We start from the raw sequence: 54918 nt of genomic DNA, 5'->3' as shown, positions 1-54918 counted from the left end.
TAGATCTTCTCCATTTTCTGATTACTCATAGTATCCTCCTCCTGCGTTCATTTCAGGAGCCTGGTATTCCCGTTCAATCCCGTAATTCCGGGAGGGCCGCAACAATGTGAACCGGTACCGTTATTCAGATGGCAATCCCAGTATCCATACGACAACGCACCAGAGGATCAGGAGCATCACGAGCCCCCAGAAAACCTGGTTCACGGTATAATAATCCCTCCCCGGGACCGGCCGTTTCACTTCCGAAAAAGCCGGTCTTTGCCGGGGCTGCTCCGGATCCCGTTCCAGATCCGGGTTTTTGTGTGAAGATTCCATGGGGCCCCTCCTTTCTGTATACCTGTACCAGGCCGCTGTAGGCCCGCGCTTCTCATCAGGCTGCCGGCAATCGATCCTGCGCTGTTCATACCGGGTGTATCCGTCCCTGTAAGGTGTGACTCCCCGCGATCCGGTTTCCGGGGCCGGCCGGTCACCCACGAAGGGGGAACATCTCACCGGCTCTGGCAGAGCGTACGGTGTTTAAATCTATTATAATACATACATGTCTCCCCCATCATATAAACCTACCGACGTTTCAGGCCCTGCTGCACGAACCATGCCCCTTCAAAAGCCTGAGAGGGATGTCCCGGCAGGCACCACATCACCACCGCACCCCTGCGCCCCCCCCGAAACTACTTATTGTTGTCTGCCCCACTCCGAATCCGGAGTGATGCGATGAGTTCGGGTATACTATTGTGTAATGGCTCAAACCGGATCAATCTGAAAGATAATTACACTTCAAACGATCTCCAGTCCATCATCGAAATAATGCAAGTCCCGTTTACATTTTCAGCTATTCCATAAACCCTCCTCCTCTTTTTTGGTAATACGGTCTTCTGGCAAAGGGCAGTATTCAGCTTCCATAACCATTGCCCGGATACGCTGCCAGGTAATGCCCGACGAACATGCACTACAGGTCATGACGATGAGTATTCATGTATTCTGCACGGGTTGTGAACACATCTTAAGACGGATGGTCCCGGGAATCCATTCGCCGCACGTTGAGGAAATACCGTGCCCGGCCCGGTTCAACCCGATGGAGGGGAAATGGGACCCGGCGCATGGGATCAACCCGTACGAATGTCCGCGAAACCCGCAGTTCGTACAGCTGCTGCAAAGGCGGAACGCACGTTCATCCCGCATCGGGTAACGTGATTGGAATAATCTCCCCTTTCTCCCGGTACACTTTTCACCCGGAATGCCGGTTATGGCGGTCTCATCCTCCGGTGTCCCGGTCTTTCCTGCGAACCTGGCATCGCAGGCGTTTTCCTGATGGTTTTTTGCATCCGTATACCCGGAACTGTTTTTTTAAAGCGGCCTGAAAACCGGCTGGTATGAGATCATACCATCAGTTTTATGGCTGCAGATCGCGATATGCCCGGCCTTCTTTAGTCAATTGCACGTCCGTTATTATTTCTTCCGGCCCTGGCCGGCAAGGGTGTGCACCATTCCCAAAAAGGACCGAAAGTCCCGGGGCCGGAACACCCCTTCGTTCACGTACCGCACATCCTCGATAGAGAAGAACGCCTTCGGATTGATCCGGTCGATGCGGCCCGTGATACGGGAGATCTCCGACCGCTGGACGAGCGAGAGGATCATCGTCACGGATCCCCGGGAGCCCTCGGCTTCGATACAGGTCACTCCATGGTTCTCAGACTGGAGAGAGGATACGATTGCATCGCGGGATTCATCGGCTGTGACAATCCGGAGGATAACCATGCCGAGGGATAACCGTTCTTCAACAACGAGCCCGACGTAGGTCCCCATCGCAAACCCCAGCGCGAACGCGAGGAAGTTTGCGATATTGGCAAGATCGTTCATCACAACCCCGGCCGCCAGCAGCCAGATCACGATCTCGAAGAACGCGATCACTGTGGCAAGGAGACGGATCCCTTTTGAAATGAAAACGATGCGTACCGTCTCCATCGTAACATCACAGACGCGGGCCAGAAAGATCAGCAGGGGCAGAATCACCCATGCATACAATTCAGGGCTGATTATGAAAAGTGCCATTCACTCGCCTAATGGTGTCATCCATACGAGGACGATGATCAAGAAATATTGGATAAATCTATATCAACATTCTCTTCTCGTTCCGATCCACATATATTGATAGACCGTGAACAAATTTCCAGTTGCATCTGCCGGAGGGAGGTCCCGGCAGTTCTGGAATACCATCCCACGGGACTGAATGTCGCATGCTGTCGCTCCGCCCGTCTCCCGAGCTTACACCGGACGAGATTGAGCGCGGCTTATCCAATATCATTTTTGATGGGCTTACCACGCATGCATTCGCTACGCTCACAAGCGGCATCTTCCTCATCGCGTTTGCCCTTGAACTCGGCGCATCCAACGTCGTGATCGGCCTCCTTGCTGCAATCCCCCCGCTCGCCGAGCTGGTCCAGATCCCGGCAGTGAGCCTCATTGAGAAGGTGCGAAATCGCCGTCTTGTTACGGTCATCACCTCCCTGGCATCACGCGGGCTCTGGATCTTCGTCGCCCTCATCCCGTTCCTACTCTCACCGCAGGCGGGGATCGTCTGCCTGGTACTTCTCCTCATCGTGTACTCGTGCATATCCTCGGTGAAACACTGCGGTTGGAAATCCTGGATGCGCGACCTAATCCCGGAACAGATCCTCGGCATGTATTTCTCCCGCCGGATGGCGCTCTCGTTTGCGGCCGCTATCGTGCTCAGCCTCGGCGCCGGATATTTCCTCGATCACTGGCAGAATGGCGGAGGGGGGACAGCGGTTACGGGATACGCCGTGATCTTCCTTGTCGGCAGTCTCATCGGCCTTGCCGGGACGTATTTTCTCGTCAGGACCCCGGAACCGATGATGATCATACGGCATGACGTCCCCCTGCGGCGAAGGCTTACCGCATGGTATGAGGATATCAATTTCCGGAACCTGATCATCTTTCTTGCCCTCTGGAGCTTTGCCGTCAACCTTGCCGCACCGTTCCTGACCGTGTACCTGCTCAAACGCCTGTCGCTCGACATCACGACCATCATTGTCCTGTCCATCGTCAGCCAGCTCACAAGTATCCTGTCACTCCCGCTCTGGGGGACCATCGCCGATCGGTTCAGCAACAAATCGGTACTCAAAGTAGCCGGGCCGTTATTCGTCCTCTGTTTCCTCGCCCTGACCTTCACGAACTTTCCCGAGCCGCATTTCCTGACCATGCCGCTTTTGGTCATCATCCATATCATCATGGGGCTCTCAACGGCAGGAGTCACACTTGCTGCCGGGAACATCGGCCTGAAACTGGCGCCGAAAGGGTCCGCTACGTCGTACCTGGCCGGCATCAGCATATTCACGGCACTTGCTGCCGGCATCGCTCCGATTATCGGAGGATTCTTTGTCGATCACCTGGCTGAATGCGAACTTGCGTGGAACCTGAGCTGGAAGAGCCCGGGATTTGCGATCATCATCCCCACCTTCCATCTCCAGCACTGGGACTTCTTCTTCGTGCTTGCTTTCGTCCTTGGCCTGTACTCCGTTCACCGGCTTATTTACGTGAAAGAGGAGGGCGAGATCGACGAGCCGATCTTTATCGACTCCCTCATCGCGTACGGGAAGGACATGCGGAACTTCTCGACAGCGGGGGGAATCAGGAATATCATGCGGTTCCCGGTCAACGGCATGGACATCCAGTCCGACAATTACGCCCTGCGGTGCCGGCCCGACCTGAAACTGCAGAAGAACCGCGACGGACCGGTTCCCTGAGGGCAGGATACCAGTGCGAATTCCCGGCAGTGCTGGTATAAATATCTGGAATACAAGAGGATACATCCATGGAACCGATTTCATGACGATCACCCTTCCGGTCATGGTTGCTGAACATGCCTGAAAAGATCCCGATACTGTACGTTGATGACGAGCCCGATCTGCTCGAGATTGGCAGGCAATTCCTCGAAACTCTGGGCGATTTCACAGTAAATACGGCCGAATCCGTTGCTGATGCCAAGGCTATGCTCATTAACAAGCCCTTTGATGTGATTGTCTCAGACTACCAGATGCCGGGAACGAACGGGATCGAGTTCCTGAAGTATGTACGGCAACAGTATCCGGACACGCCGTTCATTCTCTTTACCGGCCGGGGCCGCGAAGAGGTCGTGATCGAGGCAATCAACAATGGTGCTGAGGCCTATCTCCAGAAAGGCGGGGCTCCCCTTCCGCAGTTCACGGAACTCGCCCAGAAGATCCGGGTTGCCGTGGACAAGTACCGGGCGACCCGGGCACTACAGCGGCAGACCGTTGTCCTTGGGGAACGGGTCAAGGAGCTGGCCTGCCTGTACAAACTGACGGAAATCGTTAATGCGCCGGAAATATCCCTTGAGGGGATGCTGAAAGAGACAGTCGATCTCATTCCATCGGGTTACCAGCATCCAAAATTTACACGTGCTCATATCATGTTCAGAGGGGCGGAATTTAGTACGCCGGGATTCCAGCGCTCGATCTGGAACCAGAACTTCCCGCTTTTCGTTGACGGGGAATGGGCCGGATCTGTCGAAGTCTCATATACCGGGGAATGGGCCGACGCAAATAGCGCACCGTTTCTGGCAGAGGAGAACTCCCTCCTCAGGGGTCTTGTTCGCCTTCTGGAGAATGGTATCGCCCGGAAGATCGCTGATGACCGGCTCAGGGATAACTGCGGAATCAGAGCGCCCGAAACCCTGAATGTCGCCGATCCCGTTCTGAAGGGCGAACGGGATTTGCGCCTTGCTGCCGAAAAGGATCTGAAACGATCGCGGGCACTGCAGGAGCAGCTGCTCCGCGAGGTCCGGCAGCGCGTGAAGAACAACCTGCACACCGTCCACGATCTTCTCGCGCTCCAGTCAAAATATATTCGCGATGACAATGTCCTCAATGCCCTGCAGGAGAGCCAGAACCGGATAAAAGCGATGGCCCTTGTCCACGAAATAGTATACCAGTCCCCGGAAATCGCCAACATCGATCTCGACCTCTATGTGAAAACCCTCGGGAAAAACCTGCTTGAATTTTACCGTCAAAAAGGAAGGGAGGTTATTCTGCGAACCGACATCCCCGGTATCACGCTTGGAGTGAATACCGCAATTCCCATCGGCCTGATTCTCAATGAGCTGATGTCGAATGCACTGAAACATGCATTCCCGGACAGGGACACGGGGGAGATCTTCATCAGGGTCCGCAGGCAGGACCGGAATATTTCCATCGTTTTCCGCGATGACGGGGTGGGGATGCCGCGTGACCTGAACTGGCGCGACACCCGGTCGCTGGGACTCCGCATGGTCTTCTCAATCGTGGAGCAGATGAAAGGCACGATCGGCCTTGACCGCAGCAGGGGAACGGAATTTTCCATGGTGCTGGAAGAGCGGAAATGAGGGGTATTTTGCGGGAGCGGCATGCGGGGCGAGCAGGCCCAAAAACCAGAAATCATCATATATTACGTTTGCATCATCGAAAACGTATTATAATTTGAGAAGAAGGACACATGTATGCCCGCAATAATTGCCGTTGTGGCCCTCATAGCGTTTCTCATCAGCCTGAACTTTGTGATCTTGTTTATCGCCCAGAAAGAAGGGTTGATACTTGCTACGACAATCTTTTGTATTGCTCTTTTCATTGATCTTTATACACTGGTCATCGCAGTTCATGAATACAGGGCCGATCGCCGTCGCGCGAGTCTCTGAAACCGGCTATGCCTCCCCAGCCGTCCACTGAAAAGCCGGTTCATGCCGGTGCTTCTGAACACGTTTCCCCAGCCAGCCTGAGGCCTGCCCCATGATTACATCATTCATCCTCGATACTATCGTCATCCTTGCCCTTGCCATATTCGTGATTGCCGTCGGGACCCGCATGAAGATCCCCGGCGTTGTCGGATTTCTTGTCACCGGCATGATCGCCGGGCCGTATGGTCTCGGCCTGGTCCGGGATCCCCAGATGGTCGATGCTCTCGCGGAGATCGGTATCATTTTCCTGCTCTTCACCATCGGCATGCAGTTCTCGTTCAAGACCCTCTTTGAGATGAAGAAGATCGTGCTGGTTGCCGGGACGCTCCAGGTCGTACTGACGATCCTTGCCGTGTATGCCATCATGGTCATTTTCAGTATCCCCGCCGCCATCGCCCTCTTCTTCGGGCTTTTAATCTGCCACAGCAGCACGACCATCACGCTGAAGATATTCCAGGACCGGGCGGAAGTAAATACACCCTATGCCCGATCAACGCTCGGGATCTCGCTCTACCAGGACATCATGACGGTCCCGATGCTGATCGCCCTTCCCATCCTTGCGGGGCACGAAGCGGACCTGACCGGAGCCGTGCTGAACCTTGGCCTTACCCTTGTCCTCCTCCTGGCACTGGTTTTTGCTGTCGCGGCATGGGTACTTCCCCGTGTCATGCCCCGTATTGTCTCGGTGCGGAACACGGAGATCTTCCTGTTGAGCATCATTCTCGTCTGCTTTGTCATCACCTTCCTGTCATCGAAACTGGGTTTGTCGCTCGCGCTCGGTGCATTCCTGGCAGGGCTGACCCTGTCGGAATCGGAATATTTCCACCAGGCATTCGTCAGCATCGTGCCGTTCCGGGACATGTTCACGAGTTTCTTCTTCATCTCAGTCGGGATGCTGCTCAACCTCTGGTTCGTGCTTGAAAATCCCGTTCTTATCATCGTTCTCGTGATCGGTGTCCTTCTCCTCAAGATGGTCATTGCAGCGGGGAGCACGCTTGCCATCGGCCAGTCCCTCCGGACCTCGGTTCTTGCCGGGCTTGCCCTGTGCAATATCGGCGAATTTGCGTTCGTGCTCTCCGTGCCCGGGAAGGAATATGGTCTTTTTCCCGGGACAAGCGGCCAGGCTTTCCTTGCTGTCACTGTCATCACCATGGCGCTGACCCCGTTTATCATCGCCGCCGGCCCGCAGGTTGCCGACCATGTCTGCCGTTTGCCACTCGGGAAGCGGCTGCGTGCGGGATGTAATCTTCCCGAGCCGGAAGGCCGGGACGTGCCTGCCCTCTCGGATCATACCGTGATCGTGGGGTATGGCCTCAACGGACGGCATCTTGCAAAGGTAGCGAGGATCGGCAACATCCCGTACATCATCATCGACATGAACCCGGAGACCGTTGAACAGGAGCGGAGGAAGGGGGAACCGATCTTTTTCGGGGACGCCACCAATGAGGCTATCCTGACCCATGCACGGATCGAACAGGCCCGGCTTCTTGTTGTGGCGGTCAACGATCCGCTCTCGACACGAATCATTACCCGGATCGCCCGTTCCATGAATCCCCGGCTCTGGATCATTGTCCGGACCCAGTTCCTTCCCGAAGTGAATGTTCTCCGGGATCTTGGTGCTGACGAAGTGATCCCGGAAGATTTTGAAACTTCGGTCGAGATCTTTTCCCGGGTGCTCAAAAAATACCTGGTCCCGAAGGGGACCGTCGAGAACGTGATTCGTGATATCCGGGCAGATACCTACCAGGTCCTGCGGGAGCAGGCAGGGTCCGGCACCGACCTGTCCGATCTCCGGCAGAACATTCCTGACGTGGATATCACAATCCTGAACGTATCACCGGATTCACCGGTTGCCGGCAAGACTCTGTCGCAGCTCAATATCCGTCGCGATTACGGAGTATCCATCCTCGCAATACGCCGCCAGAAAGAGATCCTGGCTAATCCTTCCGGTGAGACAAATATATGGCCCGGGGACGATGTCGTTGTCCTGGGCGCTCCCGCGGACATCACGCGGATGTCGCTGCTGTTCCGGCCGGGAGATGTCCACTGATATACGTGGGATTCTGCGGGCGGGAATTTCAATTCTCTCTGCCAATTTGTCGATATCCTCATGAAAAGGATCGTACTAAATCAACATTCTGATCCTGACCTGTTTCGTCGTTCCATGAAAACCCGGGATGTCACAACACGATTGATGTGATGATCCCAATAATCTGCCGTGCCGTTGCCGGGTCCAGGATCTTTGTCAGCACCAGCCCGAACACCGCAGCAAACACAGCCCAGAACACCTTCTTTACCTGCTCGTTCTTCCCGAACGCGTCGACTACTGAATCGACATCCGCTTTTCTTGTTCGCTGGATCAGCTTCGGCAGGAAAACGAACAACGGCAGGAACACCACGGCTGCTCCGATGAACGCAAGCGTGATCTCTGCTTTTCCGGCAAGGAAGATCCCGGCCGGCACCGCGAAAGTACCGGCCAGCACTGCTGCCATCGCAACCTCGCCGAACCAGAAGTAATGCCGTTTCTCCCGGTAGTTCTCTTTCTCCCGGTCCGTTAACGAAGCGAGATCGAAGATCCCGAGTACGGACAGCATCCCGTACCAGACCGCGTGCGTCTCCTCCGGGTCAGCGGCAATGCCGAGAAAGAGGATTGCAACCGGTATGACCATAAGGATCAGAGGCAGGTGGGCGAAGAGAAAAATGAGGGCAGGCAGGAGTCCGGTACCGCAGATCGCGGCCCGGGTCTGCACCTCTGACTCGAACATCTTCATTCCTTAAAAATCCGGTATTCGTAGCCCTTCACTGCCATCACTCCCGGTTTTCACTCGTGTCCGCTGCAATCGCAAACTCGTAGACCGGGCTGATGTACCCGTGGTTTTCCGGGGAGAAGTCCCGCTTCTTTCCGCGCTGGGTGATCTTCCGGCGGGCTGTCCTGATTCGTACCGTGTGGATGCCCGGGGCCCGGGGATAGACCCGGTGGCCGTCCATGTCCAGCATCTTCTGGTATGGTGGGATGTCGAACCAGTCCGGCCAGAAGCGGACACCTTTAGGGATGTCCGATCCCCGGAAGAGGTCCTGCAGGCGCATCGGGGACATGTTGTCGTAGATGATGTCAACGATCAGGTCCGTGTCCTCTTCGTCCGGGTCCAGTTCGAGCTCGTAGAAGACCGGGTTGCGCCGGACTTCATCGAGCGTGAGCGGTGTGTCTTTCGTCAGCGGTTCAAGACCGGAGAAGGTTCCCCGGTACAGGCCGGTCACGGTTGCGACCGGTTTGTTCTCATTAATCATGATATTCCTCCTTTATTCGTTCGTGCTCGTCCCTCAGCCGTTTGAACTCCTCAACAATCTCATCGTACCTGCCGATCCGCTGGTGGATCATGAACAGGATGGGATAGAGGGGAAGGACAACGCCGAGGACGAGCCCGAGGATTTCTGTTTCCATACTGCTGTGGCTCCGAGAAAAAAACCGGGGAGGGATTTGACGCTCCCGGGGGTGTCGAGGGTCATCAGACCCGAGACAGGAGAAGAGCCGAAGGCTCTTCGACTTCCGCGTCGAAGAATCGCTCCGCAATTCTTCTCCTCCGCGAGGTTCTTGCGAACCTCTCGGACCCCGCCGCGTGGGCACCCCCCGGTGGCGATGGTGCTGTATTACCTGTTACCGGATTTACGAGAGTTTCCTGTACGGGTAATGCAGGGGCATCGCAATGCGCCCCGTCCCCCTCCGGGGGGTGTTGAGGGTCTTCAGACCCGAGACACGAGAAGAACCTGCAAGGTTCTTCGAGTCAGGGCTTTCGAAGAACGCATCCGCGTTCTTCTCATCCTCCTGGTTTTTCAAACCAGTCGGAGGCGCAAGGGGGGAGCTTAATCTCTTACGGACTTTTCCTTACGCGTGAACACCGTTTACGCGAGAGCCGCCACCGAGTCCGCCCAGGTCTCGACCCGGGTCCGGATCGCGTCGTCCGAGTACGAGGTGATGCTGACCGATTCGCGGGTGAACGTGACCATGTAGATCTCCCCGCCGGCGTCGTGGCACTTCAGGGTCGCCGAGTAGGTCTCTTTCGGGGTGTCCCGGACTGCTGTGCCCCCGTGGGCGGTAGCAAGGTCCGTGTTGCTCAGGAGCGCGGTTGCGCCGGCATTGAACCCGGCGATCGTGGTGAACTTCGCTGAGTCCGTTCCGACAACGTTTGCATCGTTGTTCTGGTACGCGATCTTTGCCACGTAGGCTTCCCGGGTCTTCTCGACCGGTGCGTGGTTGACACCGGCGCTCTCATAGGCTGAGCAGGCAAACGGGTTGTCGGTGATGACCGACTGGATGATCGTGTTGAACGCTGCCACATTCTCTATCGGGGCCGCGAGCTTGCGGACCGCCGACTTTACTACGGTTTTCTGTACGAAATCTGCCATTTTGTAATTCCTCCTTTTTTTCTGACTGGTTCGAAGAGCCTGCGGCTCTTCTCATTCTCAACCTTCTCATGAAGGTCTCGAATTCATCAGAACCCAATGGAAGAGAAGAACCCGTCAGGGTTCTTCGAACTCCTTGGATCCTTTCACTCCTCTCTATTGTTCTGAAGTCGGTCCGGTTTCCGGTGAAGGATTGCGCAGCCTTCACCGCCAGAGGAGAAACGTTGGTTCTGTTCTCCGGGTCATCGGGGCCCCTTTGACATACAATAGTAGAACCTGATAGGGTATGTGCTTGGATGAATAAATTTTGAAACGAGAAAATGGAGAGATTTGCGCGGGATATAGGATAATCGGGGCACGATGGCTTGGAATTGAGGTGCGCAAAAATGTTAAATGGATTTGGTTAATGCCGGGGATTGCATCTGGTACTGACCGGAGAATGCCTATCGGAAAAATGATTAATCCAGGCCCATCAGGTCCCGGATGAGCGCCGCGATTGCGAGCCGGTGCTGCTCGTCAGCGGGACAACCACGACAAGGCCGTTGGCGCTCCCTATAATGATCGCAGGGCGCATCCCCCGCTGCTCGTGCCCTTTCGCATCGGTGAGATCCACGAGCCAGATATCGCCGTTCTTCATCCGATCAATGCCCCAGGGATTTGAGTGCGGCCCTCTGCCAGATCCCCGTCTCCCGCTTCAGATCCTGGAGATCCTTTGGCGTCGGCTTGAACAGGAACTCCTTTGCCTTCGAGACGCCGAGCGCGATCTGCGCCTCGGAATAGAACGGTTTGAGTTCTTTGACCTGCCTCAGGGCTTCGAGCGGGCTGCTCTGGTACCGGAGCGCATAGAACCCATAGGTCGCTCCCACTTCGAGCGGCACGGGTTTCAAGCCGAAGATCCTGCCAAGGTCCGCGGCGATCGCTTTCTCGGCCGCATTCAGCCGTGTGCCGGTCTCGTGGTTCTCGAATTCGCGGGTATGAGCGAACAAATCTTTCGTCAGGTCCGGCGAGTAGGGTCCACGGACAGACAGGCTGCATGGGTACCCGAGGTCGATGCCTTTGAGTTCAAGCAGGCAGACGAGTTTCTGGGCAATGAGCCGGTCGTCGAACTGTCCGATATCCGGATTGAAGCCGAGTTCTTTATAGAATGCAATGACTTTTTTCCGTTTTTCCATAATCATGCACCACAGTGGAGGAACCTGCACAGCCAGGTTCGGATCCTCTCCCATTCGCCTAAGCCCTCGGGCGTGATGGTATAGAGTTCGAGTTCTTTTCCCTCGGAGACGATCTTTTCCGAAGCAAGGTATCCCATCTCTTTCAGGACATTCAGGTTGGCATACAGCACACCGTCGCTGATGTCGAGCGCCGCCCGGAGTTCGCGGTAGGTTGCCCCGTCCGGCCCGAGCACCGAGAGGCTCGCGAGCAGTTTCAGCCGCACGAGCGAGAAGACTTTCGCGTTGAGCCCCCCGGATTCATCCAGGATAGTGAGGATATCGTTTGGCACCAAGTCCCACTCCCGTGTTCTATTCATACCGGTCGGCGGCCCGGGTTATTTACTTTGTTATTTACTTAAAGTTTAAAGTGGGAGGGTATGGAAATAAATCAGGGACATGTGAGTGATATGAAAATATATGGACCTGAATGATTTCTAATACTCGTTATCAGGGGTTGTTTTTTTTTAAAAATTCACTTTCACACCACAAATCAACATATTTATGGTGTGATATTTTGATATCTAAAATAGCAAAAAAATAAAATGTTGAGACTGGCAGACACACTTCGAACATCCTTCGCATTGAATTTTGATGTATTACGCTCATTCTACGATAAATCCGAATAAATCAGACTGGCAAGCTCTGAAAAAACATCTGAAGAACGTTGCAGATCGCTCTCAAGAATTTGCGAACGATTTTCACGCAGGCAACCTAGCATATGTCAGCGGTCTTCTTCATGATATTGGGAAATATTCTCCAGAGTTCCAGAAACGGCTAGACGGGGAGAAAAACCCTGTCGATCACTCGACCGCAGGATCGATTGAAGCGACACGGATATTCAATGGCAAACAGTCCGCTGCCGGGTTATTATTTGCCTATATCGTTGCCGGGCATCATGGCGGACTTTTGAATTATGGGAGTGCCGAGGGGGGACTCTGTGAGCGGCTGCGAAAACCGGTACCTGATTATTCTGCATACTGCAACGAGATCTCAATAGACTCACACACGATCGGGCCGCTTGGGTTACGTCCGTCTCCCGGAAAAACCGGATTCTGTATCTCGTTCTTCACGCGAATGCTCTACTCCTGCCTTGTGGATGCAGACTCGCTCGATACGGAACAGTTCTGTAATCCGGATAAAGCCACACTCCGCACGAATTACGAATCGTTTGATATACTGGCGAAAAAATTTGATGCCCACATGCAGAAGATACAATCCGGCGCAAGCGATTCCCTCATCAATCGCGAACGGAAGAAAATTTTCAGCCAGTGCATTGAGGCCGGTGCTCTACCGCCCGGCATGTTCAGCCTGACCGTCCCGACCGGGGGAGGAAAGACACTCTCCTCCATGGGTTTTGCCCTCGAACAGGTAAAGAAGAATCACCTGAAACGGATCTTCTACATTATTCCGTATACCAGTATCATTGAGCAGAATGCAAAAGTATTCCGGGATATTTTCGGATGGCAGAATGTCCTGGAGCATCATTCCAACTTTGATCCGGCAACGGTTGATACGGATGACCTGGACACTGGAGGGGAGTCTCTCCGGCTTGCTACCGAGAACTGGGACATGCCGATCACCGTAACCACCAATGTCCAGTTCTTCGAATCGCTCTTCTCCAACAAGAGATCCCGGTGCCGGAAACTGCACAGCCTTGCCAAGAGTGTCATCATCCTTGATGAGGCGCAGATGCTCCCGACCGGATACCTGCTTCCCTGCCTTGCGGCGTTGTCGGAACTTGTGCGTAATTATGGTGCAACGGTCGTGATCTGTACTGCCACCCAGCCGAGGCTCGGGGATCTGCTGGATGAGAACGTAAGGCCGCGTGAGATCATGCAGTCCCCGGATCGATTGTATGAGACCTTCAAAAGAGTGCGGGTGACGGATCTTGGTCTCCTCAGTGATGCAGATCTCTCTGCCCGTTTGAAAGATCACTGCCAGATTTTATGTATCGTCAATACCCGGAATCACGCAAAAAAACTGTACGATGCCATCAAAGATGCCGGGAATTGTTATCATCTCAGTGCCCGGATGTGCCCGGTCCATCGCAGGAAAAAGATCGCAGAGATCAAGAAACGGCTGAAAGAAGGACTCGATTGCCGGGTTATCTCAACACAATTGATCGAGGCTGGGGTGGATATCGATTTCCCGGTGGTGTACAGAACTATGACCGGGATCGACTCGGTTGCGCAGGCTGCCGGAAGATGCAACCGTGAAGGAAAATTGCCCTTCGGGGAGGTTTTCATCTTCAAATCCACGGAATCTCATGGGAAGGCGACTTCGTGGCAGAGTTTTGTTGCCGAGATCGGAGAGATGACCCTTGCCGGATCGGATGACCCGCTCTCGTTCCCGACAGTCTCGGAGTATTTCCAGCGTTTGTATCACTACAAATCGGATGGAGGACTTGATGAGAAGGAGATCCTGCGGCAGCTCGAAGAGCGTGCAGGGGAATTCGCATTCCCGTTCGAGGAGATTGCCGATGAATTCCAGATTATCGAGGAGGGTACAAAAGATGTGATCATTCCCTTTGACGAACATTCCAGATCAGTGATCGAGAGACTTCGGACAGCAGAATTTCCCTGGCGGTTTGTGCGGGATCTCCAGGGGTATTCAATCAGTATCTATCCCAACGAGTTCCGGGAAATGGAACGCATGAACCGGATCGAGACAATTACAGACCGGTTTTATGTATTGCGATCCTGTGAGGATTACTCCGATGAAACAGGATTAAAACTCCGGCAGGGGGCCGGTTACGATGGATCATTACTGATACACTAAGGAGGTGGTGGATATCGGATTTGGAGTCAAACTGAAAGTCTGGGGCGATTATGCCTGCTTCACACGCCCCGAGATGAAAGTCGAGCGGGTCAGCTACGATGTGATGACCCCTTCGGCTGCACGCGGGATTCTTGAAGCGATTTACTGGAAGCCCGCGATTGTCTGGGAGATCGACCGGATTCATGTGATGAAGCCGGTGAAGTTCGACAATATCCGGAGGAATGAAGTGCTGGGGAAGATCCCGCTCGCCCCGGTGAAGAGCGCATTCTCCGGAAAGGAGGCAGTGCTTTTTAAGGATGCAAATGACGAGCGGGTGCAGCGGGCTTCGATGGTGCTCCGTGATGTCGAGTATTACATTGAGGCGCACTTCAACATGACCGACAAGGCCGGGCCGGAGGATACCGTTGAGAAGCATTACAATGTCGCACTTCGGAGAATGCGAAAAGGCCAGTGCTTCCATCATCCATATTTCGGGTGCCGGGAATTCCCGGTGCAGTTTGAATTCATGGAAGGAGAGATTCCGAAGTCTGACCTTGCCGGGAAGAAGGATCTCGGTCTGATGCTCTGGGATATCGACTTCGCGAAGGACATGACACCAGTCTTCTTCCGGGCTGAGATGAACGATGGCGTGATCGATGTGAAGAGGTGCCTGAACGGGGGTGTCTTCTCGTGATCATCCAGTCGCTGGTCCGGTATTATGATATTCTTGCGGGAGATCCTACTGTAAAAATTCCTGAACCCGGTTATAGCTTAGCGGACATTTCATTCGCGCTTGTGATTTCACGAGATGGAAAACTGAAAAATATTCTTGATCTTCGGAGTGACGATAAGAGAAAAACACCAAAGGAAATGGAAACTCCGTATCAAAAATCCCGAGCTGTTGGAATAGTACCATACTTCGTGTCGGACAATGCAAAGTATATTTTTGGTATCGAGAAGGTCTCAAATGGTGAAAAAAAGAAGACAGCTGCTGAGATAGTCAAAATACTCGAAGAATCCGATGGTGAAAAAATTGTCGTGACCAAAAGATCCCTTGACTGCTTCAGCCGTTGTCGGGCACTTCACCATATCCTTATGGATGCGCTTGACGATTCTGACGTTCATTCATTTCTGGCATTCCTTGACAGTTGGAAACCAGAATCATCATTGCAGGATCCGAAACTTTCAGAATTCAAGGATCTCATCCTTGACGGAGGTCTCTTTGTTTTCGATATTGGTGGTAGATATATTCATGAAAATCCTGTCGTTCACCAAGCTTGGGACGAGTATTATGTCAATGGGAGGGGATTGGAACAGACTGAAATTGCACAATGTCTTGTTACCGGAAAGATGGCTCCAATCGCGGGTACTCATCAAAAAATCAAGAGGGTGCTGGGTGCACAACCTGCAGGTGCCAACCTTGTCAGTTTTAATGATGGTGCCTTTTGGTCTTACGGGAAAAATGATAATAAACAGGCTCTTAATGCCCCGGTCAGCGAATTGGCAATGTTCAAGTATACAACAGCTTTGAACCATTTGCTCAAACGCGACAGCAAAAACCGGATCCAGATCGGTGACACATCGACTGTCTTCTGGGCTGATACTACGAAGAAAAACTGCGAAAATCTTGCACATTTCCTCATTGATCCGGTAGAAGATGAAGAGGAGGCAGATCCGAACTCGGAGGGATCTTTAAGACAGCAGGATCGCGGGACACGTCAGCTCGTGAACGATATCCTCCAGAAAGTAAAAACCGGGAAATATCTGGAGGAGAAGGATCTCGGAGTCGATCCTAATACTACGAACTTCTACATCCTCGGGCTGTCGCCCAACAATGCCCGGCTTGCAGTCCGTTATTGGCACCAGGACAATTTTGGGAATTTCATCACACGGCTTGCCCGCCATCACCTCGATATGGAGATTGATCGTGACAATCGCGGGGCGCAGTATATTTCGATGTACCGTCTTCTGCGGGAGACCGTCCCCCAGAGTTCAACGGATAAGGCAGCGTCGCCGCTGCTTGGAGGGCTGCTGATGCGTTCCATTCTTGATGATACTCCGTACCCGGTCCCGATGTACAATGCCATCGTGAACCGGGTCAAGGTCGAGCGTTCAATTAACTATGCCCGGGCCGGTTTCATCAAGGCCTGCCTGATCCGGATGGCACGAGCGAGAGGAAAACATGAAGAGGATATGATTACTGTGAGTCTGAACGAAAAGAGCACCGATGTCCCGTACCGTCTCGGACGGCTGTTTGCGGTACTAGAGAAAGCGCAGAGCGATTCGAACAAGGATCTCAAGAGCACGATCAACAGCAAGTATTTCAGCAGCGCCTCAACAACCCCGGCGGTTGTATTCCCGGTCCTGCTGAAACTGGCGCAGCACCATATTGCCAAATCCGACTGGGGATTTAAATCGAATCAGTGGATCGAGGAAGTTGTATCGGGTATCGATGAATTCCCGGCATTCCTGAACCTTGAGGATCAGGGCAAATTCATGCTGGGATATTACCATCAGCGGAAGGCATTTTTCAAAAAGAAGGAAGCAAGCGAGGATAACAAGGAGGATAAGAAATGAGCGAAGTGATCAAGAGCAGGTATGAATTCGTATTGCTATTCGATGTTGAGAACGGGAATCCGAACGGCGACCCGGACATGGGAAACATGCCACGGGTTGATCCGCAGACCGGTTATGGTATCGTGACTGATGTCTGCCTGAAACGGAAGATCCGCGATTATGTGGATATGGTGAAAACCGGAAATGAAGGGTATGACATCTACGTGAAAGATGGTGTTGTTCTCAACGAACAGCACACGAAAGCCTATGCTGCTCTGAAAAGGAAACCGGATTCCAAGAAACCCAAAGACGATGAGCTCGCGAAATTCATGTGCAAGAATTTCTTCGATATTCGCGCATTCGGTGCAGTCATGGCACTCGAAGTGAATTGCGGACAGGTCCGTGGACCAGTCCAGCTCACCTTTGCCCGGAGTCAGGACCCGATCTTCCAGCAGGAGGTTACAATCACCCGTCAGGCGGTGGCAAATGTCAAAGATGCCGATAAGGGCCAGACCATGGGTAAAAAACAGATCGTACCCTACGGCCTGTACCGGGCTGAGGGCTATGTCTCCGCGCACCTTGCGAAGAAGACAACCGGATTCTCCGAAGACGATCTCGCCCTACTCTGGGAGAGCCTCGTCAACATGTTCGAGCATGACCATTCGGCTTCACGCGGAAAACTTTCGGCAAGGAAGCTGATCGTCTTTAAACACGACAGCGAGCTTGGCTGCTGCCAGTCCCATGTCCTGTTCGACAAAGTGAAAATCGAACGGCTTGGAAAAGATCTCCCGCCGCGATCATTCAAGGACTACAAGGTTACGATTGACAAAGATGTGCCGAAAGGAGTGACAATCATAGAAAAGTTATGAGCGACAAGCGCTATACCGAAGACGAGTTGCTCCTGCTATCAGGTATCCAGCACTTCCGCTTCTGCAAACGGCAGTGGGCGCTGATCCATGTCGAACAACAGTGGCAGGACAACCTCCGCACGCAGGAGGGACACTTTGTTCACGAGCGGGTCGATGACCCGTTCCTCAACGAGTCGCGGGGAGATGTTATCATCTCACGGGCATTTCCCCTTGTCTCATACGAGCTCGGACTTACCGGCATTGCGGATGTGATCGAGTACACCCGGTCAGATAATGGAGTTCCTGTATCCGGCTTTGAGGGCCGGTGGATCATGAGGCCGGTTGAATACAAACGGGGCAAACCGAAGATCGATGAACGCGATGAGGTTCAGCTCTGCGCACAGGTCATGTGCGTTGAGGAAATGTTCGGAGTCCGGATTGACGAAGCGGATCTCTATTACAACGAGATCCGACGGAGGCAGCGGATTGCAATTACTGATGATCTCCGGAGCATAGTGCAAGCGCTGGCGGAGGAGATGCATACAGTCTTTCGGAATGGAATCACACCCCCGGCAGAACCCGGGAAACACTGCACCCTGTGTTCGCTTGTTGATGTCTGTGTCCCGAGACTGACGAAGAAAAAAAGTTCTGTCCGGAATTACATCGGGAGCCATATCCGGGAGGCATGCATTCCCGATACCTGATTATCGATGATCGTCCGGGTTTTCGATCAATCCGGACAGGAATTTCCCTATGAGAAAACTGCTCAATACCCTCTACGTAACAACTCCGGAATCCTATCTTCACCGTGACGGAGAAAATGTTATTATCAAAGTCGGCAGCGCGGAGACGTTCAGGATCCCCGTACACAACCTTGAAGGAATTGTCTGCTTCGGGTATATGGGTGCAAGCCCGCACCTGATGCAGTTATGTTCGGAGCATAATGTCGGGCTATCCTTCCTGACACCCCACGGGAGATTCCAGGGCCGGGTAAACGGCAGGGTCCGGGGCAATGTTCTATTACGGCGCACTCAGTACCGCATTGCCGACAATCCGGAAGTATCTCTTGCTATTGCGAAATGTCTTATCACGGCAAAGATCGTGAACTGCCGGACCGTTCTCGGGCGCAGTCTCCGTGACCATGGTACAGTAATCGGATGCGAAAAGATCCGGGCTGCTGACAATCTTCTCATTGAAAACCTGATAAAAATTGAAACCTGTAAGGATGCTGATACGCTCCGTGGCATCGAAGGGAACTGCGCGAAGTTCTATTTCGATGTCTTTGATGAACTGATCCTGAAGCAGAAGAATGATTTCTTCCTTCACGACAGAAACCGCCGGCCTCCCCGGGACAACATGAACGCACTCCTGTCGTTCCTGTACACACTCCTCGCCCATGATGTGGAATCTGCGCTGGAAACGGTGGGACTCGATCCCTATGTCGGTTTCTTCCACACCGACCGGCCCGGCCGGGCCAGCCTCGCACTGGACATGATGGAAGAGCTCCGGCCGTTCATCGCAGACCGGCTTGCGCTGAATCTTGTGAACCTGCAACAGGTTTGCGGAGAGGATTTCCTGAAAAAGGAAGGCGGAGGGATCATCCTGACCGATAAGGGTCGCAAGGCTGTGCTCGCCGCATGGCAGAAACGAAAGCAGGACGAAATTACTCATCCATATATTGATGAAAAGATCCAGATCGGTCTTCTTCCCTACACGCAGAGTCTCTTAATGGCGAGATATTTACGCGGCGATATTGAGGGGTACCCGCCCTTCTTCATGAACTGAGGTTGCACACATGATGGTCCTGGTTACGTATGATGTCAACACGGAAACGCCCGAAGGTCGGCGAAGACTTCGACACGTTGCCCGGGAATGCGTGAATTATGGTCAGCGGGTCCAGAACTCGGTGTTCGAATGTCTCGTTGATCCGGCACAGTTTGCAAAGCTTAAACACTCCCTGGCAGGAATAATCGATAAGGAACGGGACAGTGTCCGGTTTTATTTTCTCGGCGCCAACTGGAAGAACCGGGTCGAACATCTCGGGAGCAATACCGGATATGATCCCGAGGGCCTCCTGGTAACGTGATGCGTGCGAACCGGAAGCGATCATGGTTCTCCCCGAAGGTTCGCGGAAATTTTTCCGGTTTTCTATTTATTTGATTCCCATCCCCCGCAAGATTTGAAAGGACTTTGAACTATCTAAGGATTTATCGAAAAAATACGTAAAGGAAAATCCAATTGTTATTATTCGGGGATTTCTCATTTACTGCACATACATCAGGTATTTCTTCATGAACACTTAACGAGTATTTTACAGTCACTCCCTTCGCGGGAGTGTGGGTTGAAATAAATTTAAGGGTTAAAAACCAGGGAAACGTAAAAGTCACTCCCTTCGCGGGAGTGTGGGTTGAAATACCATGTTGCACACCATTTAACCGATAGATAAAGTCACTCCCTTCGCGGGAGTGTGGGTTGAAATTGGAAATTATACAGCAACAAATTTAGAACCTAAGTCACTCCCTTCGCGGGAGTGTGGGTTGAAATCTTTGCCCTCCAATCCCTGTATTCAGCGTAATAGTCACTCCCTTCGCGGGAGTGTGGGTTGAAATCTTAATGGGATTGCGCGTAAACAGTAAACTTTACGTCACTCCCTTCGCGGGAGTGTGGGTTGAAATCGATGAACATCCAGATCACATCCCGAGCTCATCAAGTCACTCCCTTCGCGGGAGTGTGGGTTGAAATTCATGGATGTAAAACGGATACTTGCAATAGTAGTCACTCCCTTCGCGGGAGTGTGGGTTGAAATATACAACCCGGTCCACTCGCACCCTATCAAGGGAGTCACTCCCTTCGCGGGAGTGTGGGTTGAAATTATCAAGGTCGGAGCGAGTCGCTCAAGGATCCCCGTCACTCCCTTCGCGGGAGTGTGGGTTGAAATCCGTCAGGACATGCGGCCCCGTCTTCAGGAACGCGTCACTCCCTTCGCGGGAGTGTGGGTTGAAATATCCGGAACGGGTGAATACAATTGCCCATCTAAGTCACTCCCTTCGCGGGAGTGTGGGTTGAAATAGTTCGATAACCAACGCCTGCTGTGCAGGAGTGAGTCACTCCCTTCGCGGGAGTGTGGGTTGAAATACTCTGTTTCTGCCGCTTCCTCCTCTCCCTCCTTTTCGTCACTCCCTTCGCGGGAGTGTGGGTTGAAATAGCATCTCCACGATCAGCAACGCGATCTCGGAGCGTCACTCCCTTCGCGGGAGTGTGGGTTGAAATTTTGATTACCGGCGCGATGCAACGCTGGTGGTCCCGGTCACTCCCTTCGCGGGAGTGTGGGTTGAAATTTTTGTGGTAGATATACGGTCAACAAAAGAGACGTCACTCCCTTCGCGGGAGTGTGGGTTGAAATCGCTTACCATCCTTGATCCGGTCAACAGACCACCGAGTCACTCCCTTCGCGGGAGTGTGGGTTGAAATAATTTTAGACAGATAATGAAGTGGTTTTGTATTAGTCACTCCCTTCGCGGGAGTGTGGGTTGAAATCCCCATTGATCCGCAAAGGCATCCGCGATTCCCCGGAAGTCACTCCCTTCGCGGGAGTGTGGGTTGAAATACCGTGAATGGTGCAATAAATGCCGTCACCATGTCACTCCCTTCGCGGGAGTGTGGGTTGAAATCAACGCGGGTCCGGTGGAATCCATCCACCACTTCAGTCACTCCCTTCGCGGGAGTGTGGGTTGAAATATTGCAGCGCAGGCGTTAATCTGCATGATCGCAAGTCACTCCCTTCGCGGGAGTGTGGGTTGAAATTTATATTAGAGCAGGAGATGAAAAAGAATGGTAACGTCACTCCCTTCGCGGGAGTGTGGGTTGAAATTGCGTAAGGCTAACAACCTTTGAAACATTGCAGGTCACTCCCTTCGCGGGAGTGTGGGTTGAAATTCTTCCACGGCACGATCCAGAGCTTTGAAACACTGGTCACTCCCTTCGCGGGAGTGTGGGTTGAAATTATAGAGATTGATTCTAGTACAACATATTTAAGTCACTCCCTTCGCGGGAGTGTGGGTTGAAATCTGATTACAAAGATTGTCATGACAACCAGTAAAAAGGTCACTCCCTTCGCGGGAGTGTGGGTTGAAATTACAGATAGCGTTGCATCTACTAAACCGTTAAGTCACTCCCTTCGCGGGAGTGTGGGTTGAAATAAAGTGTAGCATACAGGGAGATGCAAAGCGCAATGTCACTCCCTTCGCGGGAGTGTGGGTTGAAATTGCATAAGGCTAACAACCTTTGAAACATTGCAGGTCACTCCCTTCGCGGGAGTGTGGGTTGAAATTTGATAATGTTATTTGAATCGGGAGTAATGCCAAGTCACTCCCTTCGCGGGAGTGTGGGTTGAAATTGCGAGATGCAGACGTGGCCCGGGTGCTGGCAAAGTCACTCCCTTCGCGGGAGTGTGGGTTGAAATTGATCGACGAACAAAAGACAGGTGTGCAAAATGGGTCACTCCCTTCGCGGGAGTGTGGGTTGAAATAATCTCCCATGAGTACACCAGACAATATGTGGAGTCACTCCCTTCGCGGGAGTGTGGGTTGAAATACACATCCTTTTCCGCATTCCACCGAGGAAAGCGGTCACTCCCTTCGCGGGAGTGTGGGTTGAAATAGGGAGGATACAAGAAAAAGATCAGGGACGCATAGTCACTCCCTTCGCGGGAGTGTGGGTTGAAATAAGCTCCTGATGTACATGGCGGGCACGTACGGCGTCACTCCCTTCGCGGGAGTGTGGGTTGAAATCTGCACTCTTTCAAGGCACCCTTCGCAGCAATCCGTCACTCCCTTCGCGGGAGTGTGGGTTGAAATCGAAAGTCTATGAACGGATCTGGGATCTGAAACGTCACTCCCTTCGCGGGAGTGTGGGTTGAAATCGGACGAATGCGGCCCGGACGATGGGGCCGGACCTGTCACTCCCTTCGCGGGAGTGTGGGTTGAAATATCGAGCTCGAACCTCTCCGGGGCGGGTAATGCGTCACTCCCTTCGCGGGAGTGTGGGTTGAAATTATTACGTCAATTGGAGGGGGCGGTCCATCTGAGTCACTCCCTTCGCGGGAGTGTGGGTTGAAATAGAGTTTGCGACCGGGATGAAAACTGCGATGGGGGTCACTCCCTTCGCGGGAGTGTGGGTTGAAATTATCGGCATGACAAGCCATCCCCACCATACGAAGTCACTCCCTTCGCGGGAGTGTGGGTTGAAATTCCAGATGTCTAAAAAATATCTCTGTGATCAAAAGTCACTCCCTTCGCGGGAGTGTGGGTTGAAATCCGCTGCAGGCTTTGCGGGGGAAAGGTTGATCCGTCACTCCCTTCGCGGGAGTGTGGGTTGAAATATACACGACACCGGACTGCATCCCGTCGAAGGGTCACTCCCTTCGCGGGAGTGTGGGTTGAAATTGTAATATGTTTGGGTGATATTATGATTGATGAGTCACTCCCTTCGCGGGAGTGTGGGTTGAAATTTTAATTCATTGTGCAGATTTATTATCTATATCTGTCACTCCCTTCGCGGGAGTGTGGGTTGAAATTTTACGTTAACCATGTACTTTCATCTCCTGAAAATGTCACTCCCTTCGCGGGAGTGTGGGTTGAAATTCCGCGATCGCGTAACGGTGAAGGTTAAAAAATAGTCACTCCCTTCGCGGGAGTGTGGGTTGAAATCATGATTCTTTCGGGTTCGCGATGTACACAAAGGCGGTCACTCCCTTCGCGGGAGTGTGGGTTGAAATACAGAGTACCCATTATGCACATACACATTTTTTCGTCACTCCCTTCGCGGGAGTGTGGGTTGAAATATGCCTCGGGAAGTTGAGATCCACGGAAGCGAAAGGTCACTCCCTTCGCGGGAGTGTGGGTTGAAATTATGAGGTTGAACTGGAACTCCCCGACATGCTGAGTCACTCCCTTCGCGGGAGTGTGGGTTGAAATACAGAGCTCCATAAAATCCCCTGCTTGAAAGAAGTCACTCCCTTCGCGGGAGTGTGGGTTGAAATTGCATCGATCTTTCGGTATACTCTGCCATTTGCAGTCACTCCCTTCGCGGGAGTGTGGGTTGAAATTTCCAGAATACGATAAACTGCGGTCAAACCAGGAGTCACTCCCTTCGCGGGAGTGTGGGTTGAAATTTTCCAACGGGATGGTCATTGACGAGCGGGGCAGTCACTCCCTTCGCGGGAGTGTGGGTTGAAATTGGTCCATCAATAAAAGGTGGTTCACGAATAGCGTCACTCCCTTCGCGGGAGTGTGGGTTGAAATATTCCATCGCCATTGAAACAAAGGGCGATGCAAGTCACTCCCTTCGCGGGAGTGTGGGTTGAAATACGGGTTACCTGTTGGTCCGGTCGTGGCTCGACAGTCACTCCCTTCGCGGGAGTGTGGGTTGAAATTGAACAAACCTGCCGGTACGGGAACGACTCCTGAAGTCACTCCCTTCGCGGGAGTGTGGGTTGAAATATCAAAAGCCCATATTCTAGGGTCATCTCCTAGTCACTCCCTTCGCGGGAGTGTGGGTTGAAATGGATAGTACCGGGGGCACTGTGCTGTATTCCGGAGTCACTCCCTTCGCGGGAGTGTGGGTTGAAATCAGGCGCTTGTCGTGATGGGAGAGAAGGACGGTGGTCACTCCCTTCGCGGGAGTGTGGGTTGAAATATAGAGCTCCTTGACGTATGGCGGATCGGTGAAGTCACTCCCTTCGCGGGAGTGTGGGTTGAAATTCCCCACTTCCCTGACCATGCCCCGAGAATCGAGTCACTCCCTTCGCGGGAGTGTGGGTTGAAATCCCCGGATCTACACGCAACAGATTTGAAAAAATAGTCACTCCCTTCGCGGGAGTGTGGGTTGAAATCTTCGGCACTCGTCACATGAACGACCGCCATAAGTCACTCCCTTCGCGGGAGTGTGGATTGAAATATTATCGGGCCGATTATGAATTACCTGATCGCGTGGTCACTCCCTTAGCAGGGGTGTGGATTGAAATGTTGATCAACGCCTGCAACAATTCCCTAAAATGTGGCACTCCCCCTGCGGGAGTGTGGATTGAAATTGGACATACTGATTCAGGGAAATGGGATCCACCAGTGCCCTGCACCCTCACTCTCCCGATCCCAGCCAGATCCTCAAACCGGGAGTTCCTATACTGTCATTTTTCCGGGGCAATATCAGCCTCTGTAGGGGGAAATATCTCCAAAAACCCTCCCGTTCCAAATCGCTGTACTCCAATTCGCCAAAAAGTGCGATCCTACGGAAACCGATTCTCCAAAATGGCCTCTGATTCGAAAACGGAACGATTAAAATGGATTTTGTTTTGGGCAGTCTGACTCGCGGGAAGATCCCGTGTTTACGACGATAACCCGCCCAACTCAGTCCCCCATCTCCCGCACCCGGGACTCTTGCAGGGATTCGATGCCGGGGATCCGCTCAGGTAGTTCCTGACCACCTGCTCCGCTATCTGGTGGGCATAGATGGTGAACATCTCATCCGGCACCTCATCGATCCCGAACGGCAGGTCGAGATTGTAGATGAGATCGGCCCGGACGATCTCCGGCTTCAGGTCCGGCAGGACGCCCTGCATCATCCGCGACGAACAGTTGATGAAGCACCCTTCGATGGCGATGACCCTCTCCGCCCGGCGCACGAGGTTCCGCTGGCCGGTATCTTTCGTGAAGGCCCCGCCCAGGCAGATCCGTACGGTGGAGTCCGCTCTGAGCCGGTGGGCCACCAGGTTTGCTGCCCGCTGCTGCCCTGCCGACTGCCCCCTCCGGAGCGACTGGGAGGACGAACTCGCGCAGGAGAAGGCTGAGATCACGGGATCCCGTGTTGAAGAACTGAACCGGCTCATGAAACTGCTCGAACCACAAGATCTACAAGATCGATGAGAAGAAAATTCCGGTTCTCAGAACGATTGCCGGTGCCGTGAACTGATTCCTGCAAAATTTTTTTTTATTTTCCCGCGTTCTCTGTGCATTGCATCAACCGGCGCCCGCGTCCGGTGATGGAATAAATGATCCAGTTCCCGTGGCTTTCGCCTTCGATCAGGCCGCTTTCCTTTAAGATCGTGAGATGATAGGACAGCTTGGAGTTTGCCAGGCGCATGAACCGGTTAATGACGCAAACGCAGAGCGGCTGATCCCTGATGAGATAGAGAATCGTAAGGCGGAGCGGGTCAGCGAGCGCGTGATGGATCCTGGCCTCTTCTTCGAGTTCCGATCGCGCGGGAATGCTCCTGGTGAGCGCTTCAAAACCTCCGCACGCTTCGAGATCTTTCTGGATCTGCTCGGGGATCTCCATCTCTTCATAATCAGGAGCACTCCTCCGTTTCGGACTGCAGCAGGATGCGGTCACACGTTTCATTTCAAAATAATCTGAAATAACAAGATATATAACCTTGCCCTGTGCATGCTATTTCAACAAAATTTGAAATATCGGAATATGTTCCGGAGCAACGGAGATGGAAAACGAAGACAAACCGTGCTGCGCTGCGGATGCTCTCCGGCGAATCCGTCAGGTGAAGATCAACGGCATCATGACCGGGATCACGATGCTTGATCAGAGCATTGCCGCTGTCAGGGCAGAGGGCCTGACCAGCGAGACCGCGATTCGCGAGGCGCTCATGAAACGGGTGAATGTGTACAACTACGTCCCGCCCGCGGTCGAGAACCACTACGCCGAAGCACTCATGGAAGAGTACAGGAACGTGACTAAAAAGAACGAACAATGAACAATGACGGTGAAAAAGACCATGACAAAAATTGAAGTGCTCGGGACCGGCTGCGCGAAATGCAAGCGGCTCCTTTCGAATGCTGAACAGGCAGTGGATGAACTGAAGATGAACGCAGAGGTCATCAAGGTCGATGACATCGACGTGATCGTTGACCGGGGCGTGATGATGACACCAGCGCTTTTCATCAATGGCGAAGTGCGGGCGGAAGGCCGGGTTCCTGATGTGAACGAGATCAAGAAAATGCTGATGGAGTGATACCATGACCGGGAAACCAACCTGCTCCTGCGGGGCGAACGAACCGAAGCGGATCATCTTTCCCTGTGCGGGACAGGCGAATGTCGGAGAATTGACAAACCTTGCAGCGCTGCAGCTGACCGAAGAGGGGTATGGCAGCATCGCCTGCCTTGCCCTGCTCGGGATCGGTGCAGAGAACCTGATTGCGAATACCCTCAGTGCGGATGAAGTCGTTGTCCTTGACGGCTGCCCGATGCTCTGCGCAAAGAAGATTGCCGGGGCACAGGGTGTTGCTGCGGGCCAGCACCTGGTCCTGACCGAGATGGGAATCGCAAAGGGCCCTTCGAAGAATTACACCGATGGAGACATCGAGAAGGTTGTTTCCGCCTGCTGGAAGGGCGAGGGGCGCGTAAAGAATGTCGTACCTTCCGATAAGAAGTCCGGTGGGGAGGAGAACGGGTGCGGCTGCGGGTGCAGCGGGACCTGTTAACGGAGGGGGAGATCATGACATCTGCACTGGTAACCTGTTCCGGCGTATCCAATACCGGAAAACTCACGACACAGGCCGGGATGATCGTGATGCAGCGAAAGCCGGGAATGTTCCAGTGCATGAACTGCAAGCAGTCTGCAGAATCCCTGCGGACAGAGGCGGCTGGATCTGACCGTCTCATCGTCATCGACGGGTGTACGGATTGTTGTGCAACCAAAAAACTCTCCGCTGCAGGCCTTGAACCGGATATCCACATCATCGCCACCGAACTGGGGATTGAGAAGAATGGTATGGCCGAAGTCCGGTTCGAGGAGATCGAAAAAGTTGTCAGGGCGATCCTGGACAATGGGAGCATCACATCGTGTACGAAGACCTGATCCTGACCGGTGTTACCGGGGGAATCGCGGCACTTGTCGATTATCTCTCGGCGCACGTCCTCACCTGCCTCATCCCCGCGTTCTTCATCGCAGGCGCAATCAATGCCCTGCTGAACAAGGACGCGATCACGAAGTATCTTGGAGAAAAGTCGCCGGCATACAAGGCATACCCGGTCGCGGTCATCGGGGGGCTCCTCCTCGCGGTCTGCTCCTGCACAATCCTCCCGCTCTTTGCCGGGATCAAGAAGAAAGGTGCGGGTATCGGGCCGGCCATCGCCTTTCTTTACACGGCTCCGGCAACCAATATCCTCGCCGTTGCATTCACCTGGAGCGTGATCGGGGCTGACTTTGCCATCGCCCGTATCGTCCTCTCCGTCACGTTCGCCATCATGATCGGGCTGATCATCTCGAAGCTCTTTTCCGAAACGACCACATCGGCGCCGGCCCCCATTGCCTGCGCGTGCGGTCCGGCCGATATACCGGAGAGCGGGAAGAGCCAGAAGCACGTTGTCCTGTTTATCGCGACACTGGTTGCTATCCTCTTCGCCGGCACCTGGGCGATCTTCATGGAGAACCGTCTTATCGGCATCCCGCTCCGGTTCCTCCTCCTCCCGTTCCTCATCCTCCTGATCGTGATCGAGGCACGGAAATGGTTCTCGAAGGATGAGCAGAAGGCATGGCTGGAGGAGACCTGGTCATTCATGAAGAAGATCTTCCCCCTGCTCTTCATCGGCATCTTCGCCGCCGGGATTATCAGCGCCCTGCTGCCGAAGGACTTCCTCGGCCTGTATCTTGGTGATAATACGGTCATGGCTAACCTGATCGCCGTGCTTTTCGGGACCTTCATGTACTTCCCGACACTCGTTGAGGTACCGATGGCAAAGATGTTCCTTGACCTCGGTATGGCAAAGGGGCCGCTGCTTGCGTACGTGCTCGCGGACCCGGTCATCTCCCTGCCAAGCATCCTCGTGGTCCGGAAGTTCATGGGGACAAAGCAGACCATCGCCTATGTGCTGCTGATCGTGTTCTTCTGCACGATTGCCGGGTTGATCTACGGTTCATTTGCGGGGTGAGGTGAATATCTGTGAAGATCGGTATTGTAAGCGATGGGAAGTTTGGCGACCGGGCATTCGAGATCATAAAAGAGAAGTTCCCCACGGAATGGATACCGGCGCCTTTCATCCAGAGCCCGATTGCCGATGATATCGAACTCGCCCTTCCGGAGTGCGATCTCTACATCTCCTATGTCCGCCACCCGGATGTCGCGCTCGCGGTCATCGGGAAGAAAAAGCCGGTTATCCTTGGCGTCAGTTTCGGCCCCGGGTTCCTCCGGCAGGCAAAGGCGATCAACGAAGATATCATTGCACCACCGACCATGTGTTCGCTTGAGGACAATACCTGGGTACCAGAGATTAACGAGTTCGCAAAGGTATTCGGGAAGCCGCAGTTCGATGTGAAAATCCGTGACGACGGAACAATCGATACTGTCAGGGTACTTCGGGGATCTCCCTGTGGCTCTACCGTTGCGGCAAGCGCGGAACTGCCCGGGACACAGATCAGCGAAGAACAGCTCCGGCACTACGGTCTTCGGATCTGCCACTTCTGCCGGGCTCCCCGGCTCGGGAAGACCTGCGACAAGGAAGTTTCGGGGCTTTTCCATATCCGGGAGCTGGTGCGGTCGGTGAATGCCGTAAACCCAAAAGCCAGTGAAGGAGTGAAGGCATTTGTCGAAGGCCTTGAGAACGTTATCGAAGAGCGGATGGCCCGGTGAGGCGTCTTTATAATGCAATACCGGGACAATATTCCGGAGAAGTGACATGTCCAAAGCCGATGATGCACACCGCTTGTTCCTGAAGAGGTTCACCTGCTCGGCCTCAGTCTTCTCCGCGTTCTCCGGGGAACTGGGGCTTGATCCGGATACGGCAAAGAAGATTGCCTGCGGATTCGGGGCCGGGATATCGAAGACCGGGAACATCTGCGGGGTGGTCTCCGGCGCGATCATGGTCATCGGTCTGAAGTACGGCAAGTGCGTGGAAGGTGACGACGCAGCGACCGGGAAGACGCGGGCGCTGACACAGGCGTTCATCGCTGAGTTCACGAAGAAGAACGGGTCCATCAACTGCACGGAGCTGCTCGGGTACAACCTGAGCAACCCGGAGGAGTATGCGCAGGCGCGGGATGAGGAAATTTTCGTCACGAAATGCCCGGCCATGGTAAGGGATGCGGCAGACATTCTTGAAACTATCCTGAAAACCGGGGAGTGAACCAAACCATGACAACAATAAAACAACTCGCATTTCTTGACCGCTACCTGACAGTCTGGATCTTTCTCGCAATGGCGGTCGGTATCGCTATCGGCTACTTCTCGCCCGGGGTTCCCGCGATGATCACCGGCCTCTCGGTGGGGACAACGTCGATCCCGATTGCCATCGGGCTCATCCTCATGATGTACCCGCCGCTCGCGAAGGTGAAGTACGAGGAACTCAGGAATGTCTTCCGGGACACAAAGGTCCTTGGCCTCTCGGTTGTCCAGAACTGGGTCGTGGGCCCGGTCCTGATGTTCGTCCTTGCCGTGGTCTTCCTCCGTGACCAGCCGCTCTTCATGTACGGCCTGATCCTTGTCGGGATCGCCCGGTGCATCGCGATGGTCATAGTCTGGAACGACCTTGCCGGGGGCGACTGTGAGTACTGCGCAACGATCGTGGGGCTCAACTCACTCTTTCAGGTCTTCTTCTACTCGGTGTATGCCTGGTTCTTCATCACATACCTGCCCCCCTTGCTCGGTATCGGAGCTGGATCTGCGGTGAACATCACGATCCTTCAGATCGCGACCAGCGTCTTCATCTACCTCGGCATCCCGTTCCTTGCCGGAATGATAACGCGGTACGCCCTGCTCCGCGTGAAGTCGAAGGAATGGTACGAGCAGTCCTTCATCCCGAAGATCTCGCCCGTCACGCTTATCGCCCTGCTCTTCACCATCATTGTCATGTTCTCACTCAAGGGCGAGTATATCGTGAATGTCCCGCTTGACGTGGTCCGGGTCGCGATCCCGCTGCTCATCTACTTCGTCATCATGTTCTTTGCCAGTTTCTGGATGTCCTGGCGCCTCGGCGTTGACTACGGGAAGTCCGCGTCGCTCTCGTTCACTGCTGCGTCCAACAACTTCGAACTCGCCATCGCGGTCGCCATCGCGGTCTTTGGCATTGCATCTCCGGCAGCGTTTGCCACCGTCATCGGCCCGCTTGTTGAGGTGCCGGTACTGATCGGGCTTGTCAACGTGGCGCTGTGGTTGAAGGAGAAATGGTACAATGGGCAGCAAGCCGGATCATTTGGATGCAACCCGTGATCCTCAACAACCCTCTCAACAATTTCTTCTGAACAACTACGGTTGGCCACAATCCTCTTGCGAAGGTATGCCGGAGCAAGAGGTCAGTCTCTCAGCTCCCGCACCAGCCGGCAATCCTCACACTCGCGGCACTCGAACTCCAGCGTCGAATGCTTGATCCGGAACCTCTCCAGCCGGTGTTTTATCTCCGCTTTGATCCCATCCAGCCGGCGCACATCAGTCTCGCAGGAGTACACGTGGGCGTCGAGCACATTGATGTTCGAACAGAGACTCCAGAGATGGACGTTGTGAACGCCATCAACGCCCGGCACGGATTCCATCTCCCAGATCACCTCATCCATATCGATCCCCCGCGGCGCGAACTGGAGGAGGATGGAGAAGGATTCCCGCAGGAGCGAGAATGACGATACCAGGATAAGGAGGGAGATCGCGATACTGAGGATGGGATCGGCAAGGGTCTGGCCGGTGAAGGCGATCCACAGGGCAGCCGCTATCACGGCAACCGAGGAGATGGTGTCGGCGAGCACGTGGAGGAACGCGCTCTTCACGTTCAGGTCATGGCTCCCGTGCAGGAAATACATCGAGACGACATTGGCGGCAAGGCCAATCACCGCAACGCCGAGCATGATCCCGCTGTCGATGGGCTGTGGGTGGAGAAACCGCTCGTAGGCCTCCCGGATGATCAGGGCGCTCACGAGAATGAGAGCGAACCCGTTCACCACGGCAACCCCGATCTCCACGCGGTGGTAACCGAATGTTCGCGATGGCGTGGGCAGCCGCTCGGCGATGACGATGGCCCCAAGCGAGAGAAGGAGCGCCGCCACATCCTGGAGCATGTGTGCTGCGTCACCGAGCAGGGCAAGGGATCCTGAGAGAAGCCCCCCGGCAACCTCGGCGAAGAAGATCGTTGCGGTGAGGCCGATGGCAATGAGGAGCGACCGTTTGGGCAGGGGGCCCCTGTGGCAGTACTCTTCCTCATGGGGGTGGTCGTGCATCGATAGGTAGTATCAATTTAATAGTTAATGAGCAGAAACGTTCCGTGAGAGATAGGTAGTATTCATGAGGAAATCGCAGCCCGACCATACCGACATCTGTTTCTGCCCACTATCAGGCCTCCTCGATGTCCTGGCAAAGAAGTGGGCGCTCCTCATCATCGCAATCCTTGGCAATGAGGGCGAAAAGGGATTCAATGAACTGAAAAAGGAGCTTGGCAGCATCAGCCCCAAGCCCCTGTCTGATACACTGAAGAGCCTGGAAGGGACAGGGCTCGTGCACAAACGCATTCTTGCGACCTCACCCCCCAGTGTGAAGTACTCGCTCACTCCTGATGGCTGGCAGTTCCGCGAGTACCTTATCCCGATACTGGTCTGGGTCTCGGAACGGGGCGGCAAAGATCAGCCCGGGTGCCCGATCCACAGATCTCCTCATAGAAACTCAAATAATCCAAAGTAAACCAATGTGAGGAGACCTTCTTGAACTGATGTAATCTCTCTTGTAGGTTTTTTACAACCTCACCTTTCCCGTGAGTCCAGAATATCATTGATCAGGCAGGTCAGGTATTCCTTCCCCTCATTGGAATTCAGCCATTCAGCGATCTGGGGCTTCACGTCGGCAGGGTGGCTCTCAAAAAAAGTGCGCAATGCCGCAGTAATGAGATCATTACGCGAGGCGAATTCTCCCATCTCAATTGCCGTGTTGATCTTCAGTAGCAGGTCATGGGGACACTTATACGATATTTGTTCTTTTGGTTTGCCTTGAATCGGCGGCATTCATGTAAGAATGCAATGGATATGTTAATTCTTTTTGTAATTCTTATGAACCTTTAGAGAAACTTTTTATTATATAATCTTGAATTTTCTTGTAATATGAAATTTGCTGAAATATTTTTAACGCAATCCGTACAGGGCAACGATCTGTTATTAACTATCAAGTCCCGCACAAAACGGCTTTGGAGTTGCTGGTGGAAATGTCATCCTGAAACAGATGCGGGCGGGTACCAGGATGATCTCAGTTCTTTATGTTGACGACGATTCGGGTCTGCTGGATCTCACAAAACTGTACCTTGAGGAGACTGGGGAGATCCATGTCGATACTGCAACATCTGCCCGCCAGGCGCTGGATATGTTCAGACATCAGGAATATGATGCCGTCATATCCGATTGCCAGATGCCTGTTATGGATGGGATCGAATTCCTGCGGCTCATCCGTAGCAGATATCCGTTACTTCCGGTTATCATGTTTTCCGGTAAGGATCGTGATGAACTGGCGATGGCGGCTTTTGAAAGTGGGGCGGATTCTTATCTCCGGAAAGGCGGCAATCCGAAAGTCATGTTTGCGGAGTTGTCGCATACCATAATAAAAGCAGTTGAACGGTACTTGGCACAGAAGGCTCTGGCAGAGATCGCGATCCGGCTCTTCCGGGAGATCCAGAATGCATCGGATTTTGTTGTTTTCTATAACAACCAGGGCCGGGTTATCTACAATTCCCCATCAACAACAGATATTCTCGGGTATCCGGATCGGTTCTTCGTCGGGCAACACTTCGGGGATCTTATTCATCCGGATGATCGTGCATCGGCACTCTCTGCATTCGATCAGGTATGCAGCGGGAAAAAAACCGGCCTGCCGTTTGGATTCCGGGTGCGGAAATCCAATGGAAATTATCTAGATATAGATACTAGTTTCATGAATCTTATCGGAATTCCCGGTTTAGATGGGATCGTTCTCACAGCGTGGCCCTCCCTGAAAAAGGATCGCCTTACCCAAATCGATCCGGAAGAACGGTGCGCGAGATCATATGCCGCGCGTGAATAAATCTTCAAGAAATGGTGTCAATACCAGATTCGGGCCTGATGACCTTCACACGGTTCGAAGATTCTGATGAATCTTCTCATGACTCGGGTTCTTTGAACCCACGTTAAAAGAAAAAATTTAGATGTAGGGGTTCCTGAGTGCCTTGCCGACACCGAAGGTCTTGCGAGCCTCGAGGGTTGCCTTGTTCTTCGTGATCTTCTCGTTGGCGAGCTTGGTCACGAGTTCAAGGCCGGGCTTGACCTTCTCGATGGGCTGGGTCTCGAAGACGCCTGCTGCCATTGCCTTGGCCCAGACCGAGTCACCGATCTTGGACCTGACAAAGACGGTGCTCCAGCCGTCGGGGCTGCCGACAGAGCCGGTGGAGATGTCACCGAGGTTTGCAACATAGTCAAGGCAGACGTGGCAGCCGGGCTGCTCGTACTTGTGGGTCACCTTGAGCGGAAGCTGGACGACCTGTCCGCGCTTGCCGTATACCCAGAACTTGCCCTTGCCGATCTCCATCTTCTTGACGGACTCGAGCTTCATCGCAGCGTGGTCTTCCACGAGCTGGAGGATGCTCTGGTAGGGGAAGTTCTCCATGCAGAAGATACCTACCGCGAGGGCGATGCTTGCGCCGACATCCCTGAACCCGATCGGGTAGAGCTGGGCCTTCCGGACAGCCTGCATCTGGCACGGGGTGCCGACGATACCGATCTTGTCCAGGCCGAATGCACGGGTTGCCTCCTTTAAGAGTGCAACGTTCGGGCTGATGTTGTACTTGGTACCTGCTGCTGCAAGCAGCTCAGCCTTGGTGTTGACGATCGCCGGGATGGGTCTCCAGGGCTCGATCATGTCGAAGTTCGAGTTGTCGAGCATGACCTTGGAGGGGTTCTTTGCTGCGAATTCCTTGCTTGCTGCAACGATGGCGCCGTCGATGATGCCCTCTTCGAGTGCATAGGCAAAGAGTGAGGTAACGATACCGCCATCCTGGGCGTGCTTGAGAAGCTCCTTGTCGGTGCTCCGGGCTGAGACGACTGATTTGTATTTACCGAGTTCTGCTCCCATGTTAATCACCTTCACTGGAGTGCCGCCATAATGGCCTCGTTGATCGCCTCGTAGTTCTCAACCACGTCGAAGCTGAAGAAGCTCCGCGGGCACTGGCTGTAGCACGCGCCGCACTTGATGCACAGGTCGCGCTCGCCCTGGGGCTTGCCGTACTCCATCGTGATTGCATTGACCGGGCAGGCTGCCGCACAGGTTCCGCAACCCATGCACAGGCCCTGGTTGATGACCTGGGTCATCAGTTCGCAGAAGCATGCCTCGTTCTTCTCCGTGAGTTTCATCAGCGGGGTCAGGAATGCCGTTGCGAGGTCCTTCTGTTCCTTGGTTCCCTTGAGGAGCAGGTATGCCATGACCGCGACGTTCCGGATCATCTGGGGGGTCGGTGCGCATCCGGGGATGAACACGTCGACCTTGATCAGGTCGCCGATCGGCAGGTATGCCTCGTGGGCGGGCTGGTTCTGCTGGCCGCCACGGGAGAACCGGGTGATGTTGCCGTAGCAGGCGCAGCCGCCGAGGGCGACAACGATTGCTGACTTCTCACGGGTCTCCTTGATCTCCTGCACTGCGAGTTTGTCGTTAATACAGACTGAACCCTCGACGAACGAGACATCGACCTTCTGGATGTGCCTTGCGTCTGCAAGTGTCGGCATATACTTCAGGTCGACATACTTGTCGAGGAGTGTTAATAATCCGGCATAGTTGTCTGCTAATGCTACAGTACAACCAGTGCACCCACTGAGGTGGGTGTAGCCTAATGTAATCTTGTCTGCCACAGGCTTAACCTCCTTTTTAGTTTCTGCTGGTTTTGATGCTACGCTAGCGGGCTTTTGCGGCTCTGCGCTCGCGTCCTTCTTCTTGAAGATTGATAGTAGTCCCATAATCCACTCCAATTTCAGCGAGTACTACCTGGATTGCTTTCGGGATCGCGCTCTGGACCTCATCTGAAAGACCCATCTCGACCTCGGCATCTCCCTTCTTGATGGCCTTTGCCGGCTGGCAGAGGACAACGGTCGTATCAATCTCGTCTTTGATACGGCAGAGCTGGTCGACACCGTCCCAGGAATGGGGGTCCACGTAGGCGCCCGGCTTGAGTTCCTTACCGGACATCTTCGATACCGATCCGGGTGGTGCATTGAAATCGGCAATATCGACAACGATAAGCTTCTTCGTCACTTCAGGGTCGAGGAAATTAAAAATAAAGTGCGGGGCGCCAGCGCCACCGTCCAGTATTGTTACATTGTCGGGAAGTGTGAGCTTCTCCATCTCCTCGATCACAGCGGGGCCGAAGCCGTCATCGCCGAACAGGGGGTTTCCGCACCCCACGATTACGATCTCCGAATACAGCATCAGGTGCAACTCACTGGATGAGCTTCTGAGCCACTACCTTGTTTTCTTCGTCCAGAACGATCATGTGGGTTGCACATGAGACACACGGGTCGTACCCGCGCATGATGACCTCGGCGAGCTGCCAGGGTGCGCCACGGAGGGCTGCACTGCAGGTCGCAAAGTTCCAGGTGGTCGGGACGAGCATGCTGAAGTACTGGACCTTCCAGTCCTTGACGCGTGCAAGGTGGACATCGGTTCCACGGGGTGCCTCGTTGGATGCCCAGCCGAGGGTGCCGTCGCCGTCGGGGATGTAGTCTGCAACGACCTTACCGGCAGGGTTGAGCTCGTCAAGGCAGTCGATCATCTCGTAGAAGCAGTCCTGGTACTCCATCTCACGGGCAATGTTCTGGGCAACGGTACCCTTCTCGTCAAAGTTCTTGTAGGTGACGAGACGGGCGCGGGGGCCAACTTCAACGGGCTGGCCGTCGTACATCGGGATGCCGGTGCAGGCCTCCATCTGCGGGTTGACCTTGGTTCCCACCTTGGTTGTTCCGCCGATCGGGTAGCGGGGCTCCTCGAGGTCGACAGTCATCTCACCCATATACCAGTCCCACGGGCGGACTTCCTTGAACCGGCGGATGTCCCAGGAGGGGCACTCGTCGAGGCTCGAGGATCCGTAGAATGCATGGGTTGCAAGGTAGCCCTGGTTGTGGTAACCGAGGGTCTTGGGGAGCGGGACCTTCATGCCGCCGACATCGACATGCTCGCGGGCCTGGTAGTTGCGCAGGACTGCGATCATGAAGTCTGCCTGCTGGTGGGCAAGGACAAGTCCTTCCTTTGCAAGGTCGTACATCTTGGTCTTAGCCTGTTCCGAGACATTGCGGTACATACCACCGACGCGGGTGTTCCGCGGGTGGATGCAGTCACCGGCCGCGATCTGGCCGATGGTCTGGCCGATCTCACGGAGGCGCTGGATGCGCTTTGCAACGGAGCGGACGGGCTCCTCTGCCGTGAACGGGTTGATCTTGGTCTCGGTGCCCGGGATGTAAAGGTCGGGCAGGATCAGGATGTCGTGCAGTGCAATGCTGTGACACCGGTTTGCGAGCTGGAGAATGTGACGGAGCATCAGTGCGTCCTTCGGGATCTCGCACTTGATGGATGCTTCCATTGCTTCGGTAGCCGCGAGGTTGTGGGCAATCGGACAGATACCGCAGACACGGGATGCAATCTTGGGGACCTGCTCGGGGGTCTTGCCCACGGCAAGCTTCTCGACTCCACGGACCGGGGTGATGGAACACCAGTTGCCGGTCTCGATGATGCCCTGGTCGTTGACCTTGAGCACCAGCTTGGAGTGTCCCTCATGTCTTGTGGTTGGGGAAATCTCTACAACTTTCGACAATATTATCGCCTCATGTTATGTTGTTCTAATTTCTGTACAAAATTAACTCTATACATCTCTCATCTCTAGAGATTGGTGAGCGTACAAAGTACGTTCATCTCTATCTTGATCCATCCGTTTTATAATCTTTATGAAATGTGTTCCCGCCGGAAAAAAGCATAAACCTGCGTTATTTTCGCCGCATGTGCCAAAAAAAGGGAGTTCCGGAATATTCGACGAAAAAGTAAGACGAACGCGAAAATAAATGCAAATTTTTTAACTTTGTAATTATTTTAAAAGGATTTTACAGTTTTTAACCGCTCTCGTGCCGTTCGCCGTTCAATTCATCGACCAATTCGGCAATCGTGGCTTTTCGTTCGGCATAGGCATCGTGCTGGTGGATACTCTCCTCGTTGGTCTGCTTGATCGTGACCACGGAATCCCCGCTCAGGTACTCGAATTCAGCCAGAACTTTTCGTGCCATCTCCCGTACGCAGTCCTCCACGAACCGGGGATTTTTGTGCGCGGCCAGAACAACGGCTCCTTCATCGCCGCGTTTTAAGAGTTCGTAGATCCCGCTGCTCATGGACTCCTTTAAGATGTGGATGACCCGCTCAAGGTCAACATGCTGGTCGTCATCGGTTTCGATACACAGGAAACCCTTGCCGCGCTGGTTGTGGGTGGCCATCGGGACTTCCGCGAAGAACGCATCGATCTTGTCCTTGGGGACGTCGATGCCTTCGAGGACCCGCATCGCCCGCTCCTTCATGATGTTCTGTGCGCAGGGGCAGGCCGTCATGCCGGTGACCTCGGCACCGATGCTCTTTCTCACGATCGGTGCGCGGAACGTTCGCCGGGCGATTGCCCGGGCATGTACCTTGACGACCTCATGGCAGGCAGTCTTGCTGATCGGGGTCTCGCGCTTGACCATGAACTCGCTGCGCATCAGGACTTCCGTTCGGTCTGCGTACTCATGACGGTCGAGGAGTTTCCGGGCAACAACGCTGCAGAGCTGTTCGATCTGGTTGACGTCCCCGTCAATTGCCTGCTGGAGGACCTCGTCGATCACCTCGAAGTTGCGCGAGAGGTTCGCTCCCTTGAGGCTCCCGGGGAGGTCGACGTAGACATCGAAGTTGGAGATGAAGATGACCGGGCGCTTTCCGGTGCGGTGCACTTCAACGAGTTTTTTGACGTTCTTTACTCCAACTCTCGTAAGGTTGATCCGGACATCGGGCGAAGAGGCCTGGATATCCGGCAGTTCACGGGTAAATGCTTTGTCAGGGGTCTGATCTGATGCTTTGCGGCTAATAGGTCATCGCATCCATAAAATTTTCGTGTGTCTCTTTAGTTTTTTCATATAATATTTATGTGCTTTGTTGCTGATATCAAAGGGATCATCTATGATGAAAAAATATTATGAGGCAGATGCTGACCTCGGCGTTTTAAAAGGCAAGAAGATCGCCGTGATCGGCTACGGGTCGCAGGGCAGAGGGCAGTCGCTGAACTTACGGGACAGCGGGCTCGACGTTGTCATCGGCCTGCGCCCCGGCAGGAGCTGGGACGCCGCAACGAAGGATGGCATGAAAGTGATGAAGGTCGCCGATGCGGTCAAGGCGGCAGACATCATTCAGATCCTTCTTCCGGACGAGCACCAGGGTGCAGTGTTCAGAAGCGAGATCCTGCCTCACCTTGCGGAAAACAAGTGCCTCATGTTCTCCCACGGGTTCAACATCCACTTCGGCCAGATCGTGCCCCCCGCAAATGTTGATGTCATCATGGTCGCGCCCAAGGGCCCGGGTTTCATGGTCCGCCGCCAGTACGAGGAGGGCAAGGGAGTTCCCGCGCTCATCGCCGTCCAGCAGGACCACACCGGCAAGGCGCACAAGATCGCGCTCGCATACGCGAAGGGTATCGGCGCAACCCGCGCCGTAGTTCTCGAAACCAGCTTCCGCGAAGAAACTGAAACCGATCTCTTCGGTGAGCAGGCCGTCCTCTGCGGCGGGATGACCTCCCTTATCAAGGCCGGGTTCGAGACGCTGGTCGATGCCGGGTACTCCCCGGAGATGGCCTACCTTGAAGTGCTCCACGAGACCAAGCTCATCGTTGACCTCATCTACGAGGGCGGGCTCACCAACATGCGCAAGTACATCAGTAACACTGCGCAGTACGGCGACCTCACCCGCGGTCCCCGTGTCATCGGCCCCGAGGCCTACGAGGCAATGCAGGAGATCCTCGAAGAGATCCAGACCGGCCAGTTCGCCCGCGAGTGGATGCTCGAGAACATGGTCAACCGCCCGATGTTCAATGCCCTTACCAAAGCGGATGAAGAGCACCTCATTGAGGAAGTAGGAAAGGAAGTCCGGGGCATGATGCCCCAGTTCAAAAAGTGATTTCTCACGAAATTACTTTTTTCTCCCCTCGGAGAACGCTTGCGCGTTCCCTTGGGGTTCAAAAAATAATCCTCTTCGCTCTTTTTCCCATCCCGACATTTCCAACGAACATATCGATGCTTTTTCTTGTGGCGATCCCAATACTACCACAATGAACGTCTGCATCATCTACCATAGCGAGAGCGGCAACACCCGCCACGTGGCCCAGCATATCGCGGAGGCCTGCCGGGGGCAACTGGTCGAGGTGACCGACAGGACGGAATACGGCAGGCTGACCGGATTTCTGGTCCGGTGCAAGATGGCCCGCGGGGAGGAGACGACCGTTGTCGAACCCGGATCCATCGATGTCTCGGGCTATGACCAGCTGGTGTTCGGCTCGCCGGTCTGGGCCTTCAAGCCAACGCCCGCGATCCATGCGGCTATCGACACGCTGAAGGGATGCGAGGGTAAGCGCGCAACGGCGTTCTGCACCCACGGGGGAAAGCCCGGGCAGACGGCCGAGGTCTTCCAGAAGTGGATCGAGGCACGTGGCATGAAATGCGTGGGGAATAGCGGCATCCACCAGAAGGATATCGAGAACGAGAAGAAGACCCGCGAACTGATCGAGACACTGGTCAAGGACCTCCCCTCGGCCTGAACTTCAGCCGTCCGGTGCCGGCACCCGGGAATGAGGGCAGGTCACAGCGGGCCGGCCGGCTGACCTCCTTTTTCATTTGAGAAAGCCTTTTTGTCCGCCATCGCCTTTCTATATACACTATGACGGACCCGTACGAAAAACTCCTCAAAAAGGCATACTCCTCCATCACGGAGAAGACCGAGTCCTCGGAGCGGTTTGTTGTCCCCGAGGCAAAGGCCTATGTGGAAGGCAAGACGACCGTTCTTGAAAACTTCGCTGACATCGTCGGGAAGGTCCGCCGGGATCCCGACCACCTGATGAAGTTTTTGCTCGGCGAACTCGGGACCAGCGGCAAGATCGATGGGAACCGGGCGATTTTCAACGGCAAGTTCGAGATCCAGCTCATCAAGGCCATCTTCAAGAGTTATGTCGATGACTTCGTGATCTGTTCCGAGTGCGGCAAGCCGGATACCCGGCTCGTCAAGGACGACCGGGTGACGCTCCTCCGGTGCGATGCCTGCGGGAGCCACCGCCCGATACGGAAGCGGAAGGCCCGGACCGAACCGGTCTCGGAGAACCTCGAAGAGGGGCAGGTCATGGACGTCGAGATCCAGTCTGTCTCGAAGCGGGGCGACGGGGTTGTCAAGATGGGCCGGTATATCATGTACGTGGCAAATTCCAAACCCGGCCAGAAAGTAAAGATCAGGATCTCCCGTATCTCGGGGTCTATTGTCTTTACCGAACGGGCAGAATAAACCTTCGGCCAATACCTTTTTTACTGATGTCTCTTCCTTTCTGCCATTGTTGTCGGCAAGGGCCGGAAACAGCGGAAGATCAACGAATCGTAACGGGAAAAAAGTATTCCGGAAGGACCCGGTTTTTATGCCTTCGTCTTCTTGATGCCCTTGAGGATCTCGTCGCAGTGGCCGGTGATCCGCTTGCAGGCTTTCCTGATGATGGGAAGGGGGTTCTTCTTGTTCTTTGTCGTGACGAGCAGTTCCGGGTCCGAGAACTGGAACTCGATGGTATAGCGGGCGACGTCAACGTCGGGATCGCTTAAGATCTCCTCAACAAGGGCGTTCATGAACGTGTGCCCCTCCCCCTGGATGATGAGCCGCACCTTGTCCTTCTCGAGCGCGAGTACTTTTACAATCATGCACCTATGTTTGGGCACCTGTAAACTATTAAGGTATGGGTTAGCGGATCGCCCTTCTAAAAGGACGGTTACGGGAAGGTGAATGTATCCCCGTCCTTTGCCGTGTGCGGGAGGTCCCAGGGGATATGGTGGCTTAGGTGCATGCACCGGAATTCTTTGGGGGCCAGTTCGCCCGCCAGCGTACAGGCATCGAGATAGTTCATGTGCTTTGCTATGCTGTAGTGGGACGGGGCGAGAGCATCGAGCAGTAAAAGGTCCAGGCCGGAAAGAAGGTCGAGGCTCTTTTCCGGTATCTCCCGGTTGGTGTCCGAAGTGAACCCCACCCGCGAGGTCCCGGTCTCAAAGAGCATCCCGGTGGTGAATGCCGGGGGGTGTTTGACCATGAAGGGGGTGATCGTGATCCCGAACAGGGTAAACGGGATGTAGGGATCGACCGGGAACGTCGGGAAATTCAGGAACCGGAAGAATTCCTTACAGTACGAGAGGACCTGTGGTGCGGCATAGACCGGGGGGATCTGCTGGACACGGTAGAACTCGCCAAAGCCCATGAAGTGGTCATAGTGCCCGTGGGTCCAGATGACGGCATCGATATGCGGCGAACCGCAGCGCAGGAGCTGCTGTCGTAAGTCCGGCGAGGAATCGACAAGGAGGTGCTTTCCCCCGTTCTCGATCAACAGCGATGTGCGGAGGCGTGTCGCACCGGTCCGGTGCGCATGGGTGCACTGGAGGCAGTTGCACCCGATACGGGGAGTGCCGACTGCGTCACCGGTGCCAAGAAGCGTAATCTTCATATTATAACCAGTTCTGGTGCCGGATCGCCTCGCGGTTCCGCACCATGGTGATGCCCTTTTCGATATCGCTCTCCCGGATATCGTTCCTCTTGTCCATGAGCGCCGAGAGGATTGCCTCCTTGATCATCATGCGGAGGTCTGAACCGGAGAATCTTTCTGTCTTCTTTGCAAGGGCTGCGTAATCGACAGTGCAGTGGAGCGTTGAGGTAACCTTTTTCAATATGTCTTTCCGCATCCCCTCATCAGGAAGGGAGAACTCCACTACCTCGTCGAAACGCCGCCAGGCGGCTTCGTCCAGCAGCTGGGGGTGGTTCGTTGCACCGATCAGGAGGACGCCGTTCCGGATCAAGTTGATCCGGTCGATGTTCTTTAAGAGGGAGTTGACCGCCCGCTTCATGGCGCCATGGTCGTCGGTGGTGCGGCTCTTTGCCACGAAGTCGAACTCGTCGACAAACAGGATCGCTGGGGCGAGCTGCTTGGCCAGGTCGAAGATGCGGTCGATGTTCTTCGAGGTCTCGCCAAGGTACTGCGAGGTGACCATCGAGAGGCGGACTTCGAGGACCGGCATGTGCATGGTGCGGGACATGGCAAGGGCAAGCGAGGTCTTGCCGGTGCCGGGCGGCCCGACAAAGAGGAGCTTGCCGATCTCGTAGATCCGGTGCCGGTGGAGGAAGTCGCGGTGGTCGAGAGCGTGCTGGATCTTGTTGATGATAGCGATCTGGTCGTCCGTGCAGACCAGGTCGTCGATATGCTGTTCGATCTCGTCCGGGGCGCTAAGGATGACGAGGTCAAGCGCTCCCCGGAGTTTCTCGTCCTCGCTGATGAGTCTGGAGATCCGTGCATCCAGGTGGGCCTTGGTGTCTTCGAACGGGGGATTTACCTTCCGCACGTCCTTATAGGACACCCCGTTGGACCCGCCTATCTTCTCGAAATAGAAGGCAAGCGCCGGGTTCTTTTCGAGGAACGGCTTGCCCCCCTGCTTGAGGAACCACTGCCCGGCCGGTTCGAGGGCCGTGATCTTGAGCCGCTGGCCGAACTCCTCGTACGAGATGAAGGGATTTGCCACAAGTTTCGTGTGGGCGTCGGCAATGGAGAGGGCACGCTTGATCAGCCCGTCGCTGACATAGACCGGGCGCTTGATCTCGGAACCGGTGGCACCAAAGACATCGCGGCAGAGGGGCGTGATGTCGTTGATGTCAAGTTCGGGGTTCTGGTTGAAGATCTCGGCGGTCAGCACGATCTCCATGATACGCAGGGTGTCAGAGTCTCCGGACATGGCTGTAACCTTAATTAATCGGCGCCGGCATGCATAAGGTTTCTTGTCGGTCTCTTACCGGGTTGTCACCAGACAGCCATCGCTGGTCACAATGACCGTGTGCTCGTGCTGGGAGACAAGGGAGCCGGGGATGTCGGCAAGGACCGGGTAGACATGGAGCGTCCCCGATCGCACAAGCGCGGGAAGGGCGAGATCGAGTTTCTTCTCCAAGAGCCAGCGGCGGGAAAATGGCAGCCCCCTGCGGTCCCGGATCTTTTCAAGGATGGTGCGGCCTGCCGGAATGCGTACGGGGCGATTTGAGATCTGGGAATAGATCTCTGCCCGTGATTTCTCCCCTACGCGACCACTTCCCGTTGTCGCGAACGGCTCGATGGCAAAGACCATGCCTTCTTCAATCACGGTCCCCCCACCCGTACCGACATTGGGAATGGTCGGAGGGCCGTGCTGGACGTACTGGCCCAGCCCGTGGCCGGTGAGGTTGGAAACGGGGCGATACCCTCTCCTCTCGATCTCCTGCTGGATGGCGGCCCCCAGTGTCCCGGCATGCACACCGGGTTTTATTGCCCGGATCGCTGCTTCAAGGGCTTCCTTCGATGCGTCGAGCAGCAGCGAGTTGTTCCCGAGGTCGACCGTCACAGCGGTGTCGGCAATGTAGCCGTCGATCTGCACCCCGAGGTCGAGCTTGGCCACGTCCCCCTTATGGAAGACCCGTTCATCGCCCGGGGAAGCCGTGTCGTGCGCAGCGTCCTCGTTCAAGGAGAGGTTGAGCGGAAATGCAAGCGCTGCCCCCTCGTTTTTCACCCGCGCCTCAATGGATTCGACAAGATCGAGGTAGGATGCCCCAACCCGGATCCCCTGCGCACCTTCGCGGAGGATCCGCGATGCAAGGGAACCGGCAGTCCGGTAGTTCTCCAGGATGTCGTCCTTCACAGGACCAGCTCCTCGGAGAAGTGCGTGAAATTGGAGAAGCCCTTTGCAGTGACGGCTCCCATGTCCTCAAGCCGGACTCCGCCGGTGCCGGGATAGTACAGGCCCGGCTCGATGGTGATCACGTTCCCGGCACTCAGCTCCGTTCCTGCCGGTCCCACGGTCGGCAGCTCGTGCACCTGCAATCCCACGCCATGCCCGAGGTTGTGGGTGAATCCCCGGGTATCGCTCTCGTACCTGTGGTCTTTAAAGAAGTCCACGACTGCCTGGTAGACATCAGCCCCCGGCACGCCCGGTTTTATCAGCGATGTCGCGAGGTGTTTTGCCTCGCACAGGACATCGTACATCTCCCGGATCTCGTTCGAGGGTTCGCCCTTGACCACCGTGCGGGTCATATCAGCGTAATAGCCGCTCGCCTCCTCGACCGGGAAGAGGTCGATGATGATCGGCTCGTCTGCCCGCAGGGGTCCGGTGCCGGTGGCATGCGGGATTGCTGTGTCCCCGCCGCACGCAACGATGGTGTCAACTGCTGTGCAACCGCAGGACAGAAGATGGGTGTGCATGACGAAGCGGATATCTTCCGAGGTCAGGGGCTTGCCCTTAAGGGAAAGGATCCCTTTCTTAACCGTGGCCTTCCGGATCAGCTCAACGCCGAGACCGAGCGCAGTCTCGGTCACCTTCTGGACGCGGCGCATTGCGGCGATCTCGGCATGTGACTTCTCTGCCCGCATGGACAGGATCGTCCCGGAATCTACGATCACGGTGCAGTATTTCTCCAGTGCACGGGCTAGCCCGACCGGGAACTGGGGGGGGACGAGGATCTTCTTTCCGGCCTGCCCGGCAATCATTTTCGCTGTTGCGCGGAGCGGGTCTTTCTCTTTTTTTAAGATCTCCGGCAGGTGCGCTTCGGCCCGTGTCATCACTGCCGCAGGCGATTCGCGGGACGCGCGCCCGACTTCCATCTGGGAGATGATGATCGTATCTTTCCCCCCGGATTTCCGGAAAAAGACGAACGGGTCGCTTGTCACAAACTTCGTCATGTAGCGCATGTCCGCGTCGCGCGAGCTGGCATACATCACGTACGCATCCGCCCCGCTCTTCCTGATTGCCTCGGAAAGTGGATCCATCTGCCCGGAATATGTGCGGTGAAACGTCAAGTACTTTTATTCCGGAAGCACAATTGTTGCGATGGACCAGAATGCGAAAGACCAGTTCCGGTGGAAGTTTTATCACCTTGCCGTAGAGCTGAACATCATCATTCTCCTTGTCGCCGTATCTGTCCTCTTCTTCTTCCTCCTGCCGCAACGTCTTGAAACCTACCGCCTGCCCCTGATAGCTGTCATGCTGATTGTTGCAGCGCTCCTCTCCCTGGATTTCCGGAAGCGGTACCAGCTGACGAAGGCATGGCTTCATCAGCAACCAGAGAAAAAGGAAGATGTGGATAAGCCGGAGTAAGCCGGACCATTGAGGATGGGTGAGGGAAGATGCTTGAGAAGATGAAGGACGAGGTCGAACTGATCAGCCGCCATCTTGAGGTTGCCCGTGCCGTGGCGGATCACCAGCCGATAGGGATCATGAAGCTCTCCGAACTGTTACGGGAACCTTCGCACCGCATCCGGTATTCCCTCCATGTGTTGGAACAGCTGGGATATATCCGCGCATCTCCGGAGGGTGCCGTGGCAACGGCCCGGACCGTTGAACTCTTTACCCACTTGAACGAGGACCTTGACGACCTGATCCGGCTGATCGAATCGATGAAACGCGAGGAATGAGCAGGATGGGAGTAATCTCTGGCTTGCTCCTGCCGGATCTCCGGTCCTACGACCTTATAGTTACCTTTAAAAGTACTCAGAAAGAATCTATTAGGACGCGAAGACGCGTGCCTCCCTAACTCAGTTGGTAGAGTGTCGGACTGTTAATCCGAATGTCACAGGTTCGAGCCCTGTGGGGGGCGCTTGGGGCCCGTAGCTCAGTCCGGTTAGAGCGCCCGGCTCATAACCGGGCGGTCATGGGTTCGAATCCCTTCGGGCCCACTGCCCGGTTTTTCTCTTCCTTGTCCTATACGGCTGTTTCCTGCCGGGGTGTTTTTTGTGGAATACGATATGAAAACCTTTGTATTCCGGGACTTTGATAGAAAGCACCATGAAGTGTCCCGTGTGCGCAAGCGACTGCGTGAAGTCCGCGCGGGACATCCTCTCAACGCTCCCCACGGTTTTTCTTCCCTGCGCGGAATGCAGCATCCGCATGTTGGACAAGCGCCTCCCCCTGCCATCCATGGACTATGGCGAACCTTGTTCCTGCGGGAAGCGGTTCATCGATGAGGTCTTTGCCCATATCTGGGTGGTAATGGTGGAGGAAGGCGACCTCAAAAAGACCGACCCGCTCATCGCAGCAGGGTCGCCGCTTATCCACCCCGGGTTTGCGATGGACCGGCCGCCGTTCCTTCCCGAAAAATCGCTGGTCCTCCTCTCCTCCCGCGTGACAAAGAAGACCGCGGAACGGCTCATGCGGGAAGTCCCCGAGCTGCGCGGCGTTGTCAGGACGGGCGATTTTGTGCCGGGGCTTGCTGCCGCTGACGGGAACACGGTGCCCCGGGTCTACGAGCTCCTTGCCGGGTGCGATGTGCGGGCCGATGTCTTTCCCCTTGCAACCGGCCCGCTTGTCATGTACAAGCAGCAGTCGCTTGTCCATATCGAGTTCCCGCGGGCCGGTTACCCGAAGATCCGCTCCGTGCAGCAGCGCGTGGGGAGCCCGCCGGTGCCGTACTTCATTGATGCCTGTTCCGGTGTCGGGACCCTCGGCCTCACGGCAGCCTGCCTGGGCGTTCCCCGGGTGGTGATGAACGATGCCTGGTACGCGTCGGCGTTCTGGTCCGCGTTCAACCTCGAGGTGAACCGGGAGTACCTCTTTGTCGGCCGCATCCGGATCTTCGAGCAGGTCGAGGACATGGCAAAACACCCGGTGGTGAAAGAGCCGGTGAAGATCGCCGAGACGGAAGGTGATCAGGTCATCGAAGTCTACCAGGGGGATTTCCGCGAGCTTCCGCGCATTCTCGCGCCCGGACTTGTGCCCCTGACAGCACTGGACCTGTTCGAGAAGAAGGATGCGGCTGCAACCGCGAAGATCCGGAAAGAATGGCTGGACCGGGCCGGGGGAGAGGTCTTCATCCCGTGACGGGAAACCGCGTTTTGGTTCTCGCAATCGCGCTTGGAGTAACAAGCCTTTATTGGCCGGTGTACAAAAGTATATGGGGACTAGCCCGGGTGGCTCGGCGTCACTTGTTACCCGAAACCGTCGGTACGCGGGGGGCGAAGTTTGACCGAGGCTGCAACGGCCTGCGGGAGCCTGTGTGTTCTGACGTTGAAACCTCGTCCCATGAGGTCGATGGACAGTGTTCAAAATTCCGGAGGGAATGGCGACCTGTTGCTGCGGGGACCGGTTCAGGCCCGGAAGGGAGCAGACTAACCGCAGACATCCGGCGCCCATGGGGTAACGGGGCGGAGGATGAACGCTTTGGTGAACGCAGAAACGTACAGTCGACCGAGAACATGTCCCCACTCTTACGATTATCATGGTTAAGGTGACCATTGTCGGCGCAACAGGCAATGTCGGGATGTTTGCAGCACATGCCATCTCATCGATCCCGCACATCGACGAGATCCTGCTCCATGGCAGGCCCGGGCGCGAAGCCCTCTTAATGGGAATAACCCAGGACCTGATGGACTCGTTCGCTGCACGGGGCACGGACATCCGTGTCACTTGGACAACCGACTTGCACGATGCTGCCGGTTCGGATATTGTCGTTATCCTTGCCGGCGTTCCCCGGAAAGCGGGGCAGGACCGGCTCGACCTGGCGCTGGAAAATGCACGGATCGTGGCACCGATAGCAGAAACCATCGGCAAGGTCGCCCCGGACACCAAGCTCTTTGTGGTTACCAACCCGGTCGACGTGATGACCAGCGTTGCCCTGCGGTTTTCGATGTTAAAGCCCCACCAGGTCTTCGGCCTTGGCACCCACCTTGACTCGATGCGTTTGAAGGCCCTGATTGCATCTTACTTCCATGTCCATGTCAGCGAGGTGCATACCCGTATCATCGGCGAGCACGGCGACAGCCTTGTCCCCCTCTGGTCTGCGACCACCATCGGCGGTATCAAGATCTCGAACCTGCCGGAGTTCTCGCACTTACCGGTCAAGGATTTCATCGAATCCGTGAAATGCAGCGGTCACCGCATTATCCAGAACAAGGGTTCAACCGTTTACGGCCCGGGAGAAGCGATCGCAACCCTCGTGCGGACAATCCTGCTTGACGAGAACAGGATCCTCACTGTCTCTGCCTTCATCCACAGGGAAGTCCACTGCATCGGCAACATCTGTATCGGGGTGCCTGCCCGTGTCAACCGTCAGGGCGTGTTTCCCATCACCATCCGGCTTGACGAATCGGAAGTGATCGCGTTCCGCGATTCCGTGGAAAAGATCCGCGCAAGTACCGATTCAGTTATTAAAACGCTGGAACAGGAACGGCAATAAAACGAAAAAAAGAAACCCGGCTGACGTGTTATGTCAGGGTTACTTCGATAATCTCTGCCCGTTCGACGCCGGGAATAGCACCGATCGTCTTTTCGAGCATGTCTGTCTCGCCACCGGCATCGTTGACAATGGCGGCGAACTTGATGGCCTTCAAGCCAAAACCGATGGGCTCTTCCTTGACATCCTGGATGCCGGGGAGCTTCTCCTTCAGCGCTTTCTTGAGCTCATCGAGGTTGACCTCAGGTGACTCGGGCATGACCCGCATGATGACTGCGACACTGCCCATGACTTACGGTCCCCCGAATCCGCACTTGGGGCAGGTATAGGGGATGCTCTGCTCCCGGCACCGGTAGCACCGGCTGATCTCGACACCGCACGCGGGGCAACCGAATTCTGTTGCGCCCTCATCTGCAAGCGGGGCATTGCAGGACGTACACTTCTTATCTGACATGTTTGGCTCCTCCAGGGATTCCTATAGTATCTCTTTTGGAACCTTTAAAAGGTTGTACTGATCTGTGTCCCCCATACCGGTTCGCCGCGGAGGAATCCTGCAAGGAGATCCGGGTGTCTCCCGTTCAGGATGAAGGTCTCGACCTTATTTTTTATTACAAAGGGGATGAACAGCGGGTCGACAACATCGGTCTCCACCACCGCGCTCACTTGATCGAGAACCCCGAGTCCTGAAGGGATCCCATCCACAGATTTGAGAAGGATGAGGTCGAGGCCGAGCTCTGCGGCAATCCACGCGGCAATCGTATCCGAGGTGACGTCCCAGGAGTGAGGCAGGGGGTCGCGCTCTTTCAGGCAGCGCAGCGGAAGGAAGACCGTCGGCGTTTCGGGCGGGACAGGCTGTTCTGTGACGGGCAGGCCAAATGACGCCACGTACTCTCCATACCGGTCCATTGCAGCGATTGCCTCCCAGTGTGCCATTTCGTCGTCGAGACCTGCCTGCCGAACCACATTGGCAAAGGGCCCCCCTCCCGGGACAATGAGGAGCGGGCGCGGGGATACAGAGAGCACGGGAATGAGCGATGGGACGCTGTCGTACAGGCTCCCTCCGAATTTCACGACCAGCGGTCTTCTGTTCTCTCTTTTCGGTGTAGGCACCATCTAACCATCCCCAAAGAAAAATATTTCACACAATATAAGTTAGTTGACACGCAACACTTCATCTATGCGTTGTCTCCTCCTCCTCATGGTTCTTCTTGTCATTCCTGCAACAGCCGGTGCAGCAGGGACGGTCCTGATCACCGAGTTCTGCCCGGATCCCTACCTTGCAGGTGACCCCGACGAGTATCTTGTTCTCTCGGGGTACGGCCCGCTGGACGCGATCACGGTATCCGATGGAAAGAGCGGTTTTTCCTTTCCCCCGGGCAGTTCCATCGCTGGTACCCTGACCATTGCACGGAACGGGACTGCATTTCTCCAGAGCCACGGGAGGTTGCCGGCATATGAGTGGCAGGATTCGTCGGATGTGGTTCCGGACGTGATCAGCAGCAAATCCCTGCGCATGGCCAATGCCAACGACTCGCTCATGGTATACGACCGGGGAACTCTCATTCAGCAGGTATCCTGGCCCCGTGATGTTGCGGCACGCGAAGGGCAGGTGCATTTTCTTGAGAGAGGAATATGGGATCCGCGCCCGCTCATGCTCGGGCAGTCCCGCTTCCTCCCAGCAGATTTCTCTGACGTGACCGTAACGGCGTTCGTCTCCCCGGATTGTTCCGATGAGGCCTTCCTGTCGGTGATCGGCAACGCATCCGGGGAGATCCTGCTCAATGTATACGAGTTTTCGAGCCCGGCCATGGCGGATGCGCTGGCACGCGCCCGGGCGCGTGGTGTCACGGTAACGGTTCTCGTTGAAGGAGGGCCGGTCGGGGGTATCGGTGAAGAAGAGAAAGCAGCGCTGTGGGACCTGAACCGGAGCGGGATCCCTGTGTATGCAATGGTGTCGTCCGGGACCGCACATGCTCCCTACCGGTATGATCATGCCAAGTATGTTGTCATCGACCGGACAACGGTCCTTGTCGTGAGTGAGAATTTCAAGTACAACGGATTTGCACCGGAAGGGATCTCGGGCAACCGGGGGTGGGGCGTTGTCGTGCACGATCCTGCCATGGCAGGATATTTCGCCACGGTTTTCCAGGAGGACTTGCGGAGCCCATCTGTTGTCCCTTATTCCGGCGGGCCCGGACGGCGAGAAGTCATCTCCACGGAGACGCACACACCGGTATTTCACCCGCAGACGTTTACCGGTGCAACCGTCAGCCCTGTCCTTGCGCCCGACACCAGCAGCCAGGTGACGGCACTGATCGCCTCTGCAGAGAAGAGCATCGATATCGAGGAAGCCTATATCACCAACGAGACCCGGTTCACGTTGAACCCTTATCTCGCTGCGGCAATCGATGCCTCACGCCGCGGGGTCACAGTGCGGGTCCTTCTGGACTCCTATTGGTACAATACCGAAGGAAAAAATGACAATGACGAGATGGTAGAAATCATCAACCGCATTGCCACGGCCGAACACCTCCCGCTCGAAGCCCGGCTGGCAGACCTGGAAATAAGCCGTCTTGCGAAGATCCACAACAAAGGGGTCATTGTCGACGGCAGAAAGGTTCTGGTCAGCAGTGTCAACTGGAACAGCAACTCCCCGAATTTCAACCGGGAGGCCGGTGTAATCATCGACCATCCCGGTGTTGCAGAGTATTTTACGTCCGTGTTCGAAGAGGACTGGAACCCGGGCGTAAAGACACCCGGTCCTGGAACGGATTATGCAAAATTTATAATAGCGCTGCTGGTTGTTGCTGCCCTGCTGGGATACGGGTACTATCGCAGGAGGACGTAATCCTGAGTTGCCGGAGAACTATCCCGGAATTGTTTGATGAGAAAAGGTCAGAACGGGGTCTTCTGTTTGGCACACTGGCATACATCACAGAGATTGATGTCGCTCTCACCCGTAACAACGGCAAGAGCCCAGCGGTCGATCATCAGGTCAAGTTCTGAGGAGATCTCGACCTCTCCTGCACCCCGCTTCCTGCTCATGTACTGGGAGACTGCCGCTCTCGTGACACCAAGTTTTTTTGCCGCGTCGCTCTGGCTCAGTCCCTGCTTCTGCACCAGGCGGAAGACCATCTCGGCCCGCATGGGGGGCAAAAGGTTCCTGACCATGGTGTCGCAGTGCATCAGGGTACAGCAGTGCTTGGTCATGCAAATGCACTCTGGGGCTTTTCCACGTAGGATGACCTGTTCTGGTAGATGATCTGGCGGGCATCCCGGAAGTTGAACTTCTCGATGATGAGGCCGCGCTCCTTGAGTTTCTTTAACGCATACCGGACGGTCCGCGGTGCAAGGCGACTCTGCTGGACAATGTCCTTGTGGGTCATCGAACCGCCGGCATCCAGGATCTGGAGCACCGTCTTCGAGGATGGTGGTAGTGTTGCTGGTTGCATGTGAGTGATGTTAACACTGTTAACATATCAACTTGTCGGTTATTTATACAATAATTTTTATACGATAGTCCATGTTCATGCGCCAGGAACGCATCGCCCTTCTCCTGCTTGTGGGGGTGGCGGTTGTCGTCATCACGGCAAACAGTGCCCTGACCCTTATCGGGAAAGAGCCGTTCGCCCGGCCGTTCTCTGGTGACTCGCCGGACGGCGAACTGGTTGTCATCGAGGGGACTGTCAGCAGGGTGAACCTTATTGAAAATGGCGGGCATCTCACCCTTCTCGTGGCAAATACCACCATCTTTGTTCCGGCACCTGTCGCTCAGGGGCGCGTGATACACCGGAACGATACGGTACGGGCATTTGGGATCGTGGAGACGTACCGGGGGAACAAGGAGATCGTGGTCAGCAATACCGATGATCTTCGGATTACGACGCACCCCTGACAGGAAAACAGCGTGTGGATCGTCCCGTAAGGAGGTGATGGTTATGATGGCGACGGGGACCCGGCCGGCTCCTGCGGCTCGGCACCCATAGAGAGTAGCGCATTTCGCGCAGCCTCGCGGACTGTCGCATCGGGATCGCCTAAGGATTCGGTCAGGTTGGGCACGACGCGCCTGTCTCCGATTGCCCCCAGCGCCCAGGCTGCCACTTTCCGGACACGGGTCTTCATATCCTTGAGGAGAACGATCAGGCGGTCAACAGCCCGGGGATCTTTCAGTTTCCCAAGACCCCACGCAGCACCTTCCCGTAACCATTTGTTATCTGATGCCGATGCCTCCAGCAGGGGCTCCAGCGCCCGTTTGTCCCCAATCTGGCCCAGCGACTTTGCGGCAAGCCACTGGACATCGACATACGGGTCTTTCAGGGCTTCGATGAGCGGGCCGACAGCTTCCGGATCGCGCTCGGGCCCGAGCATCTCCGCAGCCTGCCAGCGGAAATTCAGGTTGGGATCCTTCAGCAGGGCAATCAGGCCGCGGACGCGGCGCTTCCGCCGCTCTTCGATCACTTCCGGGTCTTCCACACTGGCCGGCCCTGCTGGTTCCGGTAATGGGGGTGACACCTCATTCTCCTGCATTGTTCCCTCAACAACCTCCCATTTGGGATGACCCAAGATAATGGTTTCTTTCCCGAATCTCACGGGTGAGGGAATAAAAAAGGAAAAGATCGGTTCAGGCAGTGGTGACCGGTCGGATCTCAAGGCTGAAGGAGATGTTCCGCACGCTATGGGTGAGCGAACCCATGCTGATCACATCTACGCCGCAGGCCGCATAGTTCGGAAGCGTCTCCTCATCGATTCCCCCGGAGATCTCGATGACAACGCGGTCCCGTACCCCGTTTTCCTGAAGCGATGCAAGCGTCTCCTGCACCTGCAACGGCATCATGTTGTCGAGCATGATGATATCTGCGCCGGCCCGGGCAGCCCGTACGGCATCTGCGGCCGATTCAACCTCGACTTCGATCTTCTTGTACGCCGAGTGCGCCCGGGCCTTATGGATGGCTTTTTCGAGAGGCACGATAGCAAGGTGGTTGTCCTTGATCAGGATCCCGTCGCTCAGGTTCATCCGGTGGGGATCGCCCCCGCCGATCTGCACGGCTTTCTTGTCAAACCTCCGGAAGCCGGGGCAGGTCTTCCGGGTGCCGGCCACCCGGCATGCCGGGTTCACGCGTCTCACGATTGCCGCCATGGCTGCCGTGCGGGTAGCAATACCGCTCATCCGCCCGAGGATGTTGAGCGCTGTCCGCTCGACAAGGAGGATGTTTTTCGCAGTTCCTGAAAAGGTGAGAACGGACTCGTCCCTTCTTACCGTGTCACCATCCCGTTTTCCGTTCGTGACCGCGATACCAAAGTGGGTGAAGAGGAGTGTCGCCTCTTCTATCCCGGCAAGGGTGCCATCCTGTTCCGCGCGGATGGCGGCCGTGCAGGTGATATCGGGAATAACCGCTTCTGACGTCACATCGCCCGCAGGGGTATCTTCTTTGAGGAAATCAAGCAATTCATCGAGAACCGTCATACCCATCCCATCTTCATCCCTTATGTTCCGACAACGATCGGGTCGTCCATCTTCTCCAGGAGCGAGAGCACGGAGAGGGCGGCAAGGTAACTGGTTGCAGGGTTGTCGGGGCTGGGCATGTTGGTGACGCGGACATAGGTCTCGCCGAAGTCTCCTTCAATGAAGAGTTCGTGGACGTTCTGGTCCACCGCGGGATCAACGAAGAGTTCGACATCGGCATCCATGCCGGCAGCAAGGCTCATGGCAACCGACACATTGACGTTTTTCGGGAAGGATTTAATACACTCGTTGGCCTTCCCGGCAAAGATCTGCCGCCGTTCGTGCGCCTCGATTCCCAGCGCTGCAGGGCTCTTGGTTGTCCGGAGCAGGAGCTTTCTGAGTGTCGATATCCTCCCGATCTTGAGGTTGTCGAGGCCGAAGATTGCCCCGCTCGGAATGTAGACTTTTCTGCCGTTCTCGCGGGCCTTTGCCCGGATCA

General features: G+C 55.1%; 62 protein-coding genes, 2 tRNA genes, 1 other RNA gene and 1 CRISPR repeat array (2 of these 66 cut by a window edge). Of the genes, 32 read left to right on the top strand and 33 right to left on the bottom strand.

Features of this window, described 5'->3' with window-relative positions; genetic code table 11:
- The 3 genes from METFOR_RS13415 to METFOR_RS13405 form a co-directional block, all read right to left on the bottom strand.
- Nucleotides 1-29: the beginning of a hypothetical protein gene (locus tag METFOR_RS13415; RefSeq protein WP_015286698.1), read on the bottom strand. It extends 313 nt beyond the left edge of the window; 29 of the gene's 342 nt are visible here — the first part of the coding sequence; it begins with the start codon at nucleotides 27-29; its stop codon lies beyond the left edge, outside the window.
- Between the two features lie 91 nt (nucleotides 30-120).
- The gene (locus METFOR_RS15455; RefSeq protein WP_015286697.1) at nucleotides 121-315 is read right to left on the bottom strand and encodes a hypothetical protein; all 195 of its coding nucleotides are present in this window, start codon (nucleotides 313-315) and stop codon (nucleotides 121-123) included.
- A gap of 1131 nt (nucleotides 316-1446) precedes the next feature.
- Nucleotides 1447-2049, bottom strand: a complete 603-nt coding sequence (locus METFOR_RS13405) for a DUF2179 domain-containing protein (RefSeq protein WP_015286696.1) — start codon at nucleotides 2047-2049, stop codon at nucleotides 1447-1449.
- Between the two features lie 185 nt (nucleotides 2050-2234).
- Between METFOR_RS13405 and METFOR_RS13400 the strand changes: the two genes are divergently transcribed.
- The 3 genes from METFOR_RS13400 to METFOR_RS13385 all read left to right on the top strand — a co-directional run bounded on the left by METFOR_RS13400 (nucleotide 2235) and on the right by METFOR_RS13385 (nucleotide 7799).
- Nucleotides 2235-3764: an MFS transporter gene (locus METFOR_RS13400; RefSeq protein WP_015286695.1), complete on the top strand. Its 1530-nt coding sequence runs from the start codon at nucleotides 2235-2237 to the stop codon at nucleotides 3762-3764.
- Between the two features lie 116 nt (nucleotides 3765-3880).
- Nucleotides 3881-5401 (top strand): response regulator, encoded by a 1521-nt coding sequence (locus METFOR_RS13395; protein ID WP_015286694.1) that lies wholly within the window; start codon nucleotides 3881-3883, stop codon nucleotides 5399-5401.
- A gap of 400 nt (nucleotides 5402-5801) precedes the next feature.
- On the top strand, nucleotides 5802-7799 hold the full coding sequence (locus METFOR_RS13385; protein WP_015286692.1) for a cation:proton antiporter domain-containing protein: 1998 nt from the start codon (nucleotides 5802-5804) through the stop codon (nucleotides 7797-7799).
- 130 nt (nucleotides 7800-7929) lie between these two features.
- Here METFOR_RS13385 and METFOR_RS13380 read toward each other — a convergent pair whose 3' ends face one another.
- From METFOR_RS13380 to METFOR_RS13360, 8 genes are all read right to left on the bottom strand, one after another.
- Complete coding sequence (locus METFOR_RS13380; RefSeq protein ID WP_015286691.1) at nucleotides 7930-8514, bottom strand: hypothetical protein; 585 nt, start codon at nucleotides 8512-8514, stop codon at nucleotides 7930-7932.
- A gap of 43 nt (nucleotides 8515-8557) precedes the next feature.
- Nucleotides 8558-9037 (bottom strand): hypothetical protein, encoded by a 480-nt coding sequence (locus METFOR_RS13375; RefSeq protein ID WP_015286690.1) that lies wholly within the window; start codon nucleotides 9035-9037, stop codon nucleotides 8558-8560.
- Nucleotides 9030-9191 (bottom strand): hypothetical protein, encoded by a 162-nt coding sequence (locus METFOR_RS15860; protein ID WP_015286689.1) that lies wholly within the window; start codon nucleotides 9189-9191, stop codon nucleotides 9030-9032. Before METFOR_RS15860 ends, METFOR_RS13375 begins: the two co-directional genes overlap by 8 nt.
- Nucleotides 9192-9413: 222 nt before the next feature.
- On the bottom strand, nucleotides 9414-9584 hold the full coding sequence (locus tag METFOR_RS15680; RefSeq protein ID WP_158491391.1) for a hypothetical protein: 171 nt from the start codon (nucleotides 9582-9584) through the stop codon (nucleotides 9414-9416).
- A 65-nt stretch (nucleotides 9585-9649) separates the two neighbouring features.
- Complete coding sequence (locus tag METFOR_RS13370; protein WP_015286688.1) at nucleotides 9650-10153, bottom strand: hypothetical protein; 504 nt, start codon at nucleotides 10151-10153, stop codon at nucleotides 9650-9652.
- 469 nt (nucleotides 10154-10622) lie between these two features.
- The gene (locus METFOR_RS15100) at nucleotides 10623-10787 is read right to left on the bottom strand and encodes a type II toxin-antitoxin system PemK/MazF family toxin (RefSeq protein ID WP_015286687.1); all 165 of its coding nucleotides are present in this window, start codon (nucleotides 10785-10787) and stop codon (nucleotides 10623-10625) included.
- A gap of 4 nt (nucleotides 10788-10791) precedes the next feature.
- On the bottom strand, nucleotides 10792-11322 hold the full coding sequence (locus METFOR_RS13365; protein WP_048111436.1) for a hypothetical protein: 531 nt from the start codon (nucleotides 11320-11322) through the stop codon (nucleotides 10792-10794).
- Between the two features lie 2 nt (nucleotides 11323-11324).
- Complete coding sequence (locus METFOR_RS13360; protein ID WP_048110998.1) at nucleotides 11325-11651, bottom strand: transcriptional regulator; 327 nt, start codon at nucleotides 11649-11651, stop codon at nucleotides 11325-11327.
- Between the two features lie 301 nt (nucleotides 11652-11952).
- Here METFOR_RS13360 and METFOR_RS13355 point away from each other — a divergent pair, with 301 nt between their 5' ends.
- The 7 genes from METFOR_RS13355 to cas2 are packed head-to-tail and all read left to right on the top strand — an operon-like array spanning nucleotide 11953 to nucleotide 19608.
- The gene (locus METFOR_RS13355) at nucleotides 11953-14139 is read left to right on the top strand and encodes a CRISPR-associated helicase/endonuclease Cas3 (RefSeq protein ID WP_015286684.1); all 2187 of its coding nucleotides are present in this window, start codon (nucleotides 11953-11955) and stop codon (nucleotides 14137-14139) included.
- A gap of 7 nt (nucleotides 14140-14146) precedes the next feature.
- Nucleotides 14147-14812 carry a type I-C CRISPR-associated protein Cas5c gene (cas5c, locus tag METFOR_RS13350; RefSeq protein ID WP_015286683.1) on the top strand — a complete coding sequence of 222 codons (666 nt, stop codon included), beginning with the start codon at nucleotides 14147-14149 and terminating at the stop codon, nucleotides 14810-14812.
- On the top strand, nucleotides 14809-16695 hold the full coding sequence (gene cas8c / locus METFOR_RS13345) for a type I-C CRISPR-associated protein Cas8c/Csd1 (RefSeq protein WP_015286682.1): 1887 nt from the start codon (nucleotides 14809-14811) through the stop codon (nucleotides 16693-16695). Before cas5c ends, cas8c begins: the two co-directional genes overlap by 4 nt.
- Nucleotides 16692-17543: a type I-C CRISPR-associated protein Cas7/Csd2 gene (cas7c, locus tag METFOR_RS13340; protein WP_015286681.1), complete on the top strand. Its 852-nt coding sequence runs from the start codon at nucleotides 16692-16694 to the stop codon at nucleotides 17541-17543. Before cas8c ends, cas7c begins: the two co-directional genes overlap by 4 nt.
- Nucleotides 17540-18226, top strand: coding sequence for a CRISPR-associated protein Cas4 (gene cas4 / locus METFOR_RS13335; RefSeq protein ID WP_015286680.1), 687 nt, complete (start codon nucleotides 17540-17542; stop codon nucleotides 18224-18226). The genes cas7c and cas4 overlap by 4 nt, the downstream gene beginning before the upstream one ends.
- A gap of 49 nt (nucleotides 18227-18275) precedes the next feature.
- A complete protein-coding gene (gene cas1c / locus METFOR_RS13330; RefSeq protein WP_015286679.1) occupies nucleotides 18276-19307 on the top strand; it encodes a type I-C CRISPR-associated endonuclease Cas1c in 1032 nt (343 codons plus the stop codon).
- A gap of 10 nt (nucleotides 19308-19317) precedes the next feature.
- Entirely contained in the window at nucleotides 19318-19608 is a 291-nt protein-coding gene (gene cas2 / locus METFOR_RS13325; RefSeq protein WP_015286678.1) for a CRISPR-associated endonuclease Cas2, read from the top strand.
- A 230-nt stretch (nucleotides 19609-19838) separates the two neighbouring features.
- A CRISPR array of direct repeats spans nucleotides 19839-24612; the repeat unit is 32 nt; unit sequence GTCACTCCCTTCGCGGGAGTGTGGGTTGAAAT.
- A gap of 294 nt (nucleotides 24613-24906) precedes the next feature.
- Here cas2 and METFOR_RS13320 read toward each other — a convergent pair.
- Together METFOR_RS13320 and METFOR_RS13315 are read right to left on the bottom strand one after the other, a co-directional pair.
- The gene (locus METFOR_RS13320; protein WP_015286677.1) at nucleotides 24907-25407 is read right to left on the bottom strand and encodes a putative zinc-binding protein; all 501 of its coding nucleotides are present in this window, start codon (nucleotides 25405-25407) and stop codon (nucleotides 24907-24909) included.
- Between the two features lie 101 nt (nucleotides 25408-25508).
- Nucleotides 25509-25919, bottom strand: a complete 411-nt coding sequence (locus METFOR_RS13315; protein WP_015286676.1) for an ArsR/SmtB family transcription factor — start codon at nucleotides 25917-25919, stop codon at nucleotides 25509-25511.
- A 97-nt stretch (nucleotides 25920-26016) separates the two neighbouring features.
- On the opposite strand from METFOR_RS13315, the gene METFOR_RS13310 reads away from it, so the two are divergent.
- From METFOR_RS13310 to arsB, 8 genes are read left to right on the top strand one after another with little or no spacing between them, the layout of a single operon-like run.
- A complete protein-coding gene (locus tag METFOR_RS13310; RefSeq protein WP_015286675.1) occupies nucleotides 26017-26286 on the top strand; it encodes a hypothetical protein in 270 nt (89 codons plus the stop codon).
- A gap of 21 nt (nucleotides 26287-26307) precedes the next feature.
- Nucleotides 26308-26544, top strand: coding sequence for a thioredoxin family protein (locus tag METFOR_RS13305; RefSeq protein ID WP_048111428.1), 237 nt, complete (start codon nucleotides 26308-26310; stop codon nucleotides 26542-26544).
- Between the two features lie 4 nt (nucleotides 26545-26548).
- A complete protein-coding gene (locus METFOR_RS13300; RefSeq protein ID WP_015286673.1) occupies nucleotides 26549-27013 on the top strand; it encodes a putative zinc-binding protein in 465 nt (154 codons plus the stop codon).
- Between the two features lie 14 nt (nucleotides 27014-27027).
- Nucleotides 27028-27390, top strand: a complete 363-nt coding sequence (locus METFOR_RS13295) for a putative zinc-binding protein (protein ID WP_048111426.1) — start codon at nucleotides 27028-27030, stop codon at nucleotides 27388-27390.
- A complete protein-coding gene (locus tag METFOR_RS13290) occupies nucleotides 27375-28463 on the top strand; it encodes a permease (protein ID WP_015286671.1) in 1089 nt (362 codons plus the stop codon). The genes METFOR_RS13295 and METFOR_RS13290 overlap by 16 nt, the downstream gene beginning before the upstream one ends.
- Nucleotides 28464-28474: 11 nt before the next feature.
- Nucleotides 28475-29161, top strand: a complete 687-nt coding sequence (locus METFOR_RS13285; protein ID WP_015286670.1) for a DUF166 family protein — start codon at nucleotides 28475-28477, stop codon at nucleotides 29159-29161.
- 46 nt (nucleotides 29162-29207) lie between these two features.
- Nucleotides 29208-29654, top strand: coding sequence for a C-GCAxxG-C-C family protein (locus METFOR_RS13280; RefSeq protein WP_015286669.1), 447 nt, complete (start codon nucleotides 29208-29210; stop codon nucleotides 29652-29654).
- An 8-nt stretch (nucleotides 29655-29662) separates the two neighbouring features.
- The gene (gene arsB, locus METFOR_RS13275) at nucleotides 29663-30736 is read left to right on the top strand and encodes an ACR3 family arsenite efflux transporter (RefSeq protein ID WP_015286668.1); all 1074 of its coding nucleotides are present in this window, start codon (nucleotides 29663-29665) and stop codon (nucleotides 30734-30736) included.
- Between the two features lie 83 nt (nucleotides 30737-30819).
- Here the strand turns inward: arsB and METFOR_RS13270 are convergent, their stop codons facing one another.
- Nucleotides 30820-31731 (bottom strand): cation diffusion facilitator family transporter, encoded by a 912-nt coding sequence (locus METFOR_RS13270; protein ID WP_015286667.1) that lies wholly within the window; start codon nucleotides 31729-31731, stop codon nucleotides 30820-30822.
- A gap of 64 nt (nucleotides 31732-31795) precedes the next feature.
- Here METFOR_RS13270 and METFOR_RS13265 point away from each other — a divergent pair, with 64 nt between their 5' ends.
- Nucleotides 31796-32188: a winged helix-turn-helix transcriptional regulator gene (locus METFOR_RS13265; RefSeq protein WP_015286666.1), complete on the top strand. Its 393-nt coding sequence runs from the start codon at nucleotides 31796-31798 to the stop codon at nucleotides 32186-32188.
- A gap of 59 nt (nucleotides 32189-32247) precedes the next feature.
- On the opposite strand, the gene METFOR_RS13260 is transcribed toward METFOR_RS13265, so the two are convergent.
- Nucleotides 32248-32505, bottom strand: a complete 258-nt coding sequence (locus tag METFOR_RS13260) for a ribbon-helix-helix domain-containing protein (RefSeq protein WP_015286665.1) — start codon at nucleotides 32503-32505, stop codon at nucleotides 32248-32250.
- A 232-nt stretch (nucleotides 32506-32737) separates the two neighbouring features.
- On the opposite strand from METFOR_RS13260, the gene METFOR_RS14725 reads away from it, so the two are divergent.
- The gene (locus METFOR_RS14725; RefSeq protein WP_015286664.1) at nucleotides 32738-33550 is read left to right on the top strand and encodes a response regulator; all 813 of its coding nucleotides are present in this window, start codon (nucleotides 32738-32740) and stop codon (nucleotides 33548-33550) included.
- Nucleotides 33551-33667: 117 nt separating this feature from the next.
- Here the strand turns inward: METFOR_RS14725 and frhB are convergent, their stop codons facing one another.
- The 5 genes from frhB to mptA all read right to left on the bottom strand — a co-directional run bounded on the left by frhB (nucleotide 33668) and on the right by mptA (nucleotide 38604).
- On the bottom strand, nucleotides 33668-34594 hold the full coding sequence (gene frhB, locus METFOR_RS13250) for a coenzyme F420 hydrogenase subunit beta (RefSeq protein WP_015286663.1): 927 nt from the start codon (nucleotides 34592-34594) through the stop codon (nucleotides 33668-33670).
- A gap of 11 nt (nucleotides 34595-34605) precedes the next feature.
- Entirely contained in the window at nucleotides 34606-35364 is a 759-nt protein-coding gene (frhG, locus tag METFOR_RS13245; RefSeq protein WP_199483994.1) for a coenzyme F420 hydrogenase subunit gamma, read from the bottom strand.
- Between the two features lie 43 nt (nucleotides 35365-35407).
- Nucleotides 35408-35938, bottom strand: a complete 531-nt coding sequence (frhD, locus tag METFOR_RS13240) for a coenzyme F420-reducing hydrogenase, FrhD protein (RefSeq protein ID WP_015286661.1) — start codon at nucleotides 35936-35938, stop codon at nucleotides 35408-35410.
- A gap of 10 nt (nucleotides 35939-35948) precedes the next feature.
- Nucleotides 35949-37316, bottom strand: coding sequence for a coenzyme F420 hydrogenase subunit alpha (gene frhA, locus METFOR_RS13235; protein WP_015286660.1), 1368 nt, complete (start codon nucleotides 37314-37316; stop codon nucleotides 35949-35951).
- A 292-nt stretch (nucleotides 37317-37608) separates the two neighbouring features.
- Complete coding sequence (mptA, locus tag METFOR_RS13230) at nucleotides 37609-38604, bottom strand: GTP cyclohydrolase MptA (protein WP_015286659.1); 996 nt, start codon at nucleotides 38602-38604, stop codon at nucleotides 37609-37611.
- 91 nt (nucleotides 38605-38695) lie between these two features.
- Here mptA and ilvC point away from each other — a divergent pair, with 91 nt between their 5' ends.
- The 3 genes from ilvC to METFOR_RS13215 all read left to right on the top strand — a co-directional run bounded on the left by ilvC (nucleotide 38696) and on the right by METFOR_RS13215 (nucleotide 41056).
- Nucleotides 38696-39685 carry a ketol-acid reductoisomerase gene (gene ilvC / locus METFOR_RS13225; protein ID WP_015286658.1) on the top strand — a complete coding sequence of 330 codons (990 nt, stop codon included), beginning with the start codon at nucleotides 38696-38698 and terminating at the stop codon, nucleotides 39683-39685.
- A gap of 151 nt (nucleotides 39686-39836) precedes the next feature.
- Complete coding sequence (locus METFOR_RS13220; protein WP_015286657.1) at nucleotides 39837-40322, top strand: flavodoxin family protein; 486 nt, start codon at nucleotides 39837-39839, stop codon at nucleotides 40320-40322.
- Between the two features lie 119 nt (nucleotides 40323-40441).
- Entirely contained in the window at nucleotides 40442-41056 is a 615-nt protein-coding gene (locus tag METFOR_RS13215) for a translation initiation factor IF-2 subunit beta (RefSeq protein WP_015286656.1), read from the top strand.
- Between the two features lie 125 nt (nucleotides 41057-41181).
- Here the strand turns inward: METFOR_RS13215 and METFOR_RS13210 are convergent, their stop codons facing one another.
- From METFOR_RS13210 to METFOR_RS13190, 5 genes are all read right to left on the bottom strand, one after another.
- Complete coding sequence (locus METFOR_RS13210) at nucleotides 41182-41457, bottom strand: DNA-directed RNA polymerase subunit L (RefSeq protein ID WP_015286655.1); 276 nt, start codon at nucleotides 41455-41457, stop codon at nucleotides 41182-41184.
- Between the two features lie 68 nt (nucleotides 41458-41525).
- Nucleotides 41526-42248 carry an MBL fold metallo-hydrolase gene (locus METFOR_RS13205; protein WP_015286654.1) on the bottom strand — a complete coding sequence of 241 codons (723 nt, stop codon included), beginning with the start codon at nucleotides 42246-42248 and terminating at the stop codon, nucleotides 41526-41528.
- A 1-nt stretch (nucleotide 42249) separates the two neighbouring features.
- Entirely contained in the window at nucleotides 42250-43524 is a 1275-nt protein-coding gene (locus tag METFOR_RS13200) for an ATP-binding protein (RefSeq protein WP_015286653.1), read from the bottom strand.
- 54 nt (nucleotides 43525-43578) lie between these two features.
- Entirely contained in the window at nucleotides 43579-44454 is an 876-nt protein-coding gene (map, locus tag METFOR_RS13195) for a type II methionyl aminopeptidase (RefSeq protein WP_015286652.1), read from the bottom strand.
- Nucleotides 44451-45578, bottom strand: a complete 1128-nt coding sequence (locus tag METFOR_RS13190; protein WP_015286651.1) for a M24 family metallopeptidase — start codon at nucleotides 45576-45578, stop codon at nucleotides 44451-44453. Before METFOR_RS13190 ends, map begins: the two co-directional genes overlap by 4 nt.
- 61 nt (nucleotides 45579-45639) lie before the next feature.
- Here METFOR_RS13190 and METFOR_RS13185 point away from each other — a divergent pair, with 61 nt between their 5' ends.
- The 7 genes from METFOR_RS13185 (at nucleotide 45640) to METFOR_RS13160 (ending at nucleotide 48979) form a co-directional block, all read left to right on the top strand.
- Nucleotides 45640-45906: a hypothetical protein gene (locus METFOR_RS13185; protein WP_015286650.1), complete on the top strand. Its 267-nt coding sequence runs from the start codon at nucleotides 45640-45642 to the stop codon at nucleotides 45904-45906.
- 29 nt (nucleotides 45907-45935) lie between these two features.
- A complete protein-coding gene (locus METFOR_RS13180; RefSeq protein WP_015286649.1) occupies nucleotides 45936-46223 on the top strand; it encodes a hypothetical protein in 288 nt (95 codons plus the stop codon).
- A gap of 109 nt (nucleotides 46224-46332) precedes the next feature.
- Nucleotides 46333-46405, top strand: a tRNA-Asn gene (locus METFOR_RS13175).
- A 4-nt stretch (nucleotides 46406-46409) separates the two neighbouring features.
- Nucleotides 46410-46484, top strand: a tRNA-Ile gene (locus tag METFOR_RS13170).
- Between the two features lie 109 nt (nucleotides 46485-46593).
- Nucleotides 46594-47625 (top strand): hypothetical protein, encoded by a 1032-nt coding sequence (locus METFOR_RS13165; RefSeq protein WP_015286648.1) that lies wholly within the window; start codon nucleotides 46594-46596, stop codon nucleotides 47623-47625.
- 73 nt (nucleotides 47626-47698) lie between these two features.
- Nucleotides 47699-48009, top strand: an RNA gene (gene ffs, locus METFOR_RS15095) — signal recognition particle sRNA.
- Between the two features lie 13 nt (nucleotides 48010-48022).
- Complete coding sequence (locus METFOR_RS13160) at nucleotides 48023-48979, top strand: malate dehydrogenase (RefSeq protein WP_015286647.1); 957 nt, start codon at nucleotides 48023-48025, stop codon at nucleotides 48977-48979.
- Nucleotides 48980-49007: 28 nt separating this feature from the next.
- Here the strand turns inward: METFOR_RS13160 and METFOR_RS13155 are convergent, their stop codons facing one another.
- Genes METFOR_RS13155 through METFOR_RS13145 form a run of 3 tightly spaced genes read right to left on the bottom strand, consistent with a single transcriptional unit; the run spans nucleotide 49008 to nucleotide 50089 of the window.
- Nucleotides 49008-49265, bottom strand: a complete 258-nt coding sequence (locus METFOR_RS13155; protein ID WP_015286646.1) for an elongation factor 1-beta — start codon at nucleotides 49263-49265, stop codon at nucleotides 49008-49010.
- 3 nt (nucleotides 49266-49268) lie between these two features.
- Nucleotides 49269-49430, bottom strand: coding sequence for a zinc finger domain-containing protein (locus METFOR_RS13150; RefSeq protein WP_015286645.1), 162 nt, complete (start codon nucleotides 49428-49430; stop codon nucleotides 49269-49271).
- A gap of 44 nt (nucleotides 49431-49474) precedes the next feature.
- The gene (locus tag METFOR_RS13145; RefSeq protein ID WP_015286644.1) at nucleotides 49475-50089 is read right to left on the bottom strand and encodes an amino acid kinase family protein; all 615 of its coding nucleotides are present in this window, start codon (nucleotides 50087-50089) and stop codon (nucleotides 49475-49477) included.
- 64 nt (nucleotides 50090-50153) lie between these two features.
- Here METFOR_RS13145 and METFOR_RS13140 point away from each other — a divergent pair, with 64 nt between their 5' ends.
- Nucleotides 50154-51824: a phospholipase D-like domain-containing protein gene (locus tag METFOR_RS13140; RefSeq protein WP_015286643.1), complete on the top strand. Its 1671-nt coding sequence runs from the start codon at nucleotides 50154-50156 to the stop codon at nucleotides 51822-51824.
- A gap of 47 nt (nucleotides 51825-51871) precedes the next feature.
- On the opposite strand, the gene METFOR_RS13135 is transcribed toward METFOR_RS13140, so the two are convergent.
- Nucleotides 51872-52186 (bottom strand): transcriptional regulator, encoded by a 315-nt coding sequence (locus tag METFOR_RS13135; protein WP_015286642.1) that lies wholly within the window; start codon nucleotides 52184-52186, stop codon nucleotides 51872-51874.
- The gene (locus METFOR_RS13130; protein WP_015286641.1) at nucleotides 52183-52428 is read right to left on the bottom strand and encodes a MarR family transcriptional regulator; all 246 of its coding nucleotides are present in this window, start codon (nucleotides 52426-52428) and stop codon (nucleotides 52183-52185) included. Before METFOR_RS13130 ends, METFOR_RS13135 begins: the two co-directional genes overlap by 4 nt.
- Nucleotides 52429-52505: 77 nt before the next feature.
- Between METFOR_RS13130 and METFOR_RS13125 the strand changes: the two genes are divergently transcribed.
- Nucleotides 52506-52871, top strand: a complete 366-nt coding sequence (locus tag METFOR_RS13125; RefSeq protein ID WP_148277695.1) for a hypothetical protein — start codon at nucleotides 52506-52508, stop codon at nucleotides 52869-52871.
- Between the two features lie 41 nt (nucleotides 52872-52912).
- On the opposite strand, the gene METFOR_RS13120 is transcribed toward METFOR_RS13125, so the two are convergent.
- The 3 genes from METFOR_RS13120 to nadX all read right to left on the bottom strand — a co-directional run.
- Complete coding sequence (locus tag METFOR_RS13120) at nucleotides 52913-53488, bottom strand: HEAT repeat domain-containing protein (RefSeq protein WP_158491390.1); 576 nt, start codon at nucleotides 53486-53488, stop codon at nucleotides 52913-52915.
- Nucleotides 53489-53597: 109 nt separating this feature from the next.
- The gene (gene nadC, locus METFOR_RS13115) at nucleotides 53598-54446 is read right to left on the bottom strand and encodes a carboxylating nicotinate-nucleotide diphosphorylase (protein ID WP_015286638.1); all 849 of its coding nucleotides are present in this window, start codon (nucleotides 54444-54446) and stop codon (nucleotides 53598-53600) included.
- Nucleotides 54447-54460: 14 nt separating this feature from the next.
- Nucleotides 54461-54918 carry the 3' portion of an aspartate dehydrogenase gene (gene nadX, locus METFOR_RS13110; protein ID WP_015286637.1) on the bottom strand. The gene runs 301 nt beyond the window's last position, so only the last 458 of its 759 coding nucleotides appear in the window; its start codon lies beyond the right edge, outside the window — the gene reads right to left on this strand; it ends in the stop codon at nucleotides 54461-54463.

This window comes from Methanoregula formicica SMSP (assembly GCF_000327485.1).
In the GTDB taxonomy this organism is placed as follows: domain Archaea; phylum Halobacteriota; class Methanomicrobia; order Methanomicrobiales; family Methanospirillaceae; genus Methanoregula; species Methanoregula formicica.
This window is presented reverse-complemented; position numbering and strand designations above follow the sequence as displayed.

Coding starts and splice junctions, on each gene's coding strand:
- METFOR_RS15455 (WP_015286697.1), bottom strand. CDS start 315: ATGGAATCTTCACACAAAAACCCGGATCTGGAACGGGATCCGGAGCAG.
- METFOR_RS13405 (WP_015286696.1), bottom strand. CDS start 2,049: ATGGCACTTTTCATAATCAGCCCTGAATTGTATGCATGGGTGATTCTG.
- METFOR_RS13400 (WP_015286695.1), top strand. CDS start 2,235: ATGCTGTCGCTCCGCCCGTCTCCCGAGCTTACACCGGACGAGATTGAG.
- METFOR_RS13395 (WP_015286694.1), top strand. CDS start 3,881: ATGCCTGAAAAGATCCCGATACTGTACGTTGATGACGAGCCCGATCTG.
- METFOR_RS13385 (WP_015286692.1), top strand. CDS start 5,802: ATGATTACATCATTCATCCTCGATACTATCGTCATCCTTGCCCTTGCC.
- METFOR_RS13380 (WP_015286691.1), bottom strand. CDS start 8,514: ATGTTCGAGTCAGAGGTGCAGACCCGGGCCGCGATCTGCGGTACCGGA.
- METFOR_RS13375 (WP_015286690.1), bottom strand. CDS start 9,037: ATGATTAATGAGAACAAACCGGTCGCAACCGTGACCGGCCTGTACCGG.
- METFOR_RS15860 (WP_015286689.1), bottom strand. CDS start 9,191: ATGGAAACAGAAATCCTCGGGCTCGTCCTCGGCGTTGTCCTTCCCCTC.
- METFOR_RS13370 (WP_015286688.1), bottom strand. CDS start 10,153: ATGGCAGATTTCGTACAGAAAACCGTAGTAAAGTCGGCGGTCCGCAAG.
- METFOR_RS15100 (WP_015286687.1), bottom strand. CDS start 10,787: ATGAAGAACGGCGATATCTGGCTCGTGGATCTCACCGATGCGAAAGGG.
- METFOR_RS13365 (WP_048111436.1), bottom strand. CDS start 11,322: ATGGAAAAACGGAAAAAAGTCATTGCATTCTATAAAGAACTCGGCTTC.
- METFOR_RS13355 (WP_015286684.1), top strand. CDS start 11,953: ATGTATTACGCTCATTCTACGATAAATCCGAATAAATCAGACTGGCAA.
- cas7c (WP_015286681.1), top strand. CDS start 16,692: ATGAGCGAAGTGATCAAGAGCAGGTATGAATTCGTATTGCTATTCGAT.
- cas4 (WP_015286680.1), top strand. CDS start 17,540: ATGAGCGACAAGCGCTATACCGAAGACGAGTTGCTCCTGCTATCAGGT.
- cas1c (WP_015286679.1), top strand. CDS start 18,276: ATGAGAAAACTGCTCAATACCCTCTACGTAACAACTCCGGAATCCTAT.
- cas2 (WP_015286678.1), top strand. CDS start 19,318: ATGATGGTCCTGGTTACGTATGATGTCAACACGGAAACGCCCGAAGGT.
- METFOR_RS13320 (WP_015286677.1), bottom strand. CDS start 25,407: ATGAGCCGGTTCAGTTCTTCAACACGGGATCCCGTGATCTCAGCCTTC.
- METFOR_RS13315 (WP_015286676.1), bottom strand. CDS start 25,919: ATGAAACGTGTGACCGCATCCTGCTGCAGTCCGAAACGGAGGAGTGCT.
- METFOR_RS13310 (WP_015286675.1), top strand. CDS start 26,017: ATGGAAAACGAAGACAAACCGTGCTGCGCTGCGGATGCTCTCCGGCGA.
- METFOR_RS13305 (WP_048111428.1), top strand. CDS start 26,308: ATGACAAAAATTGAAGTGCTCGGGACCGGCTGCGCGAAATGCAAGCGG.
- METFOR_RS13300 (WP_015286673.1), top strand. CDS start 26,549: ATGACCGGGAAACCAACCTGCTCCTGCGGGGCGAACGAACCGAAGCGG.
- METFOR_RS13295 (WP_048111426.1), top strand. CDS start 27,028: ATGACATCTGCACTGGTAACCTGTTCCGGCGTATCCAATACCGGAAAA.
- METFOR_RS13280 (WP_015286669.1), top strand. CDS start 29,208: ATGTCCAAAGCCGATGATGCACACCGCTTGTTCCTGAAGAGGTTCACC.
- arsB (WP_015286668.1), top strand. CDS start 29,663: ATGACAACAATAAAACAACTCGCATTTCTTGACCGCTACCTGACAGTC.
- METFOR_RS13270 (WP_015286667.1), bottom strand. CDS start 31,731: ATGCACGACCACCCCCATGAGGAAGAGTACTGCCACAGGGGCCCCCTG.
- METFOR_RS13265 (WP_015286666.1), top strand. CDS start 31,796: ATGAGGAAATCGCAGCCCGACCATACCGACATCTGTTTCTGCCCACTA.
- METFOR_RS13260 (WP_015286665.1), bottom strand. CDS start 32,505: ATGCCGCCGATTCAAGGCAAACCAAAAGAACAAATATCGTATAAGTGT.
- METFOR_RS14725 (WP_015286664.1), top strand. CDS start 32,738: ATGATCTCAGTTCTTTATGTTGACGACGATTCGGGTCTGCTGGATCTC.
- frhB (WP_015286663.1), bottom strand. CDS start 34,594: ATGGGAGCAGAACTCGGTAAATACAAATCAGTCGTCTCAGCCCGGAGC.
- frhD (WP_015286661.1), bottom strand. CDS start 35,938: ATGCTGTATTCGGAGATCGTAATCGTGGGGTGCGGAAACCCCCTGTTC.
- ilvC (WP_015286658.1), top strand. CDS start 38,696: ATGATGAAAAAATATTATGAGGCAGATGCTGACCTCGGCGTTTTAAAA.
- METFOR_RS13220 (WP_015286657.1), top strand. CDS start 39,837: ATGAACGTCTGCATCATCTACCATAGCGAGAGCGGCAACACCCGCCAC.
- METFOR_RS13215 (WP_015286656.1), top strand. CDS start 40,442: ATGACGGACCCGTACGAAAAACTCCTCAAAAAGGCATACTCCTCCATC.
- METFOR_RS13210 (WP_015286655.1), bottom strand. CDS start 41,457: ATGATTGTAAAAGTACTCGCGCTCGAGAAGGACAAGGTGCGGCTCATC.
- METFOR_RS13205 (WP_015286654.1), bottom strand. CDS start 42,248: ATGAAGATTACGCTTCTTGGCACCGGTGACGCAGTCGGCACTCCCCGT.
- METFOR_RS13200 (WP_015286653.1), bottom strand. CDS start 43,524: ATGTCCGGAGACTCTGACACCCTGCGTATCATGGAGATCGTGCTGACC.
- METFOR_RS13190 (WP_015286651.1), bottom strand. CDS start 45,578: ATGGATCCACTTTCCGAGGCAATCAGGAAGAGCGGGGCGGATGCGTAC.
- METFOR_RS13185 (WP_015286650.1), top strand. CDS start 45,640: ATGGACCAGAATGCGAAAGACCAGTTCCGGTGGAAGTTTTATCACCTT.
- METFOR_RS13180 (WP_015286649.1), top strand. CDS start 45,936: ATGCTTGAGAAGATGAAGGACGAGGTCGAACTGATCAGCCGCCATCTT.
- METFOR_RS13165 (WP_015286648.1), top strand. CDS start 46,594: ATGAAGTGTCCCGTGTGCGCAAGCGACTGCGTGAAGTCCGCGCGGGAC.
- METFOR_RS13160 (WP_015286647.1), top strand. CDS start 48,023: ATGGTTAAGGTGACCATTGTCGGCGCAACAGGCAATGTCGGGATGTTT.
- METFOR_RS13155 (WP_015286646.1), bottom strand. CDS start 49,265: ATGGGCAGTGTCGCAGTCATCATGCGGGTCATGCCCGAGTCACCTGAG.
- METFOR_RS13150 (WP_015286645.1), bottom strand. CDS start 49,430: ATGTCAGATAAGAAGTGTACGTCCTGCAATGCCCCGCTTGCAGATGAG.
- METFOR_RS13145 (WP_015286644.1), bottom strand. CDS start 50,089: ATGGTGCCTACACCGAAAAGAGAGAACAGAAGACCGCTGGTCGTGAAA.
- METFOR_RS13140 (WP_015286643.1), top strand. CDS start 50,154: ATGCGTTGTCTCCTCCTCCTCATGGTTCTTCTTGTCATTCCTGCAACA.
- METFOR_RS13135 (WP_015286642.1), bottom strand. CDS start 52,186: ATGACCAAGCACTGCTGTACCCTGATGCACTGCGACACCATGGTCAGG.
- METFOR_RS13130 (WP_015286641.1), bottom strand. CDS start 52,428: ATGCAACCAGCAACACTACCACCATCCTCGAAGACGGTGCTCCAGATC.
- METFOR_RS13125 (WP_148277695.1), top strand. CDS start 52,506: ATGCGCCAGGAACGCATCGCCCTTCTCCTGCTTGTGGGGGTGGCGGTT.
- nadC (WP_015286638.1), bottom strand. CDS start 54,446: ATGGGTATGACGGTTCTCGATGAATTGCTTGATTTCCTCAAAGAAGAT.